The organism is Mesorhizobium sp. P2_A8, from assembly GCF_056404935.1.
Genome location: NZ_JBFUDB010000002.1, coordinates 281,867 through 336,592, shown reverse-complemented (window position 1 = coordinate 336,592; position 54,726 = coordinate 281,867). Strand labels below are relative to the sequence as shown.

The 54,726-nt window shown below is 63.9% G+C and carries 57 protein-coding genes and 1 pseudogene (1 of these 58 running past the window's edge); 26 read left to right on the top strand and 32 right to left on the bottom strand.

All coding sequences use genetic code 11. From position 1 onward, the window contains the following. Positions 1 to 197: 197 nt before the first annotated feature. The 3 genes from AC1D10_RS08255 to ypfJ all read right to left on the bottom strand — a co-directional run bounded on the left by AC1D10_RS08255 (position 198) and on the right by ypfJ (position 3,463). On the bottom strand, positions 198 to 1,118 hold the full coding sequence (locus AC1D10_RS08255; protein ID WP_477270456.1) for an aldo/keto reductase: 921 nt from the start codon (positions 1,116 to 1,118) through the stop codon (positions 198 to 200). Beyond that, positions 1,115 to 2,380: a TCR/Tet family MFS transporter gene (locus AC1D10_RS08250; protein ID WP_477270454.1), complete on the bottom strand. Its 1,266-nt coding sequence runs from the start codon at positions 2,378 to 2,380 to the stop codon at positions 1,115 to 1,117. Before AC1D10_RS08250 ends, AC1D10_RS08255 begins: the two co-directional genes overlap by 4 nt. 156 nt (positions 2,381 to 2,536) lie before the next feature. Beyond that, positions 2,537 to 3,463 carry a KPN_02809 family neutral zinc metallopeptidase gene (ypfJ, locus tag AC1D10_RS08245; protein ID WP_477270452.1) on the bottom strand — a complete coding sequence of 309 codons (927 nt, stop codon included), beginning with the start codon at positions 3,461 to 3,463 and terminating at the stop codon, positions 2,537 to 2,539. Positions 3,464 to 3,646: 183 nt separating this feature from the next. Between ypfJ and AC1D10_RS08240 the strand changes: the two genes are divergently transcribed. After that, positions 3,647 to 5,716, top strand: coding sequence for a hypothetical protein (locus tag AC1D10_RS08240; protein WP_477270450.1), 2,070 nt, complete (start codon positions 3,647 to 3,649; stop codon positions 5,714 to 5,716). A gap of 77 nt (positions 5,717 to 5,793) precedes the next feature. Here the strand turns inward: AC1D10_RS08240 and AC1D10_RS08235 are convergent, their stop codons facing one another. Both AC1D10_RS08235 and mntR read right to left on the bottom strand, forming a co-directional pair. After that, the gene (locus AC1D10_RS08235) at positions 5,794 to 5,979 is read right to left on the bottom strand and encodes a hypothetical protein (RefSeq protein ID WP_477270448.1); all 186 of its coding nucleotides are present in this window, start codon (positions 5,977 to 5,979) and stop codon (positions 5,794 to 5,796) included. A 101-nt stretch (positions 5,980 to 6,080) separates the two neighbouring features. Beyond that, complete coding sequence (gene mntR, locus AC1D10_RS08230) at positions 6,081 to 6,536, bottom strand: manganese-binding transcriptional regulator MntR (RefSeq protein ID WP_379100619.1); 456 nt, start codon at positions 6,534 to 6,536, stop codon at positions 6,081 to 6,083. A 235-nt stretch (positions 6,537 to 6,771) separates the two neighbouring features. Here mntR and AC1D10_RS08225 point away from each other — a divergent pair, with 235 nt between their 5' ends. From AC1D10_RS08225 to AC1D10_RS08215, 3 genes are all read left to right on the top strand, one after another. Next, on the top strand, positions 6,772 to 8,136 hold the full coding sequence (locus AC1D10_RS08225) for an Nramp family divalent metal transporter (protein WP_477270445.1): 1,365 nt from the start codon (positions 6,772 to 6,774) through the stop codon (positions 8,134 to 8,136). 72 nt (positions 8,137 to 8,208) lie between these two features. Further along, positions 8,209 to 9,051: a protein-L-isoaspartate O-methyltransferase family protein gene (locus AC1D10_RS08220; RefSeq protein WP_477270951.1), complete on the top strand. Its 843-nt coding sequence runs from the start codon at positions 8,209 to 8,211 to the stop codon at positions 9,049 to 9,051. Between the two features lie 120 nt (positions 9,052 to 9,171). Further along, positions 9,172 to 9,825: a dihydrofolate reductase family protein gene (locus tag AC1D10_RS08215; RefSeq protein WP_477270443.1), complete on the top strand. Its 654-nt coding sequence runs from the start codon at positions 9,172 to 9,174 to the stop codon at positions 9,823 to 9,825. A 19-nt stretch (positions 9,826 to 9,844) separates the two neighbouring features. Here AC1D10_RS08215 and AC1D10_RS08210 read toward each other — a convergent pair whose 3' ends face one another. Then, positions 9,845 to 10,714 (bottom strand): LysR family transcriptional regulator, encoded by an 870-nt coding sequence (locus AC1D10_RS08210; RefSeq protein WP_477270441.1) that lies wholly within the window; start codon positions 10,712 to 10,714, stop codon positions 9,845 to 9,847. A 77-nt stretch (positions 10,715 to 10,791) separates the two neighbouring features. Between AC1D10_RS08210 and AC1D10_RS08205 the strand changes: the two genes are divergently transcribed. Beyond that, positions 10,792 to 11,391 (top strand): LysE family translocator, encoded by a 600-nt coding sequence (locus AC1D10_RS08205; RefSeq protein ID WP_477270439.1) that lies wholly within the window; start codon positions 10,792 to 10,794, stop codon positions 11,389 to 11,391. A 20-nt stretch (positions 11,392 to 11,411) separates the two neighbouring features. Here the strand turns inward: AC1D10_RS08205 and AC1D10_RS08200 are convergent, their stop codons facing one another. Continuing rightward, on the bottom strand, positions 11,412 to 12,206 hold the full coding sequence (locus AC1D10_RS08200; RefSeq protein ID WP_477270437.1) for an SDR family NAD(P)-dependent oxidoreductase: 795 nt from the start codon (positions 12,204 to 12,206) through the stop codon (positions 11,412 to 11,414). A gap of 218 nt (positions 12,207 to 12,424) precedes the next feature. Between AC1D10_RS08200 and AC1D10_RS08195 the strand changes: the two genes are divergently transcribed. Further along, complete coding sequence (locus tag AC1D10_RS08195) at positions 12,425 to 12,880, top strand: MarR family winged helix-turn-helix transcriptional regulator (protein WP_477270435.1); 456 nt, start codon at positions 12,425 to 12,427, stop codon at positions 12,878 to 12,880. Between the two features lie 81 nt (positions 12,881 to 12,961). Here AC1D10_RS08195 and AC1D10_RS08190 read toward each other — a convergent pair whose 3' ends face one another. After that, a complete protein-coding gene (locus tag AC1D10_RS08190; protein WP_477270433.1) occupies positions 12,962 to 14,140 on the bottom strand; it encodes an MFS transporter in 1,179 nt (392 codons plus the stop codon). Positions 14,141 to 14,348: 208 nt separating this feature from the next. On the opposite strand from AC1D10_RS08190, the gene AC1D10_RS08185 reads away from it, so the two are divergent. The 4 genes from AC1D10_RS08185 to carB all read left to right on the top strand — a co-directional run bounded on the left by AC1D10_RS08185 (position 14,349) and on the right by carB (position 20,315). Next, the gene (locus AC1D10_RS08185) at positions 14,349 to 14,705 is read left to right on the top strand and encodes an ArsR/SmtB family transcription factor (protein WP_379100639.1); all 357 of its coding nucleotides are present in this window, start codon (positions 14,349 to 14,351) and stop codon (positions 14,703 to 14,705) included. A gap of 56 nt (positions 14,706 to 14,761) precedes the next feature. Further along, on the top strand, positions 14,762 to 15,523 hold the full coding sequence (locus AC1D10_RS08180; RefSeq protein ID WP_477270430.1) for a metallophosphoesterase family protein: 762 nt from the start codon (positions 14,762 to 14,764) through the stop codon (positions 15,521 to 15,523). Between the two features lie 139 nt (positions 15,524 to 15,662). Further along, complete coding sequence (locus AC1D10_RS08175) at positions 15,663 to 16,595, top strand: SH3 domain-containing protein (protein WP_477270428.1); 933 nt, start codon at positions 15,663 to 15,665, stop codon at positions 16,593 to 16,595. A gap of 216 nt (positions 16,596 to 16,811) precedes the next feature. Beyond that, the gene (carB, locus tag AC1D10_RS08170) at positions 16,812 to 20,315 is read left to right on the top strand and encodes a carbamoyl-phosphate synthase large subunit (RefSeq protein ID WP_477270426.1); all 3,504 of its coding nucleotides are present in this window, start codon (positions 16,812 to 16,814) and stop codon (positions 20,313 to 20,315) included. Between the two features lie 108 nt (positions 20,316 to 20,423). Here carB and AC1D10_RS08165 read toward each other — a convergent pair. From AC1D10_RS08165 to AC1D10_RS08150, 4 genes and pseudogenes are all read right to left on the bottom strand, one after another. Continuing rightward, positions 20,424 to 20,818 (bottom strand): annotated as a pseudogene (locus AC1D10_RS08165) (RidA family protein). Between the two features lie 84 nt (positions 20,819 to 20,902). Further along, positions 20,903 to 21,295, bottom strand: coding sequence for a RidA family protein (locus AC1D10_RS08160; RefSeq protein ID WP_477270425.1), 393 nt, complete (start codon positions 21,293 to 21,295; stop codon positions 20,903 to 20,905). 178 nt (positions 21,296 to 21,473) lie between these two features. Beyond that, positions 21,474 to 21,941, bottom strand: a complete 468-nt coding sequence (locus AC1D10_RS08155) for a DUF6644 family protein (protein ID WP_477270423.1) — start codon at positions 21,939 to 21,941, stop codon at positions 21,474 to 21,476. Further along, positions 21,942 to 22,331, bottom strand: a complete 390-nt coding sequence (locus AC1D10_RS08150) for a DUF6152 family protein (protein ID WP_477270421.1) — start codon at positions 22,329 to 22,331, stop codon at positions 21,942 to 21,944. 219 nt (positions 22,332 to 22,550) lie between these two features. On the opposite strand from AC1D10_RS08150, the gene AC1D10_RS08145 reads away from it, so the two are divergent. Beyond that, positions 22,551 to 22,871, top strand: a complete 321-nt coding sequence (locus AC1D10_RS08145; protein WP_477270419.1) for a DUF1476 domain-containing protein — start codon at positions 22,551 to 22,553, stop codon at positions 22,869 to 22,871. 6 nt (positions 22,872 to 22,877) lie between these two features. On the opposite strand, the gene AC1D10_RS08140 is transcribed toward AC1D10_RS08145, so the two are convergent. Next, positions 22,878 to 23,342 carry a cupin domain-containing protein gene (locus AC1D10_RS08140; RefSeq protein ID WP_477270417.1) on the bottom strand — a complete coding sequence of 155 codons (465 nt, stop codon included), beginning with the start codon at positions 23,340 to 23,342 and terminating at the stop codon, positions 22,878 to 22,880. Positions 23,343 to 23,482: 140 nt separating this feature from the next. Then, on the bottom strand, positions 23,483 to 24,226 hold the full coding sequence (locus tag AC1D10_RS08135) for a DUF899 family protein (RefSeq protein WP_477270415.1): 744 nt from the start codon (positions 24,224 to 24,226) through the stop codon (positions 23,483 to 23,485). A 180-nt stretch (positions 24,227 to 24,406) separates the two neighbouring features. Between AC1D10_RS08135 and AC1D10_RS08130 the strand changes: the two genes are divergently transcribed. Beyond that, positions 24,407 to 24,751: a hypothetical protein gene (locus tag AC1D10_RS08130; protein WP_477270413.1), complete on the top strand. Its 345-nt coding sequence runs from the start codon at positions 24,407 to 24,409 to the stop codon at positions 24,749 to 24,751. A 156-nt stretch (positions 24,752 to 24,907) separates the two neighbouring features. Here the strand turns inward: AC1D10_RS08130 and AC1D10_RS08125 are convergent, their stop codons facing one another. From AC1D10_RS08125 to AC1D10_RS08105, 5 genes are all read right to left on the bottom strand, one after another. Then, a complete protein-coding gene (locus AC1D10_RS08125; protein WP_477270411.1) occupies positions 24,908 to 25,732 on the bottom strand; it encodes a carbohydrate ABC transporter permease in 825 nt (274 codons plus the stop codon). A 1-nt stretch (position 25,733) separates the two neighbouring features. Then, positions 25,734 to 26,708, bottom strand: a complete 975-nt coding sequence (locus tag AC1D10_RS08120; RefSeq protein ID WP_477270409.1) for a carbohydrate ABC transporter permease — start codon at positions 26,706 to 26,708, stop codon at positions 25,734 to 25,736. A gap of 65 nt (positions 26,709 to 26,773) precedes the next feature. Next, positions 26,774 to 28,042 (bottom strand): ABC transporter substrate-binding protein, encoded by a 1,269-nt coding sequence (locus AC1D10_RS08115; protein ID WP_477270407.1) that lies wholly within the window; start codon positions 28,040 to 28,042, stop codon positions 26,774 to 26,776. A 164-nt stretch (positions 28,043 to 28,206) separates the two neighbouring features. Further along, complete coding sequence (locus AC1D10_RS08110; protein WP_477270405.1) at positions 28,207 to 28,695, bottom strand: GNAT family N-acetyltransferase; 489 nt, start codon at positions 28,693 to 28,695, stop codon at positions 28,207 to 28,209. A gap of 5 nt (positions 28,696 to 28,700) precedes the next feature. Further along, positions 28,701 to 29,630 (bottom strand): transglycosylase SLT domain-containing protein, encoded by a 930-nt coding sequence (locus AC1D10_RS08105; RefSeq protein WP_477270403.1) that lies wholly within the window; start codon positions 29,628 to 29,630, stop codon positions 28,701 to 28,703. A 181-nt stretch (positions 29,631 to 29,811) separates the two neighbouring features. On the opposite strand from AC1D10_RS08105, the gene AC1D10_RS08100 reads away from it, so the two are divergent. Continuing rightward, positions 29,812 to 30,381 carry a methylated-DNA--[protein]-cysteine S-methyltransferase gene (locus tag AC1D10_RS08100; RefSeq protein ID WP_477270401.1) on the top strand — a complete coding sequence of 190 codons (570 nt, stop codon included), beginning with the start codon at positions 29,812 to 29,814 and terminating at the stop codon, positions 30,379 to 30,381. A 49-nt stretch (positions 30,382 to 30,430) separates the two neighbouring features. Here AC1D10_RS08100 and AC1D10_RS08095 read toward each other — a convergent pair whose 3' ends face one another. Then, positions 30,431 to 30,760, bottom strand: coding sequence for a hypothetical protein (locus tag AC1D10_RS08095; protein ID WP_379100676.1), 330 nt, complete (start codon positions 30,758 to 30,760; stop codon positions 30,431 to 30,433). Positions 30,761 to 31,047: 287 nt separating this feature from the next. Here AC1D10_RS08095 and AC1D10_RS08090 point away from each other — a divergent pair, with 287 nt between their 5' ends. Further along, positions 31,048 to 31,260 (top strand): cold-shock protein, encoded by a 213-nt coding sequence (locus AC1D10_RS08090; protein WP_010910991.1) that lies wholly within the window; start codon positions 31,048 to 31,050, stop codon positions 31,258 to 31,260. A 422-nt stretch (positions 31,261 to 31,682) separates the two neighbouring features. Here AC1D10_RS08090 and AC1D10_RS08085 read toward each other — a convergent pair whose 3' ends face one another. The 3 genes from AC1D10_RS08085 to AC1D10_RS08075 form a co-directional block, all read right to left on the bottom strand. Beyond that, positions 31,683 to 32,291, bottom strand: coding sequence for a glutathione S-transferase family protein (locus tag AC1D10_RS08085; protein ID WP_477270398.1), 609 nt, complete (start codon positions 32,289 to 32,291; stop codon positions 31,683 to 31,685). A gap of 261 nt (positions 32,292 to 32,552) precedes the next feature. Continuing rightward, the gene (locus tag AC1D10_RS08080; RefSeq protein ID WP_477270396.1) at positions 32,553 to 33,401 is read right to left on the bottom strand and encodes an EAL domain-containing protein; all 849 of its coding nucleotides are present in this window, start codon (positions 33,399 to 33,401) and stop codon (positions 32,553 to 32,555) included. After that, positions 33,398 to 34,297 carry an EAL domain-containing protein gene (locus AC1D10_RS08075; protein WP_477270394.1) on the bottom strand — a complete coding sequence of 300 codons (900 nt, stop codon included), beginning with the start codon at positions 34,295 to 34,297 and terminating at the stop codon, positions 33,398 to 33,400. The genes AC1D10_RS08080 and AC1D10_RS08075 overlap by 4 nt, the downstream gene beginning before the upstream one ends. Before the next feature lie 205 nt (positions 34,298 to 34,502). Here AC1D10_RS08075 and AC1D10_RS08070 point away from each other — a divergent pair, with 205 nt between their 5' ends. Then, complete coding sequence (locus AC1D10_RS08070) at positions 34,503 to 35,705, top strand: pyridoxal phosphate-dependent aminotransferase (RefSeq protein ID WP_477270392.1); 1,203 nt, start codon at positions 34,503 to 34,505, stop codon at positions 35,703 to 35,705. A 132-nt stretch (positions 35,706 to 35,837) separates the two neighbouring features. Here AC1D10_RS08070 and AC1D10_RS08065 read toward each other — a convergent pair whose 3' ends face one another. Then, on the bottom strand, positions 35,838 to 36,233 hold the full coding sequence (locus AC1D10_RS08065) for a (R)-mandelonitrile lyase (protein ID WP_477270390.1): 396 nt from the start codon (positions 36,231 to 36,233) through the stop codon (positions 35,838 to 35,840). 397 nt (positions 36,234 to 36,630) lie between these two features. On the opposite strand from AC1D10_RS08065, the gene AC1D10_RS08060 reads away from it, so the two are divergent. Together AC1D10_RS08060 and AC1D10_RS08055 are read left to right on the top strand one after the other, a co-directional pair. Next, positions 36,631 to 38,682 (top strand): elongation factor G, encoded by a 2,052-nt coding sequence (locus AC1D10_RS08060; protein WP_477270388.1) that lies wholly within the window; start codon positions 36,631 to 36,633, stop codon positions 38,680 to 38,682. Between the two features lie 729 nt (positions 38,683 to 39,411). Beyond that, positions 39,412 to 39,909 carry a methyltransferase family protein gene (locus AC1D10_RS08055; RefSeq protein ID WP_477270386.1) on the top strand — a complete coding sequence of 166 codons (498 nt, stop codon included), beginning with the start codon at positions 39,412 to 39,414 and terminating at the stop codon, positions 39,907 to 39,909. Between the two features lie 66 nt (positions 39,910 to 39,975). Here AC1D10_RS08055 and AC1D10_RS08050 read toward each other — a convergent pair whose 3' ends face one another. Both AC1D10_RS08050 and trxB read right to left on the bottom strand, forming a co-directional pair. Next, the gene (locus AC1D10_RS08050) at positions 39,976 to 40,872 is read right to left on the bottom strand and encodes a LysR family transcriptional regulator (protein ID WP_379100701.1); all 897 of its coding nucleotides are present in this window, start codon (positions 40,870 to 40,872) and stop codon (positions 39,976 to 39,978) included. Between the two features lie 80 nt (positions 40,873 to 40,952). Next, positions 40,953 to 41,927 carry a thioredoxin-disulfide reductase gene (gene trxB, locus AC1D10_RS08045; protein WP_477270384.1) on the bottom strand — a complete coding sequence of 325 codons (975 nt, stop codon included), beginning with the start codon at positions 41,925 to 41,927 and terminating at the stop codon, positions 40,953 to 40,955. 251 nt (positions 41,928 to 42,178) lie between these two features. On the opposite strand from trxB, the gene AC1D10_RS08040 reads away from it, so the two are divergent. Continuing rightward, complete coding sequence (locus tag AC1D10_RS08040; RefSeq protein ID WP_477270382.1) at positions 42,179 to 42,658, top strand: Lrp/AsnC family transcriptional regulator; 480 nt, start codon at positions 42,179 to 42,181, stop codon at positions 42,656 to 42,658. A gap of 193 nt (positions 42,659 to 42,851) precedes the next feature. Further along, entirely contained in the window at positions 42,852 to 43,721 is an 870-nt protein-coding gene (locus AC1D10_RS08035) for a glycosyltransferase family 2 protein (protein WP_477270380.1), read from the top strand. Here the strand turns inward: AC1D10_RS08035 and AC1D10_RS08030 are convergent. The 4 genes from AC1D10_RS08030 to AC1D10_RS08015 all read right to left on the bottom strand — a co-directional run bounded on the left by AC1D10_RS08030 (position 43,652) and on the right by AC1D10_RS08015 (position 47,158). Beyond that, entirely contained in the window at positions 43,652 to 44,299 is a 648-nt protein-coding gene (locus AC1D10_RS08030) for a D-glycero-alpha-D-manno-heptose-1,7-bisphosphate 7-phosphatase (protein WP_477270378.1), read from the bottom strand. The two genes, AC1D10_RS08035 and AC1D10_RS08030, sit on opposite strands and share 70 nt — an antisense overlap. A 12-nt stretch (positions 44,300 to 44,311) precedes the next feature. After that, entirely contained in the window at positions 44,312 to 44,884 is a 573-nt protein-coding gene (locus tag AC1D10_RS08025; protein WP_477270376.1) for a D-sedoheptulose-7-phosphate isomerase, read from the bottom strand. A gap of 7 nt (positions 44,885 to 44,891) precedes the next feature. Continuing rightward, a complete protein-coding gene (rfaE1, locus tag AC1D10_RS08020; RefSeq protein WP_477270374.1) occupies positions 44,892 to 46,385 on the bottom strand; it encodes a D-glycero-beta-D-manno-heptose-7-phosphate kinase in 1,494 nt (497 codons plus the stop codon). Between the two features lie 140 nt (positions 46,386 to 46,525). Further along, the gene (locus AC1D10_RS08015) at positions 46,526 to 47,158 is read right to left on the bottom strand and encodes a LysE family translocator (RefSeq protein WP_477270372.1); all 633 of its coding nucleotides are present in this window, start codon (positions 47,156 to 47,158) and stop codon (positions 46,526 to 46,528) included. Positions 47,159 to 47,321: 163 nt separating this feature from the next. Here AC1D10_RS08015 and rfaD point away from each other — a divergent pair, with 163 nt between their 5' ends. The 3 genes from rfaD to waaC are packed head-to-tail and all read left to right on the top strand — an operon-like array spanning position 47,322 to position 50,223. After that, complete coding sequence (gene rfaD, locus AC1D10_RS08010) at positions 47,322 to 48,272, top strand: ADP-glyceromanno-heptose 6-epimerase (protein WP_477270370.1); 951 nt, start codon at positions 47,322 to 47,324, stop codon at positions 48,270 to 48,272. Then, the gene (gene waaF / locus AC1D10_RS08005) at positions 48,245 to 49,252 is read left to right on the top strand and encodes a lipopolysaccharide heptosyltransferase II (protein ID WP_477270368.1); all 1,008 of its coding nucleotides are present in this window, start codon (positions 48,245 to 48,247) and stop codon (positions 49,250 to 49,252) included. Before rfaD ends, waaF begins: the two co-directional genes overlap by 28 nt. After that, a complete protein-coding gene (gene waaC, locus AC1D10_RS08000) occupies positions 49,249 to 50,223 on the top strand; it encodes a lipopolysaccharide heptosyltransferase I (RefSeq protein ID WP_477270366.1) in 975 nt (324 codons plus the stop codon). Before waaF ends, waaC begins: the two co-directional genes overlap by 4 nt. A 137-nt stretch (positions 50,224 to 50,360) precedes the next feature. Here the strand turns inward: waaC and greA are convergent, their stop codons facing one another. Then, on the bottom strand, positions 50,361 to 50,834 hold the full coding sequence (gene greA / locus AC1D10_RS07995; RefSeq protein WP_379100728.1) for a transcription elongation factor GreA: 474 nt from the start codon (positions 50,832 to 50,834) through the stop codon (positions 50,361 to 50,363). A gap of 305 nt (positions 50,835 to 51,139) precedes the next feature. Continuing rightward, positions 51,140 to 51,676, bottom strand: coding sequence for a tetratricopeptide repeat protein (locus AC1D10_RS07990; protein WP_477270364.1), 537 nt, complete (start codon positions 51,674 to 51,676; stop codon positions 51,140 to 51,142). A 144-nt stretch (positions 51,677 to 51,820) separates the two neighbouring features. On the opposite strand from AC1D10_RS07990, the gene AC1D10_RS07985 reads away from it, so the two are divergent. The 4 genes from AC1D10_RS07985 to AC1D10_RS07970 all read left to right on the top strand — a co-directional run. Continuing rightward, positions 51,821 to 52,246 carry a DUF3775 domain-containing protein gene (locus AC1D10_RS07985; protein WP_111542941.1) on the top strand — a complete coding sequence of 142 codons (426 nt, stop codon included), beginning with the start codon at positions 51,821 to 51,823 and terminating at the stop codon, positions 52,244 to 52,246. 186 nt (positions 52,247 to 52,432) lie between these two features. Next, a complete protein-coding gene (locus AC1D10_RS07980; RefSeq protein ID WP_477270949.1) occupies positions 52,433 to 53,458 on the top strand; it encodes an extensin-like domain-containing protein in 1,026 nt (341 codons plus the stop codon). 106 nt (positions 53,459 to 53,564) lie between these two features. Then, positions 53,565 to 54,371, top strand: a complete 807-nt coding sequence (locus tag AC1D10_RS07975) for an extensin-like domain-containing protein (protein WP_477270362.1) — start codon at positions 53,565 to 53,567, stop codon at positions 54,369 to 54,371. 184 nt (positions 54,372 to 54,555) lie between these two features. Further along, positions 54,556 to 54,726, top strand: the 5' portion of a protein-coding gene (locus tag AC1D10_RS07970; protein ID WP_477270360.1) for an LssY C-terminal domain-containing protein. Its footprint extends 537 nt past the window's final position; the window shows 171 of its 708 coding nt (coding positions 1-171); the start codon lies at positions 54,556 to 54,558; its stop codon lies off the right edge, out of view.

Sequence of the window (54,726 nt, the reverse complement as noted above, 5' to 3'; positions counted from 1 at the left end):
GCCGTCATCTTCTCCCCTTCAACGGGGAGAAGGGGCTGGCCGCAACCTTGGCACTTTCTTGCAACGTCGAAAACTGGCGAAAGCCACGGCGCGGCTTCTTTCTCCCCCGTTCTACGGGGAGAAATCCCGGCAATGAGCGGCAGCGCAAACCTCTGCCCCAAGGGACATGTCACAATCACGTCGCGCCTTCGGAAGGTCTACGCCACCGGCCGGCCTTCGCTGGCTTCCAGGATGGCGAACCATTGCTGGCGGTCGAGGCTGATCTCCAGCGCGTTGACCATGGCGGCCAGCCGCTGCGGCTTCATCGTGCCCAGCACCGGCACCAACTGCGCCGGATGGCGCAGCAGCCAGGCGATGGCGACGGCGGCGAGGTCGCCGGCACCGATCTCGGCGGCTACAGCCGCAAGCGCTGCACGCACCCGCGCTTCTCGCCCTTCCTTGCCGGTGAACAGCGAGCCGCCGCCGAGCGGTGACCAGATCATCGGCGCATAGGAAAGCCGCTGTGCGTGATCGAGGCTGCCATCGGTCAGCGGCGACGTCTTCAGCACCGACATTTCGATCTGATTGGTGGCGAGCGCGAAGGGCAGCCGCGAGGCCAGGAGATCGAACTGCGACGGCGTAAAATTGGAGACGCCGACCGCCCTCACCTTGCCGGATTTGACCAGCCCGGCCAATGCCGCCGCCGTGTCGTCGGCATCCATCAGCGGATCCGGCCGGTGCAGCAGCAACAGGTCGAGATAATCGGTGCCGAGATTGGCGAGCGAGCGGTCGACCGAGGCCGCGATATGGGCGGCACTGGTGTCGTAGTGCTTCAACCGGTTCTGAGGCCGGTTGTCCGACGCCAGCATGATGTCACATTTCGAGATCAGCTCGATGTCTTCGCGCTTGCCTTTCCAGCGCGCCAGCCCGGCACCGAAGGCCGCCTCGACCTCGTAGTTTCCATAGATGTCGGCATGGTCGAAGCTGGTCACGCCAAGATCGACGGCGGTGCCGATCAGCCGGGCCACCGCTTCGGCATCCGGGCTGACGGCGCTGTCGAGCAGGCGCCAGGCGCCGAAAACCAGCCGCGACAGCGATAGCCCGTCCTCGGTCAGGGCAATGCGGCTATCGTGGCTCATATCTGCGCTCCATCTTCCGCGACGCCGGCAGTGACGTTTCTGAGCGGCGCCGGTCTGGCCACTTTGGTGACGAAGACGATGAGCGCCAGCGTCAGGAAAAACGCGCCAACCAGATAGGGCGCGCCGCCGAAGGTCACAGGCGCATTCGGCCCCGTGAACCAGGAAAAGATCGCCGTATAGAGCAGCGGCGTGATGATCGAGGTGATCGAGAAGATCGAGGTCATCGCACCTTGCAGTTCGCCTTGCGCCGAAGGCGGCACCTTGGCGGCGGCGAGGCTCCTCAGCGGCGGATCGGCCAGCGCTTCCAGACAGCCGACGACGATCACCGCATAGATCATCCAGCCTTGCGACGCGAAGGCGTAACCGAACGCGCTGAGCGCCGTGAAGGCAAGGCCGATGACCGCCGTCTTCCACTCGCCAAGCATGGGAATGACGCGCGGCAGCACCGTCGCCATGACGATCGCGCCGCACAGACCGAAGGCGCCAAGCGAGAAGCCGATCTGCTGCTCGCTCCAGCCATAGCGGTAATTGGAGACGAACGACCACACCGCCGGATACATCATGTGCCCGAGCGTCATCAGAAAGAAGACAAGCCCGACCCAGCCGATGCCTTTGTACTGGCGCATCTGCAGAAGCGTCCCGACCGGGTTCGCGCGTTTCCAGTCGAAGCGGCGGCGGTGCTTGTCATCGAGCGTTTCCGGCAACAGGAACAGCGCGATCAGGAAGTTCACGAAAGCCAGCCCGGCAGCGAAATAGAACGGCACGCGCGGCCCGAACGTGCCGAGCAGCCCGCCCAGAACCGGTCCGATGACGAAACCGACGCCAAAGGCGATGCCGAGCAGTCCGAAATTCTTCGCCCGGTTCTCATCATTCGAGATGTCGGCGATGAAGGCGGATGTCGTCGAATAGCTGGCACCCGAAATGCCGGCCAGCACGCGGCCGATGAACAGCATGGGATAAGACCAGGCGACGGCGCAGATCAGATTGTCGATGGAAAAGGTCAGCACCGAGGCGAGCAGGATCGGCCGCCGTCCGAACCGGTCGCTCAAGCCGCCCATGATGGGCGCGAAAAAGAACTGCATCGCCGCATAGACGAAGAACAGCCAACCACCCTCGATCGCCGCGCCGCTGATGCTGACGCCGGTCAACTCCCTAAGATAGGCCGGCAGCACCGGCATGATCATGCCGAAGCCGATGATGTCGAGCAGCAGCGTGGTGAAGACGAGCGCAAGGCCCCGTCTGGCGGTTTTGGGGTCGATCATGAAGGGTCAAGCTCCTCTGCTCGCCCTGGGGCGCAGGCGGACGCACCTTATAGGCGAGCCCGCCGCAAGGAACAATGAGGGAACAGGCCGAAGTTCTTCATCCTGACATCCCCTGACGGTGCCTTCGCCGTCAGATCAGCCTCGAGAAACAGTCTCTCAGATTGGGCCGCTCAGCGTGTTGCAGTCCGAAAGCTTGCCGCTCTTGTAGCCACGCGTCAGCCAGGTCTGGCGCTGCTGCGACGTGCCATGGTTGAAGCTTTCCGGCACGACATAGCCCTGCATCTTCTTCTGCAGCGTGTCGTCGCCGATCTGCTTGGCGGCATTCAGCGCGCTTTCGAAATCGCCTTGCTCCAGTATGCCTTTCTGCCCCGTGTAATGCGCCCACACCCCGGCGAAGCAGTCGGCCTGGAGTTCGATGCGGACCGACAGCTGGTTGGCATCGGCTTCGCTCATGCCTTGCCGCATCTGGTTGAACTTGGACATGATGCCGGTCAGGTTCTGGACGTGGTGGCCGACCTCATGCGCGATCACATAGGCGCGGGCGAATTCACCCGAGGCGCCGAACTGCTGGTCCAGTTGCTGGAAGAAGGTCATGTCGAGATAGACCTTGTGGTCGCCGGGACAATAGAAGGGCCCGGCCGACGACGAGGCCGAGCCGCAAGCCGAGCGGATCTGGCCGCTGAACAGAACCAGCTTCGGGTCCTCGTAGGTCAACCCCTGAGACTTGAAGATGCCAGTCCAGGTGTCTTCGGTCTCGGCCAGCACGGTGGCGACGAACTGCTTCATCTCGTCATTGGCGGGCGCACCCGCGCCGCTGTCCTGGCCGCCGCTGTCGTCGGTGATCTGGCCGCCGCCGCCCGGCAGCAGTCCGCCATCGCCACCGCCGAGGATCGTCGACGGATCGAAGCCGAAATACCATCCGGCGAGAACAACCAGGATGACCAGAAAGATGCTGCCGCCGCCGCCGGCACGGCCGCCGATCGGGATGCGGAACTGGCCGGGGCTGCCGCCGCCGAGACCGCCGCCGCTGTCGCTGCGGTCGTCCTCGATATTGTCACTCTGACGACGGCCTCTCCAGAGCATGGCAACTCCTCGTGCTGCAAACTTCCCCGTTGTTCCGGCAAGGCCGGTTCAACCCAACAAACAATTATCCCAATGGTTGCACCAAGTCACAGCATTTTTCGAGGCTGATATGGCGGCCTCGCCACTCTGGCCGAGACCAGGGAAGGCCTGTAGCATCGCCGCAAACGGAGGGGTACGCGAGGCTTGAAGACCATCGGTGAATTCCTGTCGCTGCTCGCGGCACTGCTCTGCCTTGGTCTCACAAGTGCCGGCGCGGTGACGCTCGATTCCGGCGTTGCCGTCACCGATCCCGCCACCTTGCAGGCGCTGGAGCGTGGCGGCCTGTCGATCAGCCGCCTGCTAGGCCCGGCACTCGGCCTCACCCGCGACGTCGACAATCGCGGCCTGTTTTCGGTGCCGGCGCTGGCGACGGTGCGCGACACCGTAAAGCAGCAGATCGCCGACGAGCCGAAGACCAGCCCCGACCCCTATGTCGCGGCCATGGCGAAGTCGACGGACACCAGTCAGAAATTCAATCCGAAATACATCGATGACGACGGCTCGACGCTCGACCTGACCGGCGTCGTCAACCGCATGGACCGGGGCTATCTCGGTCATACCGAATGCGGCGAGGTCCGGCTGATCTACCGCTTCCACTATTCGGTCGCGGAAAAGCCGGTGAAGGGAAAGGTCAGCCAGCGCATTTCCTCGCGCCTGCCGCTGACCATGAGCCTGGTGTTCAACGCCAAGCCGACGCGAGCGCAGGCCCGCGCTTCAAAGGACCTGCCGAGCGCGACGGACGCGTCCTGTGCCGACGTCGCCAGGCGCTGGCTTGCCGCCGGGCGGAAGGACCTTGCGCCGGATCAGCTCGCTGCCTGGCTGCGCTCCGACGAAGGCCCACTCTCCGGCGCCATGCTGAATTCGTCGCAGATCATGCGGCTCGAACTCAACATGCAAGTGCTCAGGCTATCGGCCTCGACGCGGCGCGATTTCGGCGGCCATGCCGAGTATCTGCTGAAGATCTTCAAATGGGATCCAGCCGCCTCGAGCTTCTACGAATCAAAGATGGAGAACCAGATCGACCGGGCGACGGTTCTGGCCGACAAGCCGGCCTTCGCCAAATGGCTGCTCACCGACCGCAACATCTACGACCTCGACCATGGCCGGCTGGTCATCGACGAAAAATTCCTGGCCAAAAGCGCCGTCTCCGTCGCGCCCGGCGGGCTGAGCCGGTCGCAGAACAACATCGCCTACGGGCTGGTCGAAGACGCCGATATCGACCAAGCGCTGAGAGACTATGTCGCCAGGGGCAACACGCTAGCCACCATCAAGTCGGTGGCCGGCTTCGAACTGCGGCTCAACGAGATGACCTGCACCGGCTGCCACCAGACGCATGGCATTGCCGGCTTCCACTACACCGGCGCCGACCCGGCCAGCGAGCCGCGCCGCAATGCCGTCTTCGTGCCGGGCTCGGCCGTGTTCTTCGCCGACCTGCCGCGCCGCCGCGCCATCGTCGAGCAGTTCGCCGCAGGTGGCCATCCGGATTTCACGCGCGGCTTCGCCGCCCGTCCGGACCAGAAATATGCCGAGACGCTGAAAGGCACCGACCTCTACAATGGCTGGGGCTCGATCTGCTATCGAGGCGAGGATCCAAGCTTCAAGGACTGGAGCTGCGGCGAAGGCCTGCGCTGCGCCGGCGTCCACGAAAGCGCCATCCATCCGGGTTTCGGCACCTGCGTCAGCGAGGCCGGCACGGCAGTCGGCGATCCCGTCGAGTTCGGCGAGATAAGAATGTCGACATGGGGCAGCGACCAGTATTGCCGCCTGTCGCCGGCCACCGCCAAGGCATGCGCCATCGATCCGGCGCGGGACAAGAAGCCGCTGGTCAAGCTCGCCGGCTATGGCGCCGCGCGCCAGCGCTATGACAATCCCGAACAGAAGACCGGCGGCTTTCCCGGCGGCATGCTGCGCAAGGCGAGCTGCGACAAGCTTCCCGACGAGGCGACGTGCGGCCGGTTGGCCAAGACCGGTTTCAACGACTGCATCGCGTCGGGCAAGGACCACAAATTCTGCACCAAGGAATTCACCAAGACCGCCGGTCTGCGCGCCTGCGACAAGGCGCACCCCTGCCGCGAGGACTATATCTGCACCGCAGGCTATGACGATCTGCCCCAGGCCAAGCCTGGCACAGGCACATGCATCCCGCCCTATTTCATCTTCCAGTTCCGCGTTGACGGCCACCCGCGCAGCTGGGTCCAAGATGTCAAGGAGTGAGCCACATCCTAACAGGCGGCGTTCGCCTACAACCGCTCACATCGGTCTGACAACGTCAGCATAACAGGTGCCGTTATTTATTTCTGCTTGGTGCCGGCGCTCTTGCCATCGGAACTTTTCGAGCGCTCCTCGAACCGCGCGGCGCCCTTCTTCAGCGGGTGACCGGTCTCGGCCTCGGTTTTGCGCTCGTCCTTCGCCGCCGCCTGTTTCAATCCCTTGGCCGCCTGCTTGCCCTTTGCGGTCGGTGCCTGTTCAACGCCCATCGCTTCCTCCTTTGGCGCGCGACAATCGCGCGGTGTCAGGAGCAACGTGCATAAGATCAGGCGGTTCCGGCGGGTCCTCGCTGGTCGGGAGCTGACGTGGCTCAGCGTGCCGCCGTCATCGCCTTGCGGAACGCTTCCAGCGTCTCGGCGCTGACATGGTGCTCGATGCCCTCCGCATCGATGCGCGCGGTCTCGGCACTGACGCCAAGCGAACGCAAAAAGGCTTCCACCGTCTGGTGGCGGATGCGGCTCTCCACCGCGACCTTGCGGCCTGCATCGGTCAGGAACACGCCGCGATAGGGCTTTCTCGACACCAGCCCATCGGCGCACAGCCTGGTCAGCATCTTGGCCACCGTCGGCTGGGCGACGCCGAGCCGTGCGGCGATATCGACCTGGCGGGCCTCATTGCCGTCCTCGATCAGGTCGGCGATCAGCTCGACATAGTCCTCGACCAGCGCGCTGCGGCGCGCTTCGCGCGTCTGCCGGAACCCTTCCGAATGGACGTCGGCGTCAGGCAGCGGCTTCTCGCGCGGGACCGGTCTGTTCTTCAGCGCCAATGCGCGCTCCTCCTGAGACTTTTGCCGTCCATGCATTCATAGCACGGGCTCTGATTCTTCAGGCCGTTTATTTGCATTTCCCCGCAGGTGCAACCGGCGTCTGCGGTTGCTCCTGTTGTGCCATCACCAGGAGCTCGAATAAAAAGCACCGACAATGAAATATAGCATATTGCATAATGTTGAGCCATAGCATACGTTAAGACAACATCAGCACGTCTCGCGGAAAGCCCCCCTTATGTCTGAAGTCGAAGCCACAGCCTCCCGATCCACGTGGCGGTTCGCCAGGCCCGAGGACGACGATCAGCCCAGCCTGCGCGAGGTCAATTCCTCCATCAGCGTGCCGAGTTCGGGCGTCTGGTTCCGCCGGCTGTTCGCCTTCATGGGCCCCGGCTACATGGTCTCCGTCGGCTATATGGACCCGGGCAACTGGGCGACCGACCTCGCTGGTGGCGCGCAGTTCGGCTACACGCTGCTGTTCATCATCATGCTGTCCAACCTGATGGCGATCCTTCTGCAGGCGCTCGCCGCCCGCCTCGGCATCGCCACCGGCCGCGACCTCGCCCAGGCCTGTCGCGCCTACTATCCCCGCCCCGTCAATTTCATGCTGTGGATCGCCTGCGAGCTGGCCATCATTGCTTGCGACCTGGCCGAAGTCATCGGCACGGCGATCGCGCTGCAGCTTCTGTTCGGCATTCCGCTGATCGGCGGCGCCATGCTCACTGCACTCGACGCCTTCCTGGTGCTTCTCTTGATGAACAAGGGTTTTCGCTACCTCGAGGCCTTCGTCATAGCGCTTTTGATCATCATTTTCAGCTGCTTTGCCATCCAGATCTTCGTCGCCGCCCCGCCGGCCGGCTCGATCCTGCATGCCATGTTCGTGCCGTCATCCGAGATCATCACCAACCCGGCGATGCTCTACATCGCCATCGGTATCATCGGCGCCACCGTCATGCCGCACAATCTCTATCTGCACTCCTCGATCGTGCAGACCCGCGCCTATGAACGCACCGACAAGGGCAAGCGCGACGCCATCAAATGGGCAACGACGGACTCGACCATCGCCCTGATGCTGGCCTTGTTCGTCAACGCCTCGATCCTGATTGTGTCGGCGGTCGCCTTTCACGACACCGGCCATCAGGACGTCGCCGAGATCGGCCAGGCCTTCGAGCTGCTGTCGCCGCTGCTGGGTCTCAGCATTGCCTCGATCCTGTTTGCGGTGGCGCTGCTCGCCTCGGGCCTCAACTCGACCGTGACGGCGACGCTTGCCGGCCAGATCGTCATGGAAGGTTTTCTGCGCCTGCGCATCCCCAACTGGGCACGCCGGCTTCTGACACGCGGCCTCGCCATCATCCCGGTGGTGATCGTCACCGCGCTCTATGGCGAAAAAGGCACCGGTCAGTTGCTGGTGTTCAGTCAGGTCATCCTGTCGATGCAGTTGCCCTTCGCGGTCGTCCCGCTGGTGCAGTTCGTCTCCGACAAGAAGAAGATGGGCAACCTCGCCATTCCGCGCGGCGTCGCCGTACTGGCCTGGGTGGTCGCCGCGGTCATCCTGGTGCTTAACTTCAAGCTGCTCTACGATACCATGTTCGGGATCGGCTGAGTCCCGAAAATCGACTGCCCCGGCCAGAGATAGTCCCGCGACAAATCGGCAATCCGCACTATCTTGTCCCGCGTGACCGGGATCGAAGACATCAGGAAGTTCTACGCGCGGCTGATGGCCGCCAATTCCGGCTCGCCTGATCCGCGCCTGGAGGCGGCGTTCGCCGAGGTGCCGCGCGAAGCGTTCCTCGGCCCCGGGCCGTGGACGGTCATCGCCGGCAACGGCAGGATAACAACGCCGAGTGCCGATCCGGCCCACGTCTACCAGAACGTGCTGGTGGCGCTCGACGACGCCAAGGGCATCAACAATGGCGAACCGTTCCTGCACGCCATGTGGATCGGGAAGCTTGCGCCGAAACCTGGCGAGGCCGTTTGCCACATCGGCGGCGGCACCGGCTACTACACCGCGGTGCTGGCCAGGCTGGTTTCGCCCGGCGGTACCGTCACCGCTTTCGAACTGGACAAGCACCTGGCCGTGCTCGCGCGACAAAATCTCGAAGCCTATGGCAATGCAACCGTCGTCCACGGCGATGCCGTGACGACGCCCCTGCCGCCGTCCGACATCATTTATGTCAATGCCGGCGTCGCCGCGCCGCCGGCGGGATGGCTGAAGGCGCTGCGGCCAGGCGGCCGCATGATCTTCCCGTGGCGCCCGGCCGAGCGCGTCCCGCTGGCGGTGATCGTGACCCGGACCGAAAGAGGCTTTGCCTGCGATCCCTTCATGCGCTCGTGGTTCATTCCATGTGTCGGCGCCTCGGTTGCAGACCATGCGGCGAAGATCCCGACGCGCGAGCAGGCCGCGCGCAGCCGGTCGATCTGGCTGACATCCGACAAGGCACCGGACCGCACCGCCACCGCCATCTTCGGCGAGGTCTGGTTCTCATCGCGCAGCCTCGATGCCAGGCCTCGCGGTTGACGCATCGAGCGTGGGCTTGCCAAAATTTTGCAAGCGATGTCGGACGGACTGCGGGTCACCCGTCCTTGGGCTGAAGTCCGGCCGCGACGGCGTGGATTGAAAGAAACGGGAGCATGGACAATGAGAAAGATCATCGCCGCGACATTCGTCAGCCTCGACGGGGTCATGCAGGCGCCCGGCGGTCCGGAAGAGGATCCGGTCGGCGGCTTCAAGTTCGGCGGCTGGACATTCCACTACTGGGACGATGCCATGGGCGCCTTCATGGGTGAGACCTTCGGCAAGCCCTTCGACCTGCTGCTCGGCCGCAAGACCTACGACATCTTCGCCGCGCACTGGCCGTATCGGGACAACGACCCGATCGCCGAAAGCTTCAACGCCGTCACCAAATATGTGGCGACGCACCGGCACGACACGCTGACCTGGAACAACAGCCAGTCGCTGGGCGACGATGTCGTGACGACACTGCGCCAACTCAAGCAGCAAGACGGCCCCGACCTGCTCATCCAGGGGTCGAGCGACCTGATCCAGACCTTGCTGGCCAATGATCTGATCGACGAGGTCAGCCTGCTGATCTTCCCGCTGGTTCTGGGCAAGGGCAAGCGGCTGTTCGGCAACGGCACGCTGCCTTCCGCCCTCAAGCTGACCCGCTCGCAGGCTTCGAGCACCGGTGTCATCATGGCGACCTACGAGCGCGGCGGCGAGATCAAGGTTGGGTCGTTTGCGCCGGAGAAGCCATCCGAGGCAGAGATCGAACGGCGCAAGAACTGGAAATAGCAGAACCCCAGTTCTATCCTCAAGCCGCCTGCGGCCGCCGCGCCAGCCCATCGCGGATATGGCGCGCGAACTCCTGCGCCGCAGGCCCGACGCCGTGCATGGGCAGGTGCAGGTTGATGGCAAAATTCGGCAGCGGCGGCAGTCCGGAATCCAGGGGCACTATGTCGAGATCGGGCGGCACTGTCGACGCTAGCCAGGTGGTGACGGCAAGATCCGAGCGCACCGTCGCTGTCGTCGCGTCGATGTTGCCGTTCTCGAACACGGTGCGCCATTCCAGCCCATGCTCGCTCAGCGCCGACAGCACTGCTGGCCGGAAGGCGCAGGTGTCGGCGACGATCGAGACCGGCAGCGGCCGCTTGGCGAGGGCGACGCCGCCTTTCGCGCCGACCCAGACCAGCCGGTCGATAGCAAGGCACTCGCCCGCCGTCGGGCCGACCCGTTCCTCGATCACCGCAAGGTCGATGGTTCCACCTGCAAGGGCAGCTGCCAATTCCGGCGACGAGGCGCAGACCAGCGATATCTCGACCTGCGGATAGGTCTCGGCGTAGGTCTTCAGCACCGGCGCCAGCAAGGTGCCGACAAGGTCGTAGGGCACGCCGAGCCGCACCTGGCCGGCCACCGGGGTGCCCGCCATTTCGGTCCAGATCTCGTCATTGAGGCCAAGCAGCCGCTTGCCCTTGCCGAACAGCCGCTCGCCGGCGCGCGTCAGCCGCAGGCCGCGCCGGTCGCGCTCGAACAGGCTCGAGCCGAGCGCCTCCTCCAGCCGCTTGACCTGCTGGCTGACCGCACCTTGCGTCAGATGCAGGGCATTGGCTGCCGCCGTCATGCTGGCCTTGTCGGCGACGGTGACGAACGTGCGGATCAGCGCCATGTCGAGATTTCGGATCATGGTTGCATTATACTTGCTAATGCAAACTATGGCAAACATTGCATTTACTGAAGTCGGCGCGTGGCTAGGATAGCCGCATGCTCGAGCCCATCATCCCCCTCATCCTGTTTGCAATCGTCGCCACCACCACGCCCGGCATCGCCACGACCCTGTCGACGGCGTCCGGCGCGCTGTTCGGCTTTCGCCGCTCCGTGCCTTTGCTGGTCGGCAGCGCCGCTGGCCTCGCCACCGTGACCGGCGCTGCCGCCGCCGGGCTCGCCGGCCTGCTGCTTGCGGTGCCCTCGCTGCAACTGGCGATGAAGGTCATCGGCTCGCTCTATCTCGTCTGGCTGGCGATGAAGATCGGCCGCAGCGGACCGCCCAACCTGGATGTGACCATGGCCAGACCGAACAGCTTCCTCGGCGGCGCCGGCATTCAATGGATGAACCCAAAGGGCTGGGCCATGGGGCTGGGCGCCGCGGCCTCTTTCGCGGCCTTGGCCACCGGCCCGATGCAACTCGCACTGCTGCTCGGCGCCACCTTTGGCCTGGCGGCGGCTGCCTCGCTGTCGCTGTGGTGCGTGGCCGGTATGCTGCTTGCCCGGCTGCTCAAGACCGAGTGGCAATGGCGCGCGCTCAACATCGTGCTGGCGCTGGTGCTCGCCGCCTCGATCATTCCGATGTGGCGGTCGGCCTAGAGCCAACCGCCACGCTCTCATCAAGCCGCGTAGCGGGTCGCCGGCTTGTCGGCATGCAGGCTGCCGAAGAAGGCTTGCCGCGCACCGAGGAAAGTGTCCAGCTTGGCGGCGTCGGCAAGCCCCGGCACGGTGACGGCTTCGCCCTTGGCCAGGCCGACAAGTGCGGCATCGACCAGATCGTCGGCCGTCATGACGATCTCCTGCGGAAGGGTGTCGATATCGCTGCCGGCGAGCTCCCAGAAATCGGTCCGGGTCGCGCCCGGCAGCACGACCTGCACCTTCACCCCGGTATCAGCGACTTCGCGCTGCAGGGCTTCGGTGAAGTTGACGACATAGGCCTTGGTGCCGCTGTAGATGCCGCCGAACGAAGTGTCGAAGGCAAGCACCGAGGCGATGTTGACGATGGCGCCACGGTTGCGCGCCACCAGCCCCGGCAGCACGGCACGGGTCAGCCGCGTCAAGGCAATGACATTGACCTTGATCATGCGCTCGGCCGCATCGGCATCGGCGGTCGCCACCACCTGCTGGCCGCCTATGCCGGCATTGTTGACCAGCAGCGTCACGCTGTCGTCGGCGGCGATCGCCTGCTCGACGCGGCGGATGTCATTGTCGTCGGCGAGATCGGCGCTGATCACGCTGACCTTGCGGCCATAGGCATAGCGCAGCTTCTCCGCCAGTTCCTCCAGGCGGTCGGCGCGCCGCGCCACCAACACCAGATCATAACCCTGCCCTGCCAGCCGGTCGGCATAGACCGCGCCGATGCCTGCCGAAGCACCGGTGACGACCGCCGTACCCTTGTTGCTCTGTCCACTCATTGTCCTGTTCCTTCTTCGACCGATTTGCTGCGCTTCAATCTGGCCGCCGGCAACCGTGGGCAACCGCCCTCGCCTTGCGGCAAAGCCATCCGATTTCATTTAGTGGTATATACCACCATTAATGAAATAGGTATATGCCACTATCTTGTCAATGATCGGAACGGGGATTATTTGAGGGGCAGCGGTCGGGCGTGATGCAGCCGTCGCCGAGAGAAAAAATGTCAAAAGACACCTTGCCCGGCCTGACTCTCTGCAACAACGCCATGCTGCGTCGCGCGGCGCGCAAGCTTGGCCAGTTCTATGATGATGTGATGGCGCCCTCGGGCCTGAAAGCCACGCAGCAAGGCCTGCTCTATCAGATCCATATCGGCAACGAGCCGGCGATGGGCGCCATTGCGGCGTCGCTGATCATGGATCTGTCGGCGCTCGGCCATACGCTGAAGCCGCTGATCCGCGACGGCTATGTCGAGACCTTTTCCGATCCCGACGACCGCCGCATCAAGCGCGTGCGGCTGACGCCGCGGGGTCTGGTCAAGCTCGATGAGGCGATGAAACTGTGGCACGTCGCCCAGCAGCGCTTCGAGGACGTGGTCGGCAAGGAACAGGCGGCAAAGCTGCGCGCGGTGCTGGATGACATCGCCGCGCTGGATTTTGATTTGCCGCCGGCCACCTAGGGCAATTCCAGGAAAAGTGTGAAACGGTTTCCGTCCGGAATTGCGTCAAAGAAATAGCCGGCCGACGATTCTAGACAGACTCTACTCGGCAGGCATGGCGATCGGCCGCGCCGCCCAGCGGCCGGCCAGCACGATGCCAAGCCCGATCAGCGGGAAGGCTGCGGCGACCAGGCCGAGATCGGCCGGCGCGCCGTAGCGCAGCACGGCACCACCGACCACGGCGCCCAACGCCACGCCGAGATAGAGCGCCGAACCGTTGAGCGACAGCACGATCGGAGCGGCATCGGGCGCCAGCTTGATGATGCGGCTGGCCTGCGCCGGCGGGAACGCCCAGCCGACTATGCCCCACGGCACCATCATCGCCATCAGCGCCGGCCCGGCAATATGTGGCGGCAGGAAGGTCGGGATGACCGACAGCATGACCAGCATGGCGGCGCTCAGCGCCAGCGACCAGCCGACGGTGCGGGTCGCGCCGAAACGGTCGGCGGCCTGGCCGCCGGCAATGTTGCCGATCACAGCGCCGACACCGAAGGCGAGCAGCATGCCGGGCAGCGCGATCTGGCTGAGCCCGCCGCCCTCGATGGCCAGCGGCGCGACATAGGCAAAGACGGTGAAGGCGCCGGTCAGCGCCAGCAATGTCGTCAGAAGGATCGGCATCACTCCGGGACGCATGGCTGCCGCCAGCCTGCGCTTCAGCGGCAGCCTGGTGCCGACGATGCCGCGCGGCAGCCGGTACCACAAGATGGCGCCGGCAAGCGCGCCGAGGCCGGCAATAGCGTAGAAGGTGCCGCGCCAGCCGGCGAAGGCCGCCACCAGCGCGCCGAGCGGCGCACCGACGGCGACGGCCACCGTGGTGCCGCCGACGACGACGGCGATGGCGCGGGCCCGGTGGTGGTCATCGACCAGCGCCACGGCGGTTCCCTGCGCGGTCGCCGCGAACAGCCCCGACGACAGCGCCATGACGATGCGCGCGATCAGCAGAAGCTCGAAGGAGGAGCTGAGGGCGGCGGCGATGTTGCCGATGACGAAGAACACCAGCGTCCACAGGATGACGCGGCGCCGGTCCCATTCGCCGGTCAGCGTCGCCAGGATCGGCGTGCCGATTGCATAGGCGAGCGCGAAGGCGGTGATCAGCGTGCCGGCGAGTGGAATGGAGATGCCGGCATCCGCCGCGATGTCGGGCAGAAGACTGGAGATGACGAAGCCTTCGGTCGAGATCGTGAACGATCCGAGCGCAAGCCAGAAGAGGCGCTTGTCCATGGGGCGGTGTCCTTAGTTCAAAAGTTATTGAACAATTGGACATAACAGGGCATGATGTCAATGAAGCCAGGGAAAAATAGCTGAACCCTCCTGACAGCCCTGTGTCAGCACGGTCGGTCGGCACGGATCATGAAACGGAGACCAGTGTGCGGGGCCACGGCGGGATGGATGCGTTGAAATCGGCCCGAACTGTGCTTAGGTTCCAGCCATGACCTTGCCCCACCCCAATACCGACCAGATCAGCCTGCCGATCGTGCTCGGCGTACTCGGCGACCCGACCCGGCTCGCCATCGTGCGCTATCTCGCAAGCAAGGAAGGCGTGCCGCTGAACTGCAGCCAATTCCTCGATCTCGGCTCGAAGACCAATCTAAGCTACCACCTCGCCAAACTGCGCGAGGCCGGCGTCACCCGCGCCGAAGTGGTCGGCACCAACCGGATGATCACTCTCCGCCGCGCCGACCTCGACGCCCGCTTCCCCGGCCTGCTCGACAGCGTTATCGCCGCGGCCGGCGCTGAGCCGGCGCTGCCGGCGGTCGGTGGCCACGACCTCGAAATCCCCGCCTGAGGCTGTTTCCCCGCCCTCGCTTGAGAAACGTCGCCTCACCAACGGAGCCACCCAAAATGCGCATTGCCGTCCTCGCCGATATCCACGGCAATGTGCTGGCGCTGGACGCCGTGCTTGACGATCTTCGGCAGCGCTGCGGCGCCGACCTGACCGTCAATCTCGGCGACAGCGTTTCCGGTCCGCTGTGGCCGCACGAGACGATGGAACGGCTGCAAGCCCTTAACCTGCCGACAGTCCGCGGCAATCACGACCGCCGTGTCGCCCGTGATCCTGCCGACGAGACCATGTGGGCTTCCGACGTCTACGCGCAGGAACGGCTGACGCAGCCGCAGCTCGAGGTGCTGTTCGCCCAGCCGCTGACGCTCGAGATCGCACCCGGCGTGATCGCCTTCCACGCCCGCCCCGATCATGACGAGAAGTATCTGCTCGATGCGATCGTCGATGGCCAATTGGTGCGCGCGCCGCTGGCGGCGATCCGGCGGCGGCTGAAGGCGCTCGACCCGGCCTGCCGCATCGCGCTGTGCGGCCACAGCCATCGGGCAGAGCTGATCCGCATCCCCGATGGTCCCGTCATCTTCAATCCCGGCAGCATCGGCTGCCCCGCCTATGACGATTCGACGCCGTCGGCGCATGTCTCCGAGCAGGGCTCGCCGCATGCGCGCTATGGCATCGTCACCCTGGGCAGTGCGGAACAGCCCGACCGTTTCGAGGCTATCGCCGTCGACTACGACCATGAGGCGGCGGCCAGACAGGCCGAACAGGCGGGCCGACCGGAATGGGCCCACGCGCTCAGGACGGGGTTCATGCCGGCCGGCTGAACTGGCTCACAGACGAAACGGCGGTCGAATTTTCGGGCTTACATGGCAGCGCGTCGTCCCCTATAAAACCGGCCGGGCATGCGGCGGGCTCGACCCGCAGCGTGCACGGTGTCTTTGAGTATCAGGGCACGGCCAAACGATGAGGCGCACAGTCACGCTCCGAACAACCCTGCATGCGCTGATTGCCGTTCCGCTGTTGATGGCGGAATGGCCAGCCGTTGCCGAAGAGGCGCCGGATCTCGTCATTTCCATCGTCACCGGCCTGGCGCCGGACGATCTTCTCAATGTCCGCACGACCGCATCGCCGACCGGCAAGGTCGAAGCGCGCCTGGCCGGCGGCGCCAGCGTCACCAATCTCGGCTGCAATGACATCAACGGCCACAAATGGTGCATGGTCGAGAGCACTGGCAAGGAGAAGTTGAGCGGATGGGCGCCGGCGCGCTACCTCACCCCCCTCAATCCGGCCCCCTATGTCGAAGGCCAGGCAAGACCGGCCGACGGACCGGGGGTCGCCTCCAGTGGCAACGGCAACGAGGCCGAGCAGGCATCGGCGCCGAGCGCACCGCCGTCCGACCTGGCGGCGCGTCTGGGTGGCGCCGGTCCGGTGGCTGGAGCAGAACGCACGCAGAAATCAGCCGCCGAAATCGGCCGGACGGCCATGCAGGATGCCTACGGCCTGGCCTTCGCTGCGCAGGAAAACCCGACGACCGGCGAGATCGAAGAGCCGGTCGCGGCCTGGGCATCCACTGCCCCGCCACCTGACTCCCAGACCGTCGCGCGGCTGGAACCGCCGTCCGGCCATGCCGCCAATGAAATTCCGTGCGCCCGTTATGTCGGCGAACCGATGACGCGTTGCGAGGTCAGCGTCGTGCACAAGGGCAGCGACAATGCAGACGTCACGGTCACCTGGCCCGACGGCGGCACCCGCGTCATCTCCTTCGTCGCCGGCCAGCCCGCCGGCTCCGACGCGCGCAGCGACTTCCGCTTCACCCGCGAAGGCAGCCTGAACATGATCCGTGTCGGCGTCTCCGAACGCTTCGAGATCACCGATCGGCTGGCGCTGGGGGATTAGGTTTCAGGCAGCAGGCAGTAGGGAATAGGCATTGGGCGCTGAAACCTCCCCCAACTGCCCATTGCCTACTGCCTACTCCCCTCATTTTCGGGGTTACATCGGGCAAACTCTTCCCTATAAGGCCCTCCTAGCCTGATACCAGAATCGCGAGCACAACCGGCCGGGTCTTCCCGTCCCGGTTTTTTGTGCAAGCCGCCCGCCGAACGGAACTTCGCCATGCCAAGACGCACCGACATCAAGTCGATCCTGATCATCGGGGCCGGCCCCATTGTCATCGGCCAGGCCTGCGAGTTCGATTATTCCGGCACCCAGGCCTGCAAGGCGCTGAAGGAAGAGGGCTTCCGCGTCATCCTGGTCAATTCCAATCCGGCCACCATCATGACCGACCCGGAACTGGCCGACGCCACCTACATCGAGCCGATCACGCCTGAAGTCGTCGCCAAGATCATCGCCAAGGAGCGACCCGACGCGCTGCTGCCGACCATGGGCGGCCAGACCGCGCTCAACACCGCTTTGTCGCTGCGCCGCATGGGCGTGCTCGACCGCTACAATGTCGAGATGATCGGCGCCGATGCGCATGCGATCGACAAGGCCGAGGACCGCGCGCTGTTTCGCGAGGCGATGAAGAAGATCGGGCTCGAAACGCCGAAGTCGATGCTGGCCAACGCCACCGACGTCAAGAACACCGACCGCAAGACGCATGAGGCCGAGCGCGCCGCCGTCAAGGCCGAGGCCCCGGCCGATCTCGACGCCGCGCTCGACGCGCTGGAAACCCGCTGGAACCTCGGCGAAGGCGATCGCAAGCAGCGCTACATCAGCCATGCGATGGCGATCGCCGCCCAGGCGCTCGACCATGTCGGCCTGCCAGCCATCATCCGCCCGTCCTTCACCATGGGCGGCACCGGCGGCGGCATCGCCTACAACCGCGCCGAATTCTACGAGATCGTCCAGTCCGGCCTCGACGCCTCGCCGACCACCGAAGTGCTGATCGAGGAAAGCGTGCTCGGCTGGAAGGAGTATGAGATGGAGGTTGTCCGCGACAAGGCGGACAATTGCATCATCGTCTGCTCGATCGAGAACATCGACCCGATGGGCGTGCACACCGGCGACTCGATCACCGTCGCCCCTGCCCTGACGCTGACCGACAAAGAATACCAGATGATGCGCAACGCCTCGATCGCGGTGCTGCGCGAGATCGGCGTCGAGACCGGCGGCTCCAACGTGCAGTTCGCCGTCAACCCGGCCGATGGCCGCCTCGTCGTCATCGAGATGAACCCGCGCGTCTCGCGCTCCTCCGCCCTGGCCTCCAAGGCGACCGGTTTCCCCATAGCCAAGATCGCAGCCAAACTCGCCGTCGGCTACACGCTGGACGAGCTGGAGAACGACATCACCGGCGGCGCCACGCCGGCGTCCTTCGAGCCGTCGATCGATTACGTCGTCACCAAGATCCCGCGTTTTGCCTTCGAGAAATTCCCCGGCGCCGAGCCGGTGCTGACCACCGCCATGAAGTCGGTCGGCGAAGTCATGGCCATCGGCCGCACTTTCCAGGAATCCTTGCAGAAGGCTTTGCGTGGACTTGAAACCGGCCTCACCGGATTGGACGAGATCGAGATCCCCGGCCTTGGCCATGGGACTGCGCCCGCCAACCATGCCGACGACCGCAACGCCATCCGCGCAGCATTGGGCACGCCGACTCCCGACCGGCTCCGCATGGTCGCGCAGGCGATCCGCATGGGCACCTCGCTGGAAGACGTGCACGCCATGTGCAAGATCGACCCGTGGTTCCTCGAGCAGATCGCCGGCATCGTCGCCATGGAAGCCCGCATCCGCGAGCACGGCATCCCTGAGGACGCGGTCAATCTGCGCACGCTGAAGGCGATGGGCTTTTCTGACGCCCGCCTCGCTTCGCTGACCAAGAGCGACACCGAGGTGATCCAGAAGGTCCGCGAAAAGCTCGACGTTCACCCGGTCTACAAACGCATCGACACCTGTGCGGCCGAGTTCGCCTCGCCCACCGCCTACATGTACTCGACCTATGAAGTGCCGTTCGCCGGTGCGCTGGCCAACGAGGCGCAGGTCTCGTCGCGCAAAAAAGTCGTCATCCTCGGCGGCGGCCCGAACCGCATCGGCCAGGGCATCGAGTTCGACTATTGCTGCTGCCACGCCGCCTTCGCGCTGCGCGACGCCGGCTACGAAGCGATCATGATCAACTGCAACCCGGAGACCGTGTCGACCGACTACGACACCTCGGATCGGCTCTATTTCGAGCCGCTGACGGCGGAAGACGTGCTGGAGATCCTGCGCGCCGAGCAGGCCTCGGGCGAACTGGTCGGCGTCATCGTCCAGTTCGGCGGCCAGACGCCGCTGAAGCTGGCCGATGCACTGGAGAAGGCCGGCATCCCGATCCTCGGCACTTCGCCCGACATGATCGATCTGGCCGAAGACCGCGACCGCTTCCAGAAGCTGTTGCACAAGCTCGGCCTGACCCAGCCGAAGAACGGCATCGCCTACTCAGTCGAGCAGGCGCGCCTCGTCGCTGGCGAGCTCGGCTTCCCGCTGGTGGTGCGCCCGTCCTATGTGCTGGGCGGCCGCGCCATGCAGATCATCCACGACGAGGGCATGCTGCAATCCTACCTGCTCGACACCGTGCCGGGCCTGGTGCCGGAGGACATCAAGCAGAAATACCCCAACGACAAAACCGGCCAGATCAACACGCTGCTGGGCAAGAACCCGCTGCTGTTCGACACCTATCTCTCGGGCGCCATCGAGGTCGATGTCGATTGCCTGTGTGACGGCAAGGCGACCTTCGTCTCCGGCATATTGGAGCACATCGAGGAGGCCGGCATCCATTCGGGCGACAGTGCCTGCTCGCTGCCGGTGCATTCGCTGCCTTCGGAGTTGGTCGACGAGCTGGAACGCCAGACAGCGGCACTCGCCCGCGCGCTCAATGTCGGCGGCCTGATGAACGTGCAGTACGCGATCAAGGACGGGACGGTCTATGTGCTTGAGGTCAATCCGCGTGCGTCGCGTACCGTGCCGTTCGTCGCCAAGACCATCGGGCGGCCGATAGCGAAGATCGCCGCCCGCATCATGGCCGGCGAGACGCTGGAAGACGCCTTCGCCCATTACGGCGCCATGCCCGACCCCAGGAACCCCGGCCACATCGCGGTCAAGGAAGCGGTGTTCCCCTTTGCCCGTTTCCCCGGCGTCGACATCTTGCTCGGCCCGGAAATGCGCTCGACCGGCGAGGTCATGGGCCTCGACCGCGACTTCGCGCTCGCCTTCGCCAAGAGCCAGTTGGGCGCCGGCGTCGACCTGCCGCGCTCCGGCACGCTGTTCGTCTCGGTGCGCGACGAAGACAAGAAAGGCATATTGCCGGCCGTCAAGCGCCTGGCCGGCCTCGGCTTCAAGGTGATGGCAACCTCGGGTACAGCCCGCTTCCTCGCCGAAAACGACGTCGTCGCCGAGAAGATCAACAAGGTGCTGGAAGGCCGCCCCCACATCGAGGACGCCATCCGCAACCGCCAGGTCCAGATCGTCTTCAACACCACGGACGGCCAGAAGGCGGTTTCGGACTCGAAATCACTGCGCCGCGCCACCCTGATGCAGAAGGTGCCGTATTACACGACGCTGTCGGGTGCGGCTGCGGTGGCGGAGGCGATTGCGGCGCTGAAGGCGGGGAGCCTCGAGGTCAGGCCTCTGCAAGAGTATTTTGCTTAACTTTGTGCCCGCTACTTTTGGGAGAATATCAAGCGACTAAGTTCTGGGCTTGTAACGGCGGGAGGGCACAGCCGGCCCCTGTCTAACCCGTAAATGTGTGGCGCTGGCTCACGCCACCGCCACACACTCGATCTCGATATCGAACTCCATCGGCCATGACGCCACCGGCACGAAGCTGCGCGCCGGCGGGTTGACGCTGAAGTACTTGGCGTAAACCCGGTTGATCGCGCGTTGTAGAAGCCGGAATTGACTGCGTAGATGCGCACCATCACCACGTTGTCCAGCGAGGTACCGGCCGCCTCCAGGCAATGTTTCAGCGCCTTCAGCGAGGCATCGGTCTGCGTTTCGATGTCGCCGCGCACCATCTCGCCGGTCACCATGTCCACCGGCGGCGTCGCCGAGATGAACACGAAGCCGTTGGCCTTCACCGCTGTCGAACAGGGCAGGCCAAGCGCCCGCACCTTGGCCGACATGACCGGCACTTCGATGACTTCCTTCTTCATTGGCAATCCTCCCTTTGTTTACAGGGAGCTTATCGCGCCGCCGGCCGAACGCCAGAGCCGAGCCATGGTCCAGGCCGGCTCAGCTCACGCCACCGCGACACACTCGATCTCGATATCGAACTCCATCGGCCATGACGCCACCGGCACGAAGGTCCGCGACGGCGGATTCTCGGGAAAATGCCTGGCATAGACGCGGTTGATGGCGTTGTAGAAGCCGGAATTGACGGCATAGATGCGCACCATCACCACATTGTCGAGCGAGGTGCCGGCCGCCTCCAGGCAATGTTTCAGCGCCGTCAGCGACGCCTCGGTCTGCGTTTCGATGTCGCCCTTGACCAGTCTGCCGGTCAAGATATCGAGCGGCGGCGTGCCGGACACGAAGACCAGCCCGGCGGCCTTGGTCACCAGCGACAGCGGCACGCCCAAGGCACGCACAGCCGCCGACAGCACCGGCACTTCGACGATTTCCTTCTTCATGGCAACCTCCCTCTCCTGCATTTTGCAGGGAGCTTATCCGCCTGCCTTGGGAAGGCCAGTGCCGATGCTCGGTTTAACCAGACCATGATCCCGAAAAGTGGGAGCCGGATTTCGGATGAGATCATGGTCAAACAAGGACATAGAGCCCCATCCCGATTCCATCGGGATGGAACGGGCTCTAGAGAAAACCGATGAACCGTCCGGCGAAAAGCACCGAGGTCCACAGCAGCATCGAGAACACAGCCAGGATGGCGGCGGTCTCGCCTGTCGGCTCGTCACCGCCTGTTGCGCGGCAGACGCGCAGGAAGGCGAGGAAGTTGACGCCGGCAAGAAGGATGAGTGCCATCTTGGCGAGGAAAATCGGCATCGCCGCATATGTACTCGCCTTGACTGAAAAGAGCAGCGAGCCTGTGACAAGCGCACCTGCGAACACACCCAATGCGGTACGGCGCAGCAGCGCAACGAACGCCGCGTGCGGCAGCGAGCGGAAGGCGCCGCAGATCCTGAGGTCCATGAGAACGACGCTGGTCAGCAACGCGCCGATCGACATGATGTGGAGCCCATTGACTATGGGATAGGCGACGAAGGAGGCCTTCAGCCACCGCGCGAAGGTGAGTTGCTCGATGCCGGCGAGGAACTCAGCCATTCAGGCCGGTGGCACACGGTCGGGATAGACATCATACGTCTTCCCCTTGACGATGACACGGACCGCTTTCATGCGCTTTTCGGTCGCGTCGAGCGAACGGTTGCCGATCGCGGTCACCTCGTCGCCGACCTTGGCAACCTCCTCGGTGAAGCCGGCGGCGATCGTGCGGGGCGGCGGCGCCATCTCTACCCGCCAGGCCTCTCCCTCCGCATCGACATCCAGCGTGGCGTGCGGATTGCCGATATAGATGGCCGTGATCTTGCCCCTGAGTTCGAAAAACCCGTCCTGCGTCCACGACCAGCCATGATGGGCATAGGCTGCGGTGCCGGCGGCTAGCATCACGGCCGCTGCCAGCGCGACGCTGCGAATCCCGTTGAAAGGTGACTGCATCACTCGTCTCCTCGGTTCATCCAGCAGGCATCCGAGACTAGGACACGGCGCGGCAACGTCAAATCACATCGGACGAAAGACCGGCACCGCAGGCGCCCGCTCGATCACCGGCATGAACGATCCGGCCTTGCTAATGACATCCATGCGCGCCACTCTCGCCTCCGCTGGCCGCTCTTCTCCCAGGCTGAAGACCGGACTCCCATCTGAACGAGGCAAACCATGAGCAGCATGAGAGACCGTCAGGAAGGCTTCGAAAAGAAGTTTGCGATGGACGAGGAAACGAAGTTCAGGGCGATGGCGCGGCGTAACAAGCTGCTCGGCCTGTGGGCCGCCGAAAAGCTCGGCAGATCCGGTGCGGACGCCGACGCCTATGCGAAAGAAGTGGTGCACGCGGACTTCGAAGAGGCAGGCGACAACGACGTGTTCCGCAAGGTACGCGCCGATTTCGATGCGGCAGGCGTCGACCAGTCAGATTCTCAGATACGCGCCGCTATGGAAGAACTGCTGGTGACCGCGGTCGAGCAGATCAGGACGACCTGAGCACGCTCAGCTTTGATCTGGATAGGGCGTGCCATCCTTGTGCAGGAAACGACCGTCGGCGCTCGGGCTCGTCATGTCGATGTCGGAGCATGTGATGACATCGTCGGGGTTGCGCGAGCCGACCTCCAGATAGAGCGCCGTCGTGGACGACCGGTTGATCAGGTGATGGCCGTTGCCGCTGTTTTTGGCGAAGGTCGCGCAGTCGCCTGCCTTGAGCAGCGTCTCGCCGCCGTCCTCGACCAGCGTCAGTTCGCCTTCCAGCACGGTGACGAACTCGTCCTCACGGCTGTGCCAGTGGCGCTGGCTGGACCAGCCGCCGGGCGGCAAGGTCATCAAATTGACGCCGAAATCGGTGAGCCCGCCAGCATCGCCCAGCCGCCGCCGCGTGCGGCCGGCGCAGGGTTGATCGAAAGGCGCGGGGTAGCCGGAGCCCTTGCGGACGGGCACGGCTGACAGATCGATCTTGGGCATCGGTGCTTCCTCGGGTTGTGCCGACATTGTAGTTCATCGCGGAGCGATGAAGCGCCTGCCGTGGTGCTCTACGGCGCTGTAGAGCGCTGATCTTCGGGTAAGGCGTGCTCCAACTCGGCGACGCCTGAAGGCAAGCCCTCCTAGTGACAGCACGCCTCGCCATATTGCAGCTGCTCGTGCCAGTTCGGCCGGCCCTCGGGTGTGAAATCCATCAGGTTCCACAGCGTCTCGCAGGTGCCGACGCCACGCGGATCCTGGCCTGGGTCCGTTGGCGCGAAATCCAGTTCGGAACTCCAGAAATGGCGGATGCCGTCGGCGTCGCGATGGAACACCGACAGCAGCGGCGACTGTGCGCCGTCGGCCGTCTCGGCATTGTAGTCGCGCTTGAAGCCGTTGTTGGCCGACGACACCAGCCGCATGTTGCGCCAGCCGCGGTCGCGGCCGAGCGTGACCAGGTTCTCGAGCGCGGTTTTCGCCACCACGGCGAAATTGAAGCCCGCGGCTTCGAGATGGCCGACCGCGCTGTCGAATTGGTCGAGCAGCGCCGTGCAGGATGGACATGGCTGGTCCGGCCGTGCGAGCTTCGCCGTGCCGCCGCTGGTCGCCACGTCGCGCGTCTCCCGCGGGTGGCGGGGAAACATCATGTTGTAGAGGATGAGGGTATCCCTGCCCGGCGCAAACAGCTCCGACAGCTTTGCCTTCGCCGGCTTGCCGTCCGGTCCCAGCGCGTCGAACTCATAGTCCTGCGGCACCAGCCCGCCGGGCGGCAGCGCGCGGCGCGCAACCGCAACCTCTTCCATGGCGCGGCGCAGCCCTATTTCCTTCTGCAGCAGTTTTTCGCGGGCGGTGCGGTATTTGGCGGATTCGTTGGGAAAGGTGATCATGATCGGCTCCTTCGGTCGCGGCGCCGGCGTCCCGGCGCGGTTGCTCTGCGACCCAAGGACGTTTGGCGGCGATCGGCTCCGACATTTCTGCGAACGGCCAAACGACTTTCTCGCAGCGGAACCTCCCTGACTTTCCAGCATTCTCACCACAGGATAAGCCGGCGGATCTGGGGGGACCAAATGCACGACGACGATGGCGACGAGATCAACCTGCGCTGCCCGCAAGTGGTGGCCGACAATGCCGCCAAGGGCCTCAGGCTGCGCACAGAATTCGGCCGTGGCGGCACCGAGATCGGCGTGGCCCGCGCCACCGAACTGAAGAACCGGCACAAGCTCTCACCCTCCACCATCCGCCGCATGGTCAGCTATTTCGCCCGCCACGAGGTCGACAAGCGCGGCAGGAATTACGGCAACGAGCAAAACCCGTCGGCCGGCTATATCGCCTGGCTGCTGTGGGGCGGCGACGAAGGCCGCGCCTGGGCGCTGGACCTCAAGCGGAAGATCGGCAACGCGCCGGACATCTGAGTGATCGGCTCGGCCTCCGCTATGGCTCCCTGCCCTTCCGGCGTTCAAAGCCTTTGAAACGTCCACTGGACGTTTCAATCCGCCCGAAGGGCAGATCGGGGTTTCATCGTTCGTCGCTTCAATCGACAAATCGTTGTCGATTGATCGGCTTCGTCCTCACCCCTTGACCCCGCCGGCGGTGAGGCCGGAGACGATCTTGCGCTGGAAGATCAGGACCAGCACCACCAACGGCACCGTGACGATCACCGATGCGGCCATTATGTTGCCCCATGGTATCTCGAACTGCGAGTTGCCGGAGAGCAGCGCGATTGCCACCGGCACGGTCCGCTGTGCGTTGTTGGAGGTGAATGTCAAGGCAAAGAGGAACTCGTTCCACGCACCGATGAAGGCCAGCAGCCCGGTGGTCACCAGCGCCGGCCACATCAGCGGCAGGAAGACCCGCGTTATGATGATCCACGGCGTCGCGCCGTCGAGGATCGCCGCCTCCTCGACCTCGATCGGCAGGTCGCGGACGAAGGTGGTGAGCACCCAGACGGTGAATGGCAAAGTGAAAATCATGTAGGAAAAGATCAGCGCGAAGAGCGAATTGTAGAGGCCGAACGTCCGGATCAGTTCGAACAGCCCGGCCAGCACCGCCACTTGCGGGAACATCGACACCGACAGGATGGTGAACAGCAGGGCCGAGCGGCCGCGAAAGCGAATGCGTGCGAGCGCATAGGCGGCGGTGACGCCGAGAAACAGCGAGAGGACGACGACCGCGCCCGAGACGAACAGCGAATTCATCAGGTTGCGCACGAAGGTGCCTTCGGTCAGCACGTTCCTGTAGTTGGCGAGACTGACCGTCGTCGGCCAGAGATCGGTCCGGAAGAGGTCGGTTCCTGATTTCAGGCTGGTGACAATGGCGTAGTAGAACGGGAACACCGCGACGAAGACGATCCCCCCGACCAGCAGGTAAAAGGCCGTGCGCTTCAGGATCCACATGTCAGCGGCCTCCGTCCAGGCTTATCCGGCCGATCCGGATGGTGACAATGGTGAGCAAAGCGAGGATCAGGAAGAGCAAGGTCGAGGCGGCGGAGCCATAAGCGAACTTGTCGAACTCGAACAGGTTCTCGCGGGCGAACACCGACATCGATTTGGTGTGCACATTGTTGGGCGTCAGCACATAGATCAGGTCGAAGATGCGCAGGGCATCGAGGGCGCGGAAGATCACCGCCACCATCACCGCCGGGCGGATGAGCGGCAAGGTCACCCTCCAGAAAATCTGCCTCGGGTTGGCGCCGTCGAGCTTCGCCACCTCGATGATCTCGCCCGGCAGCATCTGCAGCGCGGCGAGGATGAGCAGCGCCATGAACGGTGTCGTCTTCCAGATATCGACGATGAGGACGGCCGCCATCGCGGTGTCGGCGCTGGCCGTCCAGGCGATCTTGCCGCTGATCAGGCCGAGGTTGAGCAACACGACATTGATGATGCCGAACTGGTCGTTGAGCATCCACTGCCACATCTTCGCCGAGACGATCGTCGGGATGGCCCAAGGGATGAGGATTGCCGCCCTGACGATGCCGCGGCCAGCGAACTCGGCATTGAGAACCAGGGCAACGATCATGCCGAGGATCGTCTCGCAGGTCACCGAAATCACCGTGAAACGCACCGTGTTCCAGACGGCGCGCCACCAGACAGGGTCGACGAGCAGTCCGTCATAGAGGGTCCGGCCGCTCGGCATGCGCAGCACCGAGAAATAATTGGCGAAGCCGACCCATTGGCGCGTGTCGAGGTCGGCCAGCGAGGCGTCGGTGAAGCTGAAATAGACCGTGCGGGCGAGCGGCCAACCGGCGACGGCAGCGAGCACCAGCAGCATCGGCGCCAGGAACAGCCATGCCGAGCGCACACGCTGGCGCATCAGCCGCGAGGGCGGGCGCCGGACCGCGGCAGTGTCAAGCGCCGGTTCCGCTCTTGCCATCGCAGACCCGCTGGCTCTTGCCTCCTGCTGGCTTGGATGGCTCGGCCGGCTTGGCCGCTGTAGAGTCACCAGGCGCTGCCCTTCAGCTTGGTCAGCGAAACTTCGAGATCGGCCAGATTGTCGGCGGCGCTGCCTTCCCCCGACATGGTCTTGTGGACGGCGTTCCAGAACTGGCTCGACGCCTCGTTGTACTTGATCTTGACCGCGGCCGACGGGCGCGGCACCGCGTTGAGGAAGACCTGCTTCCAGCGCGGAATGATCGGCTGTTCCCGGGCGATGTCGGCATCGTCATAGAGCGCCTGGATGGTCGGCAGGTTGGACGTCTTCAGCGTCCGGTACTTCTGCATCTCGGGCGAGGCGATGAACTTGACCAACTCGATCGCCGCTTCCGGGTTCTTCGAATATTTAGACACCGCAAGGTTCCAGCCGCCCAGTGTCGCGGTCGGCCGGGCGCCTTCGCCCATGCCCGCAGGCAGAGGCGCCACGTCGAACTTGCCCTTGATCGGCGAGCCTTCGCCGTTGCCGAGCGCATAGGCATAGGGCCAGTTGCGCATAAAGACCGCGTTGCCGGTCTGCCAGACTCCGCGCGATTCCTCTTCCTGGTAAGCGAGTACGCCGGGAGGCGAAATGGTTCCAACCCATCCCTTGGCCATGTCGAGCGCGGCCGCCGCTTGCGGATTGTTGATGGAGATGGTGCCGTCCGGTTCGATGATCTGGCCGCCGCCATTCGACACCACCCATTCGAGCGCGTCGCAGGTCAGTCCCTCATAGGCGTTGCCCTGAAAGACGAAGCCCCAGATATCCTGGTTGCCCGCCGCACGCTCCTTGTCCATCACCAGCTTGGCGGTGTCGGCCAGCTCCTTCCAGGTGGCTGGCACCTTGGCGCCGTATTTGTCGAGGAGATCCTTGCGGTAATAGAGCGCCGGCGCATCGGTGAAGATCGGCAAGGCGACGAGCTTGCCGTTGACGGTCTGCGACTGGATGATCGACGGGAAATGCGCGCCGACGATGTCCTTGGTTGCTGCGGTCAGGTCGACGAGTTGGCTGGCGAGCTGCGGCGCCCATATGACATCGGTCTGGTAGACGTCGATGTCGCTGTTTCCGGCGGCAAGCCACAGCCTGTACTGGCCGAACTGGTCCGTCGTCGACGGCGGCATGACGACGATGGTGACCTTGTTGCCGCTCTCCTTCTCGTAGCGGTCGAGGATCTCGCGAAGCACCTTGATGCCGTTGCCGGTGTCCCCCGACACGATCGACAGGTCGGCAGCCCGCGCCTGCGTGCCAGCCAGCATGGCGGCAACCGAAAGCGCCAGGAATGCGTGAAAAAGCTTCATGGCGGTGGATCTCCCTTTGCAACTGGCAACGGGAGACTTCCCACGCGCCGGCAGCTTGTCAGACCCCACCCTGCATTGAATGCGGAGCGGCGCTTTGGGTTCCCAACGCAAGCCATTCCATTCCTGATGATCGGCATGACCGGCGATCAGCCGACCCACGCAGCCTAGCCTTCCCAGGCCACAGGCTTCATCCCCAGCCGCTCGTAGAGCCGGACGGCGGCAGGGTTCTCGACCGTGTTGGTCTTGAGGTCGACATAATCAGCGCCGCGATCGCGAAAGGCGCTGAAGGCGTGCCACATCAGCGCCTCGGCAATGCCCTTGCCCCGCGCCTCGGGGTGGACCGCGAGGTCCTTGACGAAGGCCGAGGTCCAGCACAGCGCCGCTGCGGCAAGCCGGCCCTTGACGTCGATGACGAGGAAACAGAGCGCCGGATCGAATTCAGGATCGCCTGATATACGCGGCCACCAGTCCTCGAACGGGCCATCGGCGCCGTCGTCGAACACTTCGGTCAAAAGCGCATGCAGCGCCGACGCGTCACCGGGCTCGAAGCAGCGCATGACAAACCCCTCCGGCCAGTGCGGAAGAACCAAGGTCTCGTCGAGGATCTTGCGCAGCCGGATGTCGTTCAGAGCCGGCGGGCGCGGTTCAGGCATCGCGCTCAGGCGTCGGGCTGCAGGCGGCGCTGGCGGTCGTGGCCGAGGCCGGTCGCTTCGAGCAGGCCCTTGCGCTTGGCGTCGAAATAATAGCCGGTCTGATAGAGCCAGTCGGCGCGCTTGGCGTTGCCGCCGGCCACAAGCCATGCGCCGCGCAGATATTTGACCGCGTATTTCAAATTGGTCTCGGCGTCGAACAGGCCCCTGGCCGGTCCGTCATAGCCCATGCCGCGCGCCGTCGCGTGCTTGATCTGCATCAGGCCCCAGTGGCCGTTGTTGTAGGCTTTCGGGTTGAAGGTGCTCTCGCGGTTGACGACATGACGTACCAGGTCGACCGGCACCTGGTAGAGTGCGGCATATTTCTCGATCAGCCGCTCGACATCGCCGCGAACGCCCGGCGCGTGCTCTTCTTGCACGGGCGCCATGGGGAACTGGACAAGGGCAGCCGGATTCTGCGGCACGACATAGGCGACCTGCTGCACATCGGGCACGACTTTCCGGTCGCCCTTGGCGGTCGCCGGCATGATGAGCCTGGCGGTCGTATAGGTCTCGGCCGCCTTGATCGGCTCACTCGCATTCGCCGGCGGGGGCGCCTGCCAGGCATTGGCGGTCATGACGGCGGGCACTGCCGGCGCTGCCGGGGTCGATCCGGCAAAGGCCGCGGTCGCTGCAGCCGGCTGGACGGCGGGATCGAGTGCCGGCGTGGTCGGGCCGGGCGTCAATTCAGCCGTCTGAGCAGGTGCGATCCCCGACGATTCTGGTAGCACCGAAACCGTCTCAGGCAGCGGTATGGTGAAGCCGGCATCAGCGCCGGCGGCGGTCGCGGTTTCGGTCAGGGCAGGCGCGGACTTCATCTGCGAGGTCGACGTGCAACCACTGACGCTGGCGGCGGCCAGGATCACGCCGATCGCGATAAGAGTGTGTTTTGCTGGCAAGCCGCGCTCGGGTCCGATTTGTCCGGTTGTTAAGAAATCCCTTACACCAGCGATTCATGACCGGCAATCGGGGCCATCAGGTGGTTTTCGGGTGGCGGGACTTGAGGCCTGATGCCATATTGTTCTGGATATGTACCGGGTCGAGTCCCGGTTTTCGCCACTTTGCGGAAAGGAGCGCATCATGGAAACGACACCTTCGATCACAGCCGGCCACACAGTGTTAGAAACAGTGATCGGTTTCATGGGCATCGCCTGGAGTGAAAAGGGCCTGATCCGGCTCTGCCTGCCCGAAAGCAGCCGCGATGCGGTCGAGCGGCGCCTGCTGCGCCATGGCGGCGTTTCCGCCTCCACAGCGCAGCCGCCATGGGTCGTCGAGCTGATCGCCGCGATCAAGGCCTATACGGCCGGCGAGGACGTCGACTTCACCGGCGTGCCGGTCGATCTCGACGGCGTCGACGACTTCCGCCTCGCCATCTACGACGCGGCGCGAAAGCTGGGCTATGGCGAAACCACCACCTATGGCGAGTTGGCCAAACGCGCCGGCCATGGCGGTCTGCCGCGCGAAACCGGTGCTGCCCTTGGCGCCAATCCGGTGCCGCTGGTCATCCCTTGCCATCGCATTCTTGCCGCCGGCGGCAAGATCGGCGGCTTCTCGGCACCCGGCGGCTCGAACACCAAGGAGAAGATGCTGGCCATGGAAGGGGTGCGCGTCGGTCCGCCACCGCCGGCGCAGGTTTCCTTCGGGTTTTGAACGAGGCGCACCGGACGGAAACCCGCTTCACACTTTTCCTGGAATGGCTCTAGTTGTTGTGGAAGAACCGCCGGCGGAAATGCCGATCATTGTCCGGCCGCTTGCAGTTGTAGACCGGACAGGACTTCGTGTCGGCGCTCGGCACGTAGGCGCGTGTCCTCACCTCGCCCATGGTACAGAATTGCTGGCTTTGCACATAGCGGTCGTAAAGCGGCAGGCCCGGCACCCGGGTCGACTGGTAGCGCAGGATGACGGCGCCATGGCGCGCGATCGTCGACTGGACCTTGCCGCAGCTCATATGCGTCGGATCGTAGCGCGAGATCGCCTGCGCCTCGGCGGCCACCAGCGTCAGGCAGGCGGCAAGTAGAATGGTTTTCATGATCCTCTCCCCTCTCCCAAGCGAGCGGATGGAGCGCGCGAGGGCCCGATCCTGTTGCGACGCTCTCACGCGATTGGGGCGGCCATTGGGCGGCCTTTTGATCACGGCTTTCTCACGCAGTCTTGTTTTTCGTGCGAAAGCAGACTATATGCGTCCCATTGATATTTCGGCCGATCGATCCGGGCCTCGCGATATTCGCGTTTGCTGACGTCTATCTCCAAAATCTCGATACACACCGGCTGGACCTCGGTCCGGTCAATCTAAAGCAAATGTGAAGGACTATCTAAATGGCAACTGGAACGGTCAAGTGGTTCAACGCCACCAAGGGCTTCGGCTTCATCCAGCCTGACGCGGGCGGCGCGGACGTTTTCGTCCACATCTCCGCTGTCGAGCGTGCTGGACTGTCGACCCTGGTCGAAGGCCAGAAGATCAACTTCGAGATCGAGCAGGACCGCCGCACTGGCAAGTCGTCCGCTGGATCTCTGAGCAAGGCAGCCTGATTTTGCGAATGGCGCGCGCCGGGCGAGAGCCCGGGGCGCGCGGCAAGTCACGGATGTACTGACAGTCGCGCGAGAAGCGCGCCGGAGCGGAAAGACCCGACAAGCTGGATCAGCAGATAGCTGCCAGCCCGGACCAGACGCTCCCGATCAGGCTACCGAAAATGGGAAGGCGGGATTTATCCCGCCTTTTTGTTTGTCTGGGGTGAGGAGTGGTCCGCGCAGCGGACGAAAAGCCAATTGCTTGGCTTTCGAACGACGAACGCCCGGCAGGGCGATGACGGGCAGTGCGGCCTCAAGGCTGCCCGCCGCCAAACCCAATTGTGAAAAAGGCTGGCGCTGCCCCTGATCTGGCTGCCGCCATCTTCTCCCCATAGGGACGGGAGAAGGATGCTTTCGCCGAAGTTTTTTGGCCAATCGCCGAGTTAGCCCAGCCATTCCATCGGCACGTGCCCCGGATCCGCCTCAACCCTCTTCAGCCAGCCCGCGACCGCTGGATAGGCGTCGAGTTGGAAGCCGCCCTGCTCCGCCGTGTGCGTATAGGCATAGAGCGCGATGTCAGCGACGCTGAGCGCGTCGCCGGCAAAGAAGGCACTGTTTTCCAGATGCTTGTTCATCACGCCGAGCGCCTTGTTGCCGCGCTCCAGCGTCACCGCCAGCCGCTCCGGCGTCGCATCCCTGGCGCGTTCGGGAAAGGTCAGCAGCGCCTTGCGCACGGCGATGTAGGGCTCGTGGCTATATTGCTCGAAGAACAGCCATTGATAGGCCAGCCCCCGCTCATATTTGTCCGCCGGCAGGAAGCGCGTGCCTTCGGCGAGATAGAGCAGGATGGCGTTGGATTCGGCCAGCCGCCGGCCATCGTCGAGTTCGAGCAGCGGCACCATGGCGTTCGGGTTCTTGGCGACATAGTCGGGCTTGCGGGTGTCGCCGGTGTGCGAACTCACCTCGACATTGGTGAAGGTGAGCCCAAGCTTGGCCATCAGCAGGCGCGGCTTGTAGCAATTGCCGCTGTCGATCATGCCGTAAAGGATCATTGTCAGTCCTCGAAGCGCTGCCTCTGCCGGCGCGATTATCGCAGCGACTCCAGCCGCAACCAATGATTTGTTTTGGCACGACCATCAGCGCCGCTGATGTGATGAACTTTGCAGGCCGCTCAAGGGCGTGTTGAGATTCAGGTCAGGCCGGAGCCGAGAATTGTGGATTCCGAGAACCGGAGCGGAGCGTACTTAAAGTACGTGAGCACCGGAAGCGCAGGAATCCGCCATTCGCAGGCCTCATCTGAATATCGACGCGCCCTAGCCGAACAGCGGCACCACCTTGCTATCCCTGCCCAGCAGCGTGTCGATGGCGAGCGGCTTTTCGTCGAAGATGGTGCCAGCAAGTGCCGGCCGGGCGAGAAGAAAACCCTGCAGCAGGTCGACGCCGCCTTCGAGCGCAACGCGCAGATGGGTGGGCTGCTCGATGCCTTCGACCAGCACCTTGGCACCGCGGTCGTGCAAGGTCGAAACCAGCGGGCGGAAGAACCGCTCGGCGGCGGCATGGCGGCAGAACTCGGCGAACCAGGTGCCGTCGATCTTGACGATGTCGGGATGGAGCAGGCTGACCCGCTCCGCGGTCGAGTGGCCGGTGCCGAAATCGTCGATGGCAACGCGCATGCCGTCGCGGCGCATTTCGCGCACCAGCCTGGTGAGAAGCGCGTCGTCGGCCGCCTGTTCGGTGATTTCGCAGACCAGCATGGCTGGCGCGAGGCCGAACTCGCCGAGATGCCGGGTCATCAGCCGGATCTCGGCCAGCGCCCGCCCGGGATGGTCGTTGATCAGCGGATTGTAATTGAAGAACAGATCGAGCCCGTCGACGCCGATGTTGTGAAAATTCCTGAGGTGCAGCGCCCGGCACATTGTCTCGACAAACAGCCGGTCGGAGGCGGCAATGCTTTCGAAAAACACCTTCGGCGCACTGGGGCGGCCGGCACGGTGCGGCTCGATCAGCGCTTCGACCGCGACGGCGTGAAGGAAGCGGCCTTGCGGTGCAAAAATCGGCTGATAGGCGCTGCGCAGCCGGAACTCGCCATGGATGCCATACTCGATGCCGACCTCGTCGGCAAAGATCGCATCGCCGACATTGCGCCGCCGCTCGGGCCTCATGGCGTCACCCTGCGCCCGAAGGCTTTCGCCCCCCGCCGCGTTGCTTGCGGTGGAGCCGGTTGGACAGGCGCGGCTCCAACGACCGCGGCGGTGGGGTGCTGCGTGGTTTTGCCGAAGACGCGAAAGCTGGTCGGCGCCAGCTCGGGCCGCGCCAGCACGAAACCCTGCACCATCGACGCTCCCGATTTCTCGGCGAGTTCCAGTTGCCAGCCCTCCTCGATGCCCTCGAACACCGTGCGGATGCCTTGCTCCTCGAAGCTTTTGACCATGGTGGTCAGCAGCGCGAAACCGGCCCCGGACTCCATCAGCTGCGTGATCCAGTAGGCGTCGAACTTGACGATGTCGGGCTTCAGCTCCCTGATGCGGTTGATGTCGGAATCGTCGGCGCCGTAATCGTCGACGGCGATGCGAAAGCCGTTGCCCCTCAGCGCGGCGACGAAGCTGTGCAGGGTTTCCTGCGACGCCGACCGCTGCTCGGTCACTTCGCAGACCACCCGGCCTGGATCGATACCAGCCTCATGCAGCACCAGCCGCATTTCGCGCAAGGCATTGTCGGCAACGATCCGCTCGGTGAACACCGACGGGTCGAAATTGACGAAGATCGCCGCCTCCTGCGGCAGGCAGGCGCCGGCGTTCAGAAGGTGCAGCGTCCTTGTCAGCGCCTCGATATGCAGGCGATCGGCGGCCGGGCAGGTGCTGAAAAAGCTCATCGGCGATTGCGGCTCGCCATCGCGGAACGGCCGGATCAGCCCTTCGAACGCGGCCACCGACAGCTTGCCTTCGTTGAAGGCAAAGATCGGCTGGAAGGCGCTTTGCAGCGTGTAGATGCCCCAGACACCGGTGGAGGTGCCGTCGTCCTGGCGGATGATGTGGGCAAGCCCGATGCTGCGCGACACGGTTCCTCGCTCCGCGAAACTGGCGGATTGGTGTGCGATCCTGCCACGCAAGCGTCTACCGCTCGTTAATGAATTTATTGTTGCCGATCACGGGTCCTTGAGATCTGGATCAGCCGACAATGCTTGCACTGCGCGACATCATGCGACATGAGAAGCGCCGCGGCCGTTCCTGGCCGTGCCGATCCTCTATGGAGAGTTCAAGGTCATGGCCTTTCTTGCCGACACCCTTTCCCGCGTAAAGCCTTCCGCCACCATCGCGGTGACGCAGAAAGCGCGCGAGTTGAAAAATGCCGGCCGTGACATCATCGGCCTCGGCGCCGGCGAGCCTGATTTCGACACGCCCGACAACATCAAGAATGCGGCGATCGAGGCGATCCGCCGTGGCGAAACCAAGTATCCACCGGTTTCGGGCATCGTGCCGCTGCGCGAGGCAATCGCGAAAAAGTTCAAGCGCGAGAACAACCTCGACTACAAGCCCGAGCAGACCATTGTCGGCACCGGCGGAAAGCAGATCCTGTTCAACGCCTTCATGGCGACACTGAACCCCGGCGACGAGGTCATCATCCCGCGTCCCTACTGGGTCAGTTATCCCGAGATGGTGGCGATCTGCGGCGGCACGTCGGTGTTTGCCGATACGTCCATCGACAACGGCTTTAAGCTGACCGCCGCTGTGCTGGAAAAGGCGATCACGCCGCGCACAAAATGGCTGCTGATGAACTCGCCGTCGAACCCGTCGGGTGCTGCCTACACCGAGGCCGAACTGCGCGCGCTGGCCGACGTGCTGTTGAAGCACCCTCATGTCTGGACGCTGACCGACGACATGTATGAGCACCTGACCTATGGCGACTTCGTCTTCAAGACCATCGCCGAGGTCGAACCGAAGCTCTACGAGCGCACGCTGACCATGAACGGCGTGTCGAAAGCCTATGCCATGACCGGCTGGCGCATTGGCTATGCTGCAGGCCCCGTCCAGCTGATCAAGGCGATGGACATGATCCAGGGCCAGCAGACATCGGGCGCCTGCACCATCGCCCAATGGGCGTCGGTCGAGGCGCTCAATGGCCCGCAGGACTTTATCGCCAGGAACAAGGCGATCTTCCAGGGCCGGCGTGACCTCGTCGTGTCGATGCTCAACCAGGCGCGCGGTATAACCTGCCCATCGCCGGAAGGCGCCTTCTATGTCTATCCGTCCTGCGCCCAGCTGATCGGCAAGAAGACCAAGGCCGGCAAGGTGATCGACACCGACGAAACCTTCTGCTCGGAACTGCTCGAGGCCGAAGGAGTCGCGGTGGTGTTCGGCTCGGCTTTCGGCCTTGGTCCGAACTTCCGCATCTCCTACGCCACTTCGGAGACGCTGCTTGAGGAAGCCTGCACCCGCATCCAGCGCTTTGCGGCATCGCTGACCTGATCAGCCAGTCTTGAAAGTGAAAACCCGGCTTCACCGCCGGGTTTTTTGTTGCCAGCGACTTCTGCTTCGCCTCGCTGGCCGAAAGCGCCTCGGGCTTGACTAGAATTCCCGAATTCCTCACCGGCTTGGCACTCAGCCGCCATATTGCGCTGGCGTCACCTCCTCCAGCCAGTCGGCGTGGACGCCGTCCAGCGCCTCTTGCATGGCAATATGCGTCATCGTCGATTTCGGCGCCGCGCCGTGCCAGTGCTTTTCGCCAGGCGCAAAGGAAATGACATCGCCGGCCCTGATTTCTTGGACCGGCTCGCCCCATGTCTGGGCAAGGCCGGCGCCTGAGGTGACATAGAGTGTTTGGCCGAGCGGATGCGTGTGCCAGTGGGTGCGCGCGCCCGGCTCGAAGCTGACCAGCGTGGCCCGCAGCCGCGCCGGCGCCTCCTTCTCGATGATCGGCGTCTGCAGCACGCGGCCGGTGAAGTACTTTTCCGGCGCTGCGATGGTCGGCACGCTGCCGCAGGCAATGATCTTCATGGTGGTGATCCTGGAACTGGTGAAGCGATCGGCAACAAACACCGCCCGACCTTGAGGCAAAACCGCATTTGAGGCGAAACGCATTCTCGGCCGATATCACCCCTGGCGCAACCGGCCGTTTCGCCCGCCGCCGCAAGACCCGTTTTCTCACCCTGGCCATGGCCGCTGGCGGCAATCGGTTCCAGGTTTTTTCCGGCCGCCCGCGGCGTAACGCCAGGCTCTATTTTTCTTGCTCTGCCGGCAAACAAGTGGGACGATGGCTTTGGGCAGGTGGCGAAACCAAAAGAACCCCGCCCGCGACGGTCGAACAGGCCGGCCGCCGCTCAGGACCGATCGACCACGCCTGAACCATGCATGCCAGTCGGTCCTACGGGAAACGCCTGAGTGGAGGTCAGTCATGGGTACTCGCGCCGGAGGACGACGCACGGGACCGAAATGCATTGCCATAGTCGGTCCCTTCGCAAGCGGTAAGACGACACTTCTCGAAGCCATATTGGCCCGCACGGGCTCCATCCCCCGACAAAATCCCGTCTCATCGGGCAACACCGTTTCAGATTATTCGCCGGAGGCGCGCGCCCACGCCATGAGCGTCGAGGCGACGATCGCCACCACCGAATTCATGGGCGAGCAGATTACCTTCGTCGATTGTCCCGGCTCCATCGAATTCTCCTTCGAGGCCGAACCGGTGCTGGCCGCATGCGACCTCGCGGTGGTCGTTGCCGAGGCCGACGAAAAGAAGATCCCTGCCCTGCAGCTGATCATGCGCAAGCTCGACGATCTCGGCGTGCCGCGTATCCTGTTCCTCAACAAGGTCGACAAGGCAATCGCCGGCGTGCGCGACACGCTGAAGATGCTGCAGCCGGCAAGCTCGGTGCCGTTGCTGCTGCGCCAGATTCCGCTGCGCAAGGACGGCGTCGTCATCGGCTCGATCGATCTCGCGCTGGAGCGCGCCTACATCTATCGCGAATATGCCGAGAGCGAGGTGGCTGAGATACCCGGCGACGACAAGGCGCGCGAACTGGAGGCGCGCTTCTCGATGCTGGAGACGCTGGCCGACCATGATGACCAGCTGATGGAACAGCTGCTCGAGGAGATCGAGCCGCCCAAGGACGCCGTCTTCGACGACCTCGCCGCCGATCTGCGCGATGGCGCGGTAACGCCGGTGCTGATCGGCACCGCCGAGAAAGGCAACGGCGTGCTGCGCCTCTTGAAGGCGATCCGTCACGACGCACCCGACATCGAGGCGACCCGCAAACGACTCGGCGCGCCTGATGGCGCGGCAACGGTGGCTCAGGTGATGAAGACAATCCATACGCCGCATGGCGGCAAGCTGTCGGTGTCGCGCATCCTATCCGGCCAGGTCGTCGACGGCTCCGAACTCTGGCTGCCCGGCGGCGACACGGCGAAAGTTTCCGGCATCTACCGAATGCTCGGCAAAGACCAGGTCAAGCTTACCATCGCCAAGGCCGGCGACACCGTGGCGCTGGGCAAGCTGGACGAGGTCAAGACCGGTCAGACTCTGACCTCGGCCAAGGGCGGTACCAAACAGCTGTTCGAATTCGAGCCGCCGCAGCCGGTCTTCGCATTCGCCCTGCGCCCCAAGGAGCGCAAGGACGAGGTGAAGATGTCGGCCGCCATCCAGCGGCTGGCGGAGGAAGACCCCTCGCTCAGCCTGCGCCACAATCAGGACTCGGCCGAGACCGTGCTGTCAGGCCATGGCGAAATGCATCTGCGCGTCGTGCGCGAGCGGCTGGAGGGCAAGAACCAGATCCCGGTCGAAGGCCATGCTCCGGCGGTGCCCTATCGCGAGACGATCCGCAAATCGGCGCAGCAGCGTGGCCGTCACAAGAAACAGTCCGGTGGCCATGGCCAGTTCGGCGACGTGGTGATCGAGATCAAGCCGCTGCCGCGCGGCACGGGCTTCCAGTTCACCGACACCATTACCGGCGGCGTCGTGCCGAAGACCTACATCCAGTCGGTCGAGACTGGCGTGCGCGACTATCTGAAGTCCGGCCCGCTCGGCTTTCCCGTCGTCGATGTCGCGGTCAATCTTTCGGACGGCTCCTACCACGCGGTCGATTCCTCCGACATGGCCTTCCAGATGGCGGCCAGGCTGGCGATGAAGGAAGGCATGGCCGCCTGCTCGCCGGTGCTTCTGGAACCGGTGATGAAGGTCGAGATCGTCACGCCGTCCGACGCGACCTCGAAGATCATCGCGCTCATCCCGCAGCGGCGCGGCCAGATCCTCGGCTACGACGCGCGGCCTGACTGGCCGGGATGGGATGTCGTCGAGGCAACCATGCCGCAGGCCGAGATCGGCGATCTGATCATCGAATTGCGCTCAGCGACCGCGGGCGTCGCCAGCTATCGCGCCGTCTTCGACCACATGGCCGAACTCACCGGCCGTCTCGCTGATGAGGCGATGAACGCCAACGGCAAGGCTGCTTGATTCCGTCGCGGTGCCAACGCCCCTCGAACCTCGGTTCGAGGGGCCAAAATGAAAACGACGCCCGGCGGGACCGGACGTCGTTTTATTGCGGACCGTTTCCTTGGGAGGTAAAAACGGCAGGTCCGCCGCATCTGGCGCCGCCGAGCTTCGGCGGCAGAAATGGTTCGGACGCGGTAGCCGCCTGAGCCCGGGCCGTCCGAGTGATGCCCCCATCTCCCGCACGACCACACCGCGTCCTATGGTCTGCATAGCAGGTGTTGGGCGTCCGTGTCATGTTACCTGAGGTTACATGACACTGTTACGCGGAAATTCTGACAAATTTTTGAGTTGCCCAGGCAGGGCTCCGGCAACAAAAAAGCCGGATCAACGAAGATCCGGCTGAGTTTGATTGGAAGTGCCTGTTAAGGCTAACCTCCAGAGGGGAACACTCGAGGGCGCTAATGGGAGGAGAACGCGCCCAGGAGATGATCTATATATGTGCTCATCATGCCCAAGAAACAAGCATCTATTTTGCAACACACGCATGCAAAAAGACGCAGGCTGTGGTCTAACCCGTATCCGAGACCAATAGGACCAGCAAAATCACCGAAAACGAGCGCTAGGTGCCCCGATTCACACTACAGAATCGCCAATCACGATCGGTTTCTGGTCTGAAATGTCAAAATCGCGTGATGACTTGGAAGCAGGCAGCACGCGTTCATTTCTCAGGCAGTCAAGGGGAAGCATCCAATGCGTACGGTTTCGGCGATTGCCGGCAGCGCGGCATTCTTCGTCGCCGCACCCGGCGTGGTTGCCGGGCTCGTGCCCTGGCTGTTGACCGATCGTTGGGGCTTGCCATGGTCGAGTCTGCCGGGCTTTGTCCCTGTCGGCGGCCTCCTGATCGTTGCCGCGATCGCTGCGCTGCTGCATGCCTTCGCCTGCTTTGCGCTCGAGGGCCTGGGCACGCCCGCTCCGGTCGCGCCGACCGAGAGACTGGTGATCGGCGGCATTTACCGCCATGTCCGCAACCCGATGTATGTCGCGGTGCTGTCGATCATCCTCGGTCAGGCGCTGCTGTTCTCGAGCTGGACGCTTGCCGCCTACGCCGTCATCGGCGCGATCGCCATGGTGTCGTTCGTCAGGGTCTACGAGGAGCCGACATTGGCCCGACGCTACGGCGCGCAATACGAGACCTACCGCCAAAACGTGCCCGGCTGGCTGCCGCGGCTGACACGCTGGCGTGGCTGAGCCGAAGAAACGAGCGGCCTCAGGATACGTTGAGATTGAGGTCAGGCCGAGCCGATCGACATGACCTCAGAAGGACCAGCTACGGGCCTTGGCAATGATGAAATCGCGGAACACATGCAGCTTGGCCTGGTTCTTCATCGCATCGGGATAGGCGAAATAGGTGTCGAAGGACGGCACCTCGGTCTCGGGCAGCAATTGCACCAGGTCGGAGTCCTTGCTGATCACATAGTCGGGCAGCATGGCGATGCCGGCACCACCTTGCACCGCACGCTTGATCGACAATATGTCGTTGATCTGCAGCGTCGGCACCCTTTGTCCGCCTTCGAAATCGCCAACCGTTTCCAGCCAGTTCAGCTCCGACAGATGCGACGGCACCGGCACGCCGAAGGTGACGATGCGATGGCTCTTCAGCTCGGCCACCGAAGCCGGCTTGCCGTGCTTGGCGACGTAGGTGGGTGAGGCATAGAGGTGGAAGTGCACGGTGAACAGGCGGCGCTGGATCAGGTCCGGCTGCTGCGGCTGGCGCAGCCGGATGGCGCAATCGGCTTGGCGCATGGTGAGGTCGAGCTCCTCGTTGGCGAGGATCAGCTGCAGGCTGATTTCGGGGTAGAGCTCGATGAACTCCTGCACGCGCTCGGTCAGCCAGCCGGCGCCCAGCCCGACGGTGGTCGTCACACGGAGCACGCCGGAGGGGCGATCCTTGGTCTCGGTCAGCCGCGACTTGATGGTCTCGAGCTTCATCAGCACGTCATGCGCCGTGCGGAACAGCATTTCGCCCTGCTCGGTCAGCACGAGACCGCGGGCGTGGCGGTTGAACAGCGGCACGCCGACATCATGCTCGAGCGCGCTGACCTGCCGCGAGATCGCCGATTGCGACAGATGCAATGTCTCGGCCGCGTGGGTAAACGACCCCGCCTCTGCCGCAGCGTGAAACACGCGTAGCTTGTCCCAGTCCAACGCCATGATACCCCTCGTTCTGTTTTTGGCGTCTGAATGAAAAATCAGGCTTTTACACGGCGTTTCTAAGCCGCTTTCTGAACTCTTTACTCCGCCGCTTCGCGGTGCACTTCGATACCGGCCAGATACTTTTCCGCCTCGAGCGCTGCCATGCAGCCGAGCCCCGCCGCCGTCACCGCCTGGCGGTAGATGTCGTCGGTCACGTCGCCCGCCGCGAACACGCCGGGCACGTCGGTGCGGGTCGAATCGGGCGCCGTCCACAGATAGCCGTTCGGCTTCTGCTTTAGCTTGCCGGCAAACAGCTCGACCGCCGGCGCGTGGCCGATCGCCACGAACACGCCGTCGACCTTGAGATGCGTTTCCTGGCCGGTCACCGCATTGCGCAGCTTCAGCCCCTCGACCGAAGGCGGCAGTGGCGTCTTGCCGGGACGACCGGTGATCTCGTCCACGATCGTGTCCCAGATGACGCGGACATTGTCCTTCTTCAGCAGCCGCTCGCGGAGGATGCGCTCGGCGCGGAAATCGTTGCGCCTGTGGATGACTGTCACGCTCTTGGCGAGGTTCGACAGATAGAGCGCCTCTTCCACCGCCGAATTGCCGCCGCCGATCACCGCGACATCCTTGCCGCGATAGAAGAAACCGTCGCAGGTGGCGCAGGCCGACACGCCGAAGCCCATGAATGTCTGTTCAGTCGGAATGCCCAGCCATTTGGCTTGCGCACCGGTTGCGATGATCAGCGCGTCGGCGGTGTAGGTGGTGCCGGAATCGCCCTTGGCGCGGAACGGCCTCACATTGAGGTCGACCTCGGTGATGATGTCGTTGATGATGTCGGTGCCGACATGTTCGGCCTGCTTCAGCATCTGCTCCATCAGCCACGGACCCTGGATCGGATCGGCAAAGCCGGGATAGTTCTCGACGTCGGTGGTGATCATCAGCTGGCCACCCTGCTGCAGGCCGGCGACCAGCATCGGCTTCAGCATGGCGCGGGCGGCGTAGATCGCCGCCGTGTAGCCGGCGGGGCCGGAACCGATGATGAGAACGGGCGCGTGCTTGGTGGTCATATGGAAGCCTCTGCGGAGGGCTGCCGGCAATTGCGGCATGGAAAACTCGTCGATATCGCGCGTAATGTAAGTGTTGCCCACGACGCCAGCAAGGCAGGTTGGCGTTCGTCCCCGGAAAGCTTTGTCGCACCCTGTCCCTGCTTTGCCCCTCCGAAATATTTCGAGCAAGGGATGGAATGGACAGCGAAGTCGTTTAATTACAAAATCACGCAAGATTCTTGCGTATTGCCCCTGACTTATCGAGAGCCCTCATGCCGCTCAAGGCCGATCTCGACGCCATCGACTGGAAGATCCTGCGCGAACTTCAGGCCGATGGGCGCATGACCAATGTCGAACTGTCGAACCGCGTCGGCATTTCGGCGCCGCCTTGTCTGCGCCGCGTCAAGCGGTTGGAGGAAGCCGGCATCATCCGCGGCTACCGCGCCCTGCTCAACGCGCCGGCGCTTGGCCTCGATGTCGTCGCCTTCTGCCTGATCGGCCTGCATCACCAGGCCGACGCCGAGCTGCGCACCTTTGCCGAACGCACCCGCAGCTGGCCGATCGTGCGCGACGCCTGGATGGTGTCGGGAGAATCCGATTTCCTGCTGCATTGCGTGGCGAGCGACCTCGGCGCCTTCCAGACCTTCGTCATCGAGGAGCTGACGTCGACCCCGAACGTCGACACGGTGCGCACCGCGCTCACCATCCGCCGGGTCAAGGACGAAGGGCTGGTCTCGTTTGCACAGCCTTGAGGCCGGTCGACGGCAGCCCCACATCGTGCCTGGCCGATGCGGGCTGCGGGCTTTGCCATATCAGAGCCGCTTTGGCATTCGATGGGCTCTGGTGTAGAAAGCCTGATCGTTCTGCCGTGGCCGTCCGGAATTGCGTAAAAGCAGATGGCGCAAGCAGCTTAAATTCCGAGAGCAGTGTGCCGTGGATGGGACTATGACTCGATTTTCTAGCCCGGTTTCGGCGCTTGTCATCTGCATGAACGAAGCCAAGATGATCGGGCCGTGCCTGGAAAGCGTCGACTTCTGCGCCGAGATCGTCGTCGTCGATTCGGGTTCGACCGATAACACCCTGGACATCATTCAGGAGTTCATCGCCAAGGGCTACCCGATCAGGCTATTCCACAACGACTGGCCGGGGTTTCCACGTCAGCGGAAATTCGCGCTCGATCAGGCTACGCAGCCATGGTGTCTTTCGATCGAAGCCGATGAGGCCGTCGACGACCTGCTCAGGCAGTCGATCATGACCGTGACGCAGCCCCAAAATGACGTCTTCGACGGATGGTACGTAAGGCGTCGCGACAAGTTGAAGGGCTATGGCTATGCACACCGCTGGGTGCTGCACAACCGCCTGCTGCGTCTTTTCCGCCGTGACAAGGCCACCATGGACATCAACTTGCGGGTCCATGAATCGTTCGAGGTGCCGGGCGAAACCAACACGCTTGAAAGTGGCGTGCTGTTGCATCGTCGCGAAGTGACTGTCGCGGAGGACCTGGCAAGGGCCAACACCTACTCCAGCCTCAAGGTTGCCACGCTGGTCGAGAGAGGCCAGAAGCCTGGCCTGATAAGGCTGGTCCTGTCACCGCTCGGCAACTTCCTGAAGTTCTACGTGGCCAAGCGCTACTTCCTGTGCGGCCGGCATGGCTTCGTCTATTCGATGATGGTGATGGTGTATTCGTTCGCCACCGAGGCCAAGCTTTATGAAGCTTCGCGAGACAACGATCCGGACTTGAGCGGTCACGACTCGCCTGACACGGCGCCCAGTGCCGCTATTGCGGCGAGCAGGCCGCCGAAATCCTCGCGGTAGCACCAGGGCCTGACCGCGAAGCCGGATTGAACGGCCGCTTCGCCGTCGACCAGCCAGCCCTGCGAGAGGCCGGCGCGCTGTCCCGCCTCCATGTCCGCCTGCTTGTCGCCGACGATCAGCGAACGTCGTAGATCGAGCCCGAGACGTCTGCCCGCCTCCAGCAGCATGCCTGGATTGGGCTTGCGCATCGGATGGTCGGCGATCGCAAGCGGCCCCTCGCCCGCCTCGTGATAGGCGCAGGCCAGGACCATGTCGACGGACGCGTTGTCGGCGGCGAGCAGGTCGAGCACGCGGCCGTTGACCGCGGCGAACTCGCTCCAGCCGAAATAGCCGCGCGCGATGCCCGATTGGTTGGTGACGATGATGACGGGAATGTTGGCCTGATTGGCGACACCGATCGCCGCGGCGATATCCTCGCGCAGCACAATTTCGGCCGGATCATCGGGATAGTCGGTATCGACATTGATGGTGCCGTCGCGATCGAGGAACAGCGCCGGAGTGCCGGCCGGAAAAATCCTGGCGCCGATCCGCTCGACCCACAGTCCGGGCTCCTGGAGCGGATAGGGTCCGGACTTCACGACAGCGTCCGGTCAGCCATTGCTGAGACGCGCTTCGACCACTTCGCACAGATGATGATAGAGGCACAGATGCCCCTGCTGGATGATCGGCGTCGAGGTCGAGGGCACGTTGAGCAGGATGTCGGACAGCGGCTTGAGCTTGCCGCCGGTGTCGCCGGTCAGGCTGATCACCGTCATGTCCATCATCCGCGCCTGTGCGGCGGCGGCGAGGATGCTCGGCGAATTGCCACTGGTCGAGATTGCCAGCAGGACGCCGCCCGCCGAGCCATGCGCCTCGACCTGGCGCGAAAACACCGTGTCGAAGCCGTAATCATTGCCCCAGGCGGTCAGCACCGCGGCATTGGCCGGCAGCGCGATGACATTGTAGGCCTTGCGCTCCTTCAGGAAGCGGCCGACCAGCTCGCCGGCGATGTGAATGGCATCGCTGGCGGAACCGCCATTGCCGCAGATCAGCAAGGCCTTGCCCGACGAAAGTGCCGTCACGACGGCGCTCGCCGCCCGCTCCATCTCGCTGGTCAGGTCGCGCTCGACCATGGCGGAAATCGCGGCCGCCGAGCGGACCAGGTAGTCGTTCAAGTCAGACATGAATTCCTCAGCTTGTGGTGCCGCCGGCACGCAATTTGCCAATGGTGCTGGTGGTGCTTTTGCCGGCGACGAGATCGACCAGCACGACGCGCCCGCCCGCCTTCTGCACCACATCGGCACCGACCACGGTGTCGATCGTGTAGTCGGCGCCCTTGACCAGTATGTCGGGCAGCAGCGCTCCGATCAGCGCCAGCGGCGTATCCTCCTCGAACACCACGACCGCATCGACCGAGGCAAGGGCGGCGAGCACGCAGGCGCGGTCATGCTGGTCGTTGACCGGCCGCCCGGCACCCTTCAGCCGCCGCACCGAGGCATCGCTGTTGAGGCCGAGCACCAGCCGGTCGCACTGGCTGCGCGCCGCGTGCAGCAGACTGACATGACCGGCATGCAGTATGTCGAAACAGCCATTGGTGAAGCCGACGCTCAGTCCTTCTTCCTTCCACGCCGCCACCATGCGCGCGGCCGACGTCGCATCGAGGATGGCGTCCTTGTGGGCGGTCGGTCCATGCGAACGGAACAGCGCGCCGGTGAGCTCCTCGACCGTCAGCCGCGCGGTGCCGCGCTTGCCCACCACGACGCCGCCGGCGGCGTTGGCGATCGAGGCCGCGGCAACAGGATCGGCACCGGCGGCCAGCGCCAGCGCGAAGCTCGCGATCACTGTGTCGCCGGCGCCCGAAACGTCGAACACTTCGCGCGCCTGGGTGGCGATGTGGCGCGCCTCGGTCGGGCCGACCACGCTCATGCCCTTTTCGCTGCGCGTTGCCACGACGAAGTCGAAGCCATGCGCCGAAATCAACTGGCGTGCCGCCGCCACGATCTCCTCATCGGCGAACACCGCATGGCCGACAGCTTCGCCAAGCTCCTTGCGGTTGGGGGTGATGGCGGTCGCTCCGGCATAGCGCGCATAGTCGCGGCCCTTCGGGTCGACCAGCACCGGCTTTCCCGCCTCGCGGCAGATGGCGATCAGGTCGCCGGCGACGCCGTCGAGCAATGTGCCCTTGCCGTAGTCGGACAGTATGACGATGTCGGCGCGCGTCAGCGCGTCGCGGAAATGCCGGATCAGGCTCGCCCGCTCCGCGACGCCGAGCGGCTTGATCTCCTCCTCGTCGAAGCGCAGCACCTGCTGGTTGAGAGCGCTGAAGCGGCTCTTCGACGAGGTCAAGCGGCCACGCTCCTGCGCCAGGCCCGCCGTGTCGGCGCCGAGTTCGTGCAGCATGCGCACGAGATTGTCGCCGGCGGCGTCGGTGCCGATCACCGACACTGGAATGGCAGATGCGCCGAGCGAGACGATGTTGGCGACGACATTGCCGGCACCACCCATCGTCGAGGTCTCACCGCGCCCGTGCAGCACCGGGATCGGCGCTTCCGGCGAGATCCGCTCGATGACACCATTGACGAAACGGTCGAGGATGAAGTCGCCGACCACCAGCACGGTGGCCTGGCCGAATCGCGCAATGGCGCGGTGCAGGGGTTCGGGAGAAGGCGGATTGTGCTTGATCATGTCACTGGCAACGCGTGGAAAGGCCGATTTCAATCTTGCTGGGTATCATCAATTGACGGGCCCGATCGTTCATGGCGAAGCCGATATACCGCAATTCCGCGCAGCGCAACGGCAGGCCATGGCCGCGATGGCCCGGGCGGTCAGCTCTTCTGCAAGGCGACATGGACACCCAACCCGACCAGAACCGCGCCGCCGGCCCTCTGCATCAGGCGCTGTGCGCGGCTCGAGCGCCGCAAACGGCCGATCACGGCACCCGCCAGGAACACGCCGACGACGTCGGCCGAAGAGAACATCAGATTGACGATAGTGCCCAACACCACGAATTGCAGCCAGACCGGGAATGCCGCCGAGGCGTCGATGAACTGCGGCAGGAACGCCATGAAGAAGATCGCAGTCTTGGGATTGAGCACCTCGACGGTGATGCTCTCGAAAAAGGCACGGCGGGCGGACTTCCGCTCGATCGAGGGCAGCGCCGCATCGCCCTCCACGCGCTTGCGGAACAGCGAAACGCCGAGCCAGATCAGGTAGAGCGCGCCGACCAGCTTGACCGCCATGTAGAGCGTCGGCACCGCGTGAAACAGCACCGACAGGCCGGCGGCGGCGGCGAAGACATGCACATAGCCGCCCAGATGAATGCCAAGTGCCGCCGTCAGGCCGGACCAGCGGCCGCGCGCCATCGTCTGCGCGGCTGCGTAGAGCATGGCCGGGCCGGGAATGTAGGCGAAGATCGCCGTGGTGGCGAAAAACGCGATGAGCAGTTCGGTCGATGGCATTCTTTTGTCCTCACGATCATGCCAGGCGGCACATACCGACAGAAGCGGAAGCTTTGCGGCGCCACTGTGACATCCGCTCCACTGCCTGCTTTATCGACAGCCCACCCTGCCTCCCTTATAAGGGCCGGAATCGGCAAGCGAAACGCGTATCAGGGCCAACAATATGATCATCGTCACAGGCGGCGCCGGCATGATCGGCTCCAACATCGTCGCCGCGCTCAACGCCGAAGGCCATGACGACATCCTGGTCGTCGATGACCTGACCGACGGGCACAAGATTTCCAATCTCGCCGATTTGCAGATAGCCGACTATCTCGACAAGGATGATTTCCTGCCCCGCATGGAGGCAGGCTCGCTCGGTCGCATCGAAGCCGTCTTCCACCAAGGCGCCTGCTCGACCACCACCGAATGGAACGGCAAGTTCATGATGGAGGTGAACTACGCCTTCTCGAAACGGCTGCTGCATGCCAGCCAGACGCTGCGCGTGCCGTTCCTCTACGCTTCCTCGGCGTCCGTCTATGGCGGTGGCGCCGAGTTTCGCGAGGATCCGGCGTTGGAGCGGCCGCTCAACGTCTATGCCTATTCCAAGAAGCTGTTCGACGACTATGTCAGGCGCACCGTCTTCGATGCCGACCATTCGCAGGTTGCCGGCCTGCGCTACTTCAACGTCTATGGCCCGCGCGAGGCGCACAAGGGCGCCATGGCCTCAGTCGCCTTCCACCTGTTCAACCAGGTCGAACGCGGCGAGAATCCGAAACTGTTCGGCGCCTATGACGGATTCGGACCGGGTGAACAAAGCCGCGACTTCATCCATGTCGGCGACGTCGCCGACGTCAATCTGTGGCTGTGGAAGCGGGGCGAAAGCGGCATCTTCAATTGCGGCACCGGCCGCGCCCAGCCGTTCCGCGCCATCGCCGAAACGGTGATCGACACGCTTGGCAAGGGCGAGATCGAGTTCATCGAATTTCCCGACCACCTCAAGGGCAGCTACCAGAGCTTCACGCAAGCTGATATGTCCCGTTTGCGCGCGATCGGTTACAATGGCCAATTCCGGACAGTGGAAACCGGTGTCAGAGACTATGTCGAATGGCTGAAAGCCCAACGATCCTCGTGATCGGCCCACGCTGGGTGGGCGACATGGTGATGGCGCAGTGCCTGTTTTCGGCGCTGAAAGAGCTGCATCCCAACGCCGCGATCGATGTGCTTGCGCCGGCCTGGGCCGCACCGCTGGTCAAGCGCATGCCCGAAATCCGCCAGCAGATCGACTTTCCGCTCAAACCCGGCGCGCTCGAATTCACCCATCGCCGCCGTTTCGGCCGCCTGCTTCGCGGCCGCTACGACATGGCTTATGTCCTGCCGGGCAGCTGGAAATCGGCACTGATCCCATTCTTTGCCCACATTCCGCGCCGTTTCGGTCATCTGCGCGAAATGCGCTATGGCCTGCTGACCGACATCGTGCCGCTGCCCGATGCCGTCAAACGACGCACCGCGCAGGCCTATTTCGGCCTCGCACAGGGCGGCAGCTTCCGGGCGCCACGTCTGACCGTGGACATCAAAAGCCAGGTCACCCTACTCGACCGTTTCGGGCTGGCGCCGCAGAAATTCGTTGCCCTGATGCCTGGTGCCGAATTCGGCCCGGCCAAGCGCTGGCCGAGTGAAAGCTATGCCGGGCTTGCCCGTGACCTTATGGCGAAGGGCTTGAAGGTGGCGCTGTTCGGATCGAAGAACGACCGCGACGTGACGGCGGAGATCGTAGCCCTTGCCCCTGGCGTTGTCGACCTCGCCGGCCAGACGCGGCTGGAAGACGCCATCGACCTGATATCGGCGGCAAGACTGGCGGTGTCCAATGACAGCGGACTGATGCATGTCGCCGCCGCCGTCGGCACGCCGATCGTCGCCGTCTACGGCTCGACCTCGCCGCAAAATACGCCGCCGCTGGCCGAGCGCCGGGAACTGGTCTGGCTCGGCCTGTCCTGTTCGCCCTGCCACCAGAAGGTCTGCCCGCTCGGCCACCTCAACTGCCTGAAGACGCTCGAAGTCGGGCAGGTAGCGGCGGCGGCGGAGCGCCTGCTGGAACTGCCGGCGGCCGCATGAAGGTCCTCATCGTCAAGACGTCGTCGATGGGCGATGTCATCCACACCTTTCCGGCGGTCGAGGATGCCCGCCTCAACCGGCCGGACGTATCCTTCGACTGGTGCGTCGAAGAGGCATTCGCCGGCATCGTGGCTTTGCATCCGGCGATCGACAGGATCCACACGGTGGCGATCCGGCGCTGGCGCAAGGCACTGCTCGACGGCGACACCTGGCGCGAGGCGGCCGCGTTGCGCCGCGCCTTGCGCGAATGCCGCTACGACCTCGTCATCGATGCGCAAGGTCTGCTGAAATCGGCTCTGGTGGCACGACAGGCCGGCGCACCAATCGCCGGCTTCGACCGCTCGAGCGCGCGCGAACCGTCTGCGACGCTGTTCTACGACGCCACCAACACCGTGCCGCGCGACCTGCACGCCATCGAACGGACGCGGCGGCTGTTCGGGCTGGCGCTCGGTTACCAGCCCGATCTTTCGGCACTGGATTCCGGCATCGTGCCGCCAGTTAGCGATATCGCGGGCATCGGTGGCAGAACCGCCTTCCTGCTGCACGGCACCAGCCGCGAAGACAAGAAATGGCCGGCCGAAGACTGGATCGAAACCGCCCGCCTGCTGGTTGAAAGGGAAATGACGCCGGTCACCACCTGGTCGAACGAACGTGAGAAGGGCGTGGCCGAAGCAATAGCCGGAGCCGTTCCATCCACGATCCTGGTGCCCAAATCGCCGCTTGCCGACATCGCCGCGATCATCGGCCGCTCGACCTTGGTCGTCGGCGCCGACACCGGTCTCACCCATCTCGCCAGTGCCTTCGGCCTGCCGACGGTTGCGGTGTTCCTAGCGACCGAGCCCGGTCTCACCGGCCCGCGCGGGCCATATGCGTCGACGCTTCTGGCGGCGCCTGGGGAACGAGTGACGCCGGCGAAGGTGATGGCGGAGACCGAAAAGCTATTGGCACTCAAATTACGAGCGCCGGCTTAGGACCTTTCAGAAGCTCTGGCGAATAGCGCGGTTCTTCGGCGTCGCCCCGCGACGAGAGGAGCGTACTTTTAAGTACGTGAGCACCGGAAGCGAAGAAACCGCGCTAGTCGGCCTCCAGAGTAGAATTATCAAAGGTCCTAGATGAACTGCACCTGGACGATCTCATAACCCCTTGCACCGCCGGGCGCGTTGACCTCGATGGCGTCGCCGACTTCCTTGCCGATGAGCGCGCGCGCGATCGGGGAGGAGATCGAGATGCGGCCGGACTTCACGTCGGCTTCCTGGTCGCCGACGATCCGGTAGGTCTTCTTTTCCTCGGTGTCCTCGTCAACCAGCACCACGGTGGCGCCGAACTTGATCTTGTCGCCGGTGAGCTTGCTGACATCGATCACTTCGGCGCGCGCGATATAATCTTCGAGCTCGTTGACCCGGCCCTCATTGAGGCTCTGTGCCTCTTTGGCGGCATGGTATTCGGCATTTTCGGAAAGGTCGCCATGCGAGCGCGCCTCGGAGATGGCCTCGATGATGCGCGGCCGCTCTTCCTGCTGACGCCAGCGCAGCTCTTCCTTCAATGACGCGAACCCCTCGCCTGTCATCGGGACCTTGTTCATGATGCCTGACCTTTCCTGCCGCCACCCCCGCGTTTCGGGGAAAGCCTTGTCGATGGGTACAAAAAGAAAACGGTCCGACAGCCTCGGGCTAACGGAACCGTTTCACCGCAATTTCCTTGAATATAGCAATCTTCGCGGGTTTTTCACGCCAAAAAATCGGTTTTGCAAAAATCATCTACCGCTTTCACAAATGCCGTTGCTGCTTTTGCAAATGCGGTCGGGGTCAAATGCCAATTGCGGATGGCCGGCAACAAAAATCCGGCCGCGATCGCTCGCGGCCGGATTGAGAAGCATAGGGGGCCGAATCAGCTCCGCATGAAATGATCGATCTGCTCCGACAGCATGCCGTATTCGCGCGACCCCTTGCCGGTCCGCTTCTCGATCTCCATCAACTGCTGCTGGGCGCCGGCCAGATCGCCGATCTGCAGATGCGCCTCGCCGAGATACTCGCGCACCAGTGTATAGTTGGGATCGATGCGCAGCGCTTCCTCATAATAGCCGAGGCCGACGGTGACGCGGCCGGAATGGCGGTGCGAGTAACCGAGATAGTTGAGGATGCGCGGATCCTGCTTGTTGGCGGCGAGGCTGAGCACGGCGATCGCCTCGTCATAGCGCCCGGCCAGCGCCAGCGCATGGCCTGCATCATAGATGCTGTCGTCGTCCAGCATGCCTTCCTGGGGTGCGACGCACTTTTTCTTCTTCTTGTCCCAGACTTCGCCCTTCTTGCACTGGGTGACAGTCTGATCGCTGCCACCACTGCTGCCGGCGGTGAACGCCGGAACGGCAAGGAACTGCAGCGCGACAAGGGCAGTCGCCGCCTGGATCAGCATTCTTTTATGCATCGAAGCCTCCTTGAGGGGTGAGAATGCAACACTAACGCCGGATGGCCTGGGTTTCATCCCGGAAAAAAGCATACGGCAGAACATCAGGTGACGGATGCTGTAAATCCGCTATCATCCAAGCAAACGACCTGACGGAGACGGCCCGTGCAGCGGCGGCTTGAAAAGGACTGGGAGCTTTCGATCGGCCCCGACACCGTGCGCCTGTTTATCCTCAAGGCCAAGGCACTGAGTGCCGCCGTCAACGAGGATTATGCCGATGGCGCCGAGCATGAGGTCGAACTCGATGGCGAAGCGCATGCCAACCACCATCATGACGGCCTCGCCGAGGAGAGTTCCGAAAACCTCACCGAGGAAGAGCTGCGTGAGTTGATCAACGATCTCAATGTCGATGAGGCAGCCGAACTGGTCGCGCTGGCCTGGGTCGGTCGCGGCGACTACGACGCCGCCGAATGGGTGGACGCGCTTGCCGCGGCGCGCGAACGCGCCAACAAACGCACGGCGAAGTATCTGCTTGGCATGCCGCTGCTTGCCGACTGGCTGGAGGAAGGGCTGGAAGCGATCGGCGCGTAACGCCGTGGTTACCGTTCGTGATGGGGCGCAGGCAACCTCCTTGCGTTGGCGCCGTTGACGGCGATGGCGTCGTTTATCTTTTCCCAAACCTGCAGGGTAGCATTGGTCGTGGCCGTCACGGCTATGCTGGTTGCGCCAGCCGACGCCAGGCATCGCCACCGGCACCACAAGCTGCGTGCGCCGCATGTGGAGCAGCCGCTGACACCGCGGGTCGACCAGCCGCTGAAACGGCGGGCCGAGCGACCGCCGAAACGGCGGAGCGAGCTGCAGGTCAAGCCGAGCCAGACACAGCAGAAAACGCTGGAGCCGCTGCCATCGCTTGCCGTTGTTCCCGTGCCTGAGCCACGCCCGCCGGACGCGCCGAAGGCCGACGCTTCGAAGACCGAGGGCAGCCAGAAGACGGAAGCTCCAGGGAGCGGCGCAGCGGGCCGGTTTAATGAAGGAAAATCCCATCAAAAAAAGCAGGCGCGCCCCGAACCGTCTGCCGACGCGGAAAGCGAGCCGGAGCCGCCGCCTGTAGCACCGACGCCGCCACAAAAGCCCGACACCGCAGAACCTGAGGTTCAGCCGCCGGCCATCGCCCCGCAACCGCCACAAAAGCCGGCCGATGCAGGCGACAAGAAAATGCTCCCCGACCCGCGCTCGGCCGATCTTCCCGACGCGAAAATGCCGGAAGAGGAAGTCGCTTGCCGCGAGCGGCTGAAGACGCTCGGCGTCGAGTTCGAGGAGCACAAGGCGGAAAGCAATCCCGAAATCGGCTGCTCGATCCCTTACCCGATCGTGCTGAAGTCACTTGGCAAGTCGATCGCCATCGCTCCCGGCACCGAGCTCAATTGCCCGATGGCCGAGGTTGCCGCGCGTTTTGCCGCAAATGTCATCCAGCCAGCCGCGAAAGCCGATTTCGGCGCCGATCTGAAATCGATCAACCAGGCATCGGCCTTTGTCTGCCGGCCGCGCAACGGCACAAGAAAACTGTCGGAACACGCCTTCGGCAACGCACTCGACATCGCCAGCTTCACGTTGTCGGACGGCAAGAGGATCGACGTTGGCCCGACGCCGCCGGAAAAGGACGCGAAATTCCTCAACGCCGTGCGCAAGGCCGCCTGCGGGCCGTTCAAGACCGTGCTCGGGCCAGGCGCCGACCCCGACCATGCCTTGCATTTCCATCTCGATCTCGAACCGCGCCGGCATGGCGGCACATTCTGCCAGTGAGCGTTGGCCAGTGCCGCAATTCAGCCGCAGGCGTGAACGCAGGCGCTGAGTTTTCCTTTACCCTTGATCGTTAAAATGCCGGATATCTGGAAACAGGATTCCGCCGATGGCCGGCAAATTTCGTGCTGTGTTTTTCGCCGCCGCGCGCCAATCGAAGCCTGCAGCGATGCTGGTTGCCGGCCTTGCCCTGGCGGCCGTTTCGGCCTGCAACACCGGCAGCGTGCTGTCACTTGAACCGGCTGTCGATGTCGGCTCGCAAACGGCTGCCGTGCCGCAGTACACGGGCATGCAGAAGCTTGTCCCCTCCAATCCCTACATGACGAGCGCCGCCTATCCGCGCATGGATGAGCCGATGTCGCCGGTCGAACAGATGCCGGCCAGCGAAACCGACTGCCGCCAGCAGCTGAAGCGCCTCGATGTCGCCTACACCGATCTGGCGCCGATCCACGAAGGCCAGTGCGGCATCGATTATCCGGTCAAGGTCTCGGCCATCGGCAACATCCAGATGAAGCCCGCCGCGACACTGACCTGCGACATGGCCGCCACCTTCGCCGGCTGGACGAAGAACGAACTCGTTCCCTCCGCCCGCTGGCGCTATTTCTCCGGCGTCAAGACGATCCACCAGGGCTCCAGCTATTCCTGCCGCACCATTGCCGGCGAAGGCGTGCTGTCGGAGCATGGCAAGGGCAACGCGCTCGACGTCATGAGCATCGAGCTCAACAATGGCGACGACATCGATGTGCGCAAGCCCGGCCTGTTCGCCTTCCGCACCCGTGGCTTCCTCAACAACGTGCGCGCCGACGGCTGCCAGTATTTCACCACCGTGCTCGGCCCCGGCTACAATTACGACCACCGCAACCATTTCCATTTCGACATCAAGAACCGCAGGAACGGTTATCGCGCCTGCCGCTAGAGCAATTCCAGGAAAAGTGTGAAACGGTTTTCCGTCCGGAATTGCGTCAAAACAAAGAGATAGCGTGGTTCGCCGTTTCCGTGAAACGGTGAATCGCTCTAGAACATCGACCAGCGTGCCGGTACCCTTTGCCGGCGGGTCAAGACACCGCGTAAAGTGATGCCGGAACGTTCGGGCGGCGGTGATGAGCCAGCGAAGTTTTCGGCGACGCGTTGCAATCTGGGTGGCGGCCTTCCTGGCCGCCTATCTGGCGCTCGCCTATTTTGCCGCGCCGGAATTCTGGACATTCCGGGATCGCGGCTTTCGCACCCAGCGCTTCGAGATGGTGACGCACACCCCGCAGGGCATTCCGGGC

Excerpts from the sequence above, each read along its gene's own strand:
- rfaE1 (WP_477270374.1), bottom strand. The coding sequence starts at position 46,385 with ATGATCAAGCACAATCCGCCTTCTCCCGAACCCCTGCACCGCGCCATT.
- AC1D10_RS08185 (WP_379100639.1), top strand. The coding sequence starts at position 14,349 with ATGACCTTGCCCCACCCCAATACCGACCAGATCAGCCTGCCGATCGTG.
- AC1D10_RS08015 (WP_477270372.1), bottom strand. The coding sequence starts at position 47,158 with ATGCCATCGACCGAACTGCTCATCGCGTTTTTCGCCACCACGGCGATC.
- AC1D10_RS08195 (WP_477270435.1), top strand. The coding sequence starts at position 12,425 with ATGTCAAAAGACACCTTGCCCGGCCTGACTCTCTGCAACAACGCCATG.
- AC1D10_RS08025 (WP_477270376.1), bottom strand. The coding sequence starts at position 44,884 with ATGTCTGACTTGAACGACTACCTGGTCCGCTCGGCGGCCGCGATTTCC.
- AC1D10_RS08100 (WP_477270401.1), top strand. The coding sequence starts at position 29,812 with ATGGAAACGACACCTTCGATCACAGCCGGCCACACAGTGTTAGAAACA.
- rfaD (WP_477270370.1), top strand. The coding sequence starts at position 47,322 with ATGATCATCGTCACAGGCGGCGCCGGCATGATCGGCTCCAACATCGTC.
- AC1D10_RS08160 (WP_477270425.1), bottom strand. The coding sequence starts at position 21,295 with ATGAAGAAGGAAATCGTCGAAGTGCCGGTGCTGTCGGCGGCTGTGCGT.
- AC1D10_RS08250 (WP_477270454.1), bottom strand. The coding sequence starts at position 2,380 with ATGATCGACCCCAAAACCGCCAGACGGGGCCTTGCGCTCGTCTTCACC.
- AC1D10_RS08065 (WP_477270390.1), bottom strand. The coding sequence starts at position 36,233 with ATGAAGATCATTGCCTGCGGCAGCGTGCCGACCATCGCAGCGCCGGAA.
- AC1D10_RS07990 (WP_477270364.1), bottom strand. The coding sequence starts at position 51,676 with ATGCATAAAAGAATGCTGATCCAGGCGGCGACTGCCCTTGTCGCGCTG.
- greA (WP_379100728.1), bottom strand. The coding sequence starts at position 50,834 with ATGAACAAGGTCCCGATGACAGGCGAGGGGTTCGCGTCATTGAAGGAA.
- AC1D10_RS08140 (WP_477270417.1), bottom strand. The coding sequence starts at position 23,342 with ATGCCCAAGATCGATCTGTCAGCCGTGCCCGTCCGCAAGGGCTCCGGC.
- AC1D10_RS08200 (WP_477270437.1), bottom strand. The coding sequence starts at position 12,206 with ATGAGTGGACAGAGCAACAAGGGTACGGCGGTCGTCACCGGTGCTTCG.
- AC1D10_RS08215 (WP_477270443.1), top strand. The coding sequence starts at position 9,172 with ATGAGAAAGATCATCGCCGCGACATTCGTCAGCCTCGACGGGGTCATG.
- AC1D10_RS08155 (WP_477270423.1), bottom strand. The coding sequence starts at position 21,941 with ATGGCTGAGTTCCTCGCCGGCATCGAGCAACTCACCTTCGCGCGGTGG.
- AC1D10_RS08090 (WP_010910991.1), top strand. The coding sequence starts at position 31,048 with ATGGCAACTGGAACGGTCAAGTGGTTCAACGCCACCAAGGGCTTCGGC.
- AC1D10_RS08210 (WP_477270441.1), bottom strand. The coding sequence starts at position 10,714 with ATGATCCGAAATCTCGACATGGCGCTGATCCGCACGTTCGTCACCGTC.
- AC1D10_RS08080 (WP_477270396.1), bottom strand. The coding sequence starts at position 33,401 with ATGAGGCCCGAGCGGCGGCGCAATGTCGGCGATGCGATCTTTGCCGAC.
- AC1D10_RS08060 (WP_477270388.1), top strand. The coding sequence starts at position 36,631 with ATGGGTACTCGCGCCGGAGGACGACGCACGGGACCGAAATGCATTGCC.
- AC1D10_RS08130 (WP_477270413.1), top strand. The coding sequence starts at position 24,407 with ATGCACGACGACGATGGCGACGAGATCAACCTGCGCTGCCCGCAAGTG.
- AC1D10_RS08095 (WP_379100676.1), bottom strand. The coding sequence starts at position 30,760 with ATGAAAACCATTCTACTTGCCGCCTGCCTGACGCTGGTGGCCGCCGAG.
- AC1D10_RS08235 (WP_477270448.1), bottom strand. The coding sequence starts at position 5,979 with ATGGGCGTTGAACAGGCACCGACCGCAAAGGGCAAGCAGGCGGCCAAG.
- AC1D10_RS08115 (WP_477270407.1), bottom strand. The coding sequence starts at position 28,042 with ATGAAGCTTTTTCACGCATTCCTGGCGCTTTCGGTTGCCGCCATGCTG.
- AC1D10_RS08050 (WP_379100701.1), bottom strand. The coding sequence starts at position 40,872 with ATGGCGTTGGACTGGGACAAGCTACGCGTGTTTCACGCTGCGGCAGAG.
- AC1D10_RS08150 (WP_477270421.1), bottom strand. The coding sequence starts at position 22,331 with ATGCAGTCACCTTTCAACGGGATTCGCAGCGTCGCGCTGGCAGCGGCC.
- AC1D10_RS08135 (WP_477270415.1), bottom strand. The coding sequence starts at position 24,226 with ATGATCACCTTTCCCAACGAATCCGCCAAATACCGCACCGCCCGCGAA.
- AC1D10_RS08120 (WP_477270409.1), bottom strand. The coding sequence starts at position 26,708 with ATGGCAAGAGCGGAACCGGCGCTTGACACTGCCGCGGTCCGGCGCCCG.
- AC1D10_RS08040 (WP_477270382.1), top strand. The coding sequence starts at position 42,179 with ATGCCGCTCAAGGCCGATCTCGACGCCATCGACTGGAAGATCCTGCGC.
- AC1D10_RS08175 (WP_477270428.1), top strand. The coding sequence starts at position 15,663 with ATGAGGCGCACAGTCACGCTCCGAACAACCCTGCATGCGCTGATTGCC.
- AC1D10_RS08125 (WP_477270411.1), bottom strand. The coding sequence starts at position 25,732 with ATGTGGATCCTGAAGCGCACGGCCTTTTACCTGCTGGTCGGGGGGATC.
- AC1D10_RS08110 (WP_477270405.1), bottom strand. The coding sequence starts at position 28,695 with ATGCCTGAACCGCGCCCGCCGGCTCTGAACGACATCCGGCTGCGCAAG.
- AC1D10_RS08225 (WP_477270445.1), top strand. The coding sequence starts at position 6,772 with ATGTCTGAAGTCGAAGCCACAGCCTCCCGATCCACGTGGCGGTTCGCC.
- AC1D10_RS08255 (WP_477270456.1), bottom strand. The coding sequence starts at position 1,118 with ATGAGCCACGATAGCCGCATTGCCCTGACCGAGGACGGGCTATCGCTG.
- AC1D10_RS08190 (WP_477270433.1), bottom strand. The coding sequence starts at position 14,140 with ATGGACAAGCGCCTCTTCTGGCTTGCGCTCGGATCGTTCACGATCTCG.
- waaC (WP_477270366.1), top strand. The coding sequence starts at position 49,249 with ATGAAGGTCCTCATCGTCAAGACGTCGTCGATGGGCGATGTCATCCAC.
- carB (WP_477270426.1), top strand. The coding sequence starts at position 16,812 with ATGCCAAGACGCACCGACATCAAGTCGATCCTGATCATCGGGGCCGGC.
- waaF (WP_477270368.1), top strand. The coding sequence starts at position 48,245 with ATGGCTGAAAGCCCAACGATCCTCGTGATCGGCCCACGCTGGGTGGGC.
- AC1D10_RS08085 (WP_477270398.1), bottom strand. The coding sequence starts at position 32,291 with ATGATCCTTTACGGCATGATCGACAGCGGCAATTGCTACAAGCCGCGC.
- AC1D10_RS08205 (WP_477270439.1), top strand. The coding sequence starts at position 10,792 with ATGCTCGAGCCCATCATCCCCCTCATCCTGTTTGCAATCGTCGCCACC.
- AC1D10_RS08070 (WP_477270392.1), top strand. The coding sequence starts at position 34,503 with ATGGCCTTTCTTGCCGACACCCTTTCCCGCGTAAAGCCTTCCGCCACC.
- AC1D10_RS07975 (WP_477270362.1), top strand. The coding sequence starts at position 53,565 with ATGGCCGGCAAATTTCGTGCTGTGTTTTTCGCCGCCGCGCGCCAATCG.
- AC1D10_RS08145 (WP_477270419.1), top strand. The coding sequence starts at position 22,551 with ATGAGCAGCATGAGAGACCGTCAGGAAGGCTTCGAAAAGAAGTTTGCG.
- AC1D10_RS08035 (WP_477270380.1), top strand. The coding sequence starts at position 42,852 with ATGACTCGATTTTCTAGCCCGGTTTCGGCGCTTGTCATCTGCATGAAC.
- trxB (WP_477270384.1), bottom strand. The coding sequence starts at position 41,927 with ATGACCACCAAGCACGCGCCCGTTCTCATCATCGGTTCCGGCCCCGCC.
- AC1D10_RS08055 (WP_477270386.1), top strand. The coding sequence starts at position 39,412 with ATGCGTACGGTTTCGGCGATTGCCGGCAGCGCGGCATTCTTCGTCGCC.
- AC1D10_RS08180 (WP_477270430.1), top strand. The coding sequence starts at position 14,762 with ATGCGCATTGCCGTCCTCGCCGATATCCACGGCAATGTGCTGGCGCTG.
- ypfJ (WP_477270452.1), bottom strand. The coding sequence starts at position 3,463 with ATGCTCTGGAGAGGCCGTCGTCAGAGTGACAATATCGAGGACGACCGC.